Annotated in this window: 38 protein-coding genes and 6 tRNA genes; 29 read left to right on the forward strand and 15 right to left on the reverse strand. The window is 58.8% G+C overall.

Translation table 11 applies throughout. The features are described 5' to 3' along the window. Positions 1–568 precede the first annotated feature (568 nt). From DWZ01_RS09160 to folB, 14 genes are all read left to right on the forward strand, one after another. Positions 569–658, forward strand: a tRNA-Leu gene (locus DWZ01_RS09160). A gap of 59 nt (positions 659–717) precedes the next feature. Further along, a complete protein-coding gene (locus DWZ01_RS09165; RefSeq protein ID WP_117848751.1) occupies positions 718–3,063 on the forward strand; it encodes a GAF domain-containing SpoIIE family protein phosphatase in 2,346 nt (781 codons plus the stop codon). Between the two features lie 78 nt (positions 3,064–3,141). Beyond that, positions 3,142–3,888, forward strand: coding sequence for an anti-sigma factor antagonist (locus DWZ01_RS09170; protein WP_055286928.1), 747 nt, complete (start codon positions 3,142–3,144; stop codon positions 3,886–3,888). 105 nt (positions 3,889–3,993) lie between these two features. Beyond that, positions 3,994–4,069 (forward strand) — tRNA-Gly (locus DWZ01_RS09175). 34 nt (positions 4,070–4,103) lie between these two features. Further along, positions 4,104–4,177, forward strand: a tRNA-Cys gene (locus DWZ01_RS09180). Between the two features lie 42 nt (positions 4,178–4,219). After that, positions 4,220–4,295 (forward strand) — tRNA-Gly (locus tag DWZ01_RS09185). Positions 4,296–4,473: 178 nt separating this feature from the next. Beyond that, complete coding sequence (locus tag DWZ01_RS09190) at positions 4,474–6,207, forward strand: glycoside hydrolase family 13 protein (protein WP_147332648.1); 1,734 nt, start codon at positions 4,474–4,476, stop codon at positions 6,205–6,207. Between the two features lie 141 nt (positions 6,208–6,348). Further along, positions 6,349–6,424, forward strand: a tRNA-Gly gene (locus tag DWZ01_RS09195). A gap of 3 nt (positions 6,425–6,427) precedes the next feature. Then, a tRNA-Val gene (locus DWZ01_RS09200) sits at positions 6,428–6,502 on the forward strand. A gap of 622 nt (positions 6,503–7,124) precedes the next feature. Continuing rightward, complete coding sequence (nrdD, locus tag DWZ01_RS09205) at positions 7,125–9,347, forward strand: anaerobic ribonucleoside-triphosphate reductase (RefSeq protein ID WP_022094397.1); 2,223 nt, start codon at positions 7,125–7,127, stop codon at positions 9,345–9,347. 427 nt (positions 9,348–9,774) lie between these two features. Continuing rightward, positions 9,775–10,356, forward strand: coding sequence for an anaerobic ribonucleoside-triphosphate reductase activating protein (nrdG, locus tag DWZ01_RS09210; protein WP_117848754.1), 582 nt, complete (start codon positions 9,775–9,777; stop codon positions 10,354–10,356). A 66-nt stretch (positions 10,357–10,422) separates the two neighbouring features. Next, entirely contained in the window at positions 10,423–10,980 is a 558-nt protein-coding gene (folE, locus tag DWZ01_RS09215) for a GTP cyclohydrolase I FolE (RefSeq protein ID WP_117848756.1), read from the forward strand. 2 nt (positions 10,981–10,982) lie between these two features. After that, the gene (locus DWZ01_RS09220) at positions 10,983–11,564 is read left to right on the forward strand and encodes an HD domain-containing protein (protein WP_199412428.1); all 582 of its coding nucleotides are present in this window, start codon (positions 10,983–10,985) and stop codon (positions 11,562–11,564) included. Positions 11,565–11,607: 43 nt separating this feature from the next. Then, on the forward strand, positions 11,608–12,093 hold the full coding sequence (folB, locus tag DWZ01_RS09225) for a dihydroneopterin aldolase (RefSeq protein ID WP_117820733.1): 486 nt from the start codon (positions 11,608–11,610) through the stop codon (positions 12,091–12,093). Between the two features lie 6 nt (positions 12,094–12,099). Here folB and DWZ01_RS09230 read toward each other — a convergent pair whose 3' ends face one another. Together DWZ01_RS09230 and DWZ01_RS09235 are read right to left on the reverse strand one after the other, a co-directional pair. Next, entirely contained in the window at positions 12,100–12,876 is a 777-nt protein-coding gene (locus DWZ01_RS09230) for a M48 family metallopeptidase (RefSeq protein WP_158557023.1), read from the reverse strand. A 74-nt stretch (positions 12,877–12,950) separates the two neighbouring features. Then, positions 12,951–13,964 carry a dipeptidase gene (locus DWZ01_RS09235; RefSeq protein ID WP_117848760.1) on the reverse strand — a complete coding sequence of 338 codons (1,014 nt, stop codon included), beginning with the start codon at positions 13,962–13,964 and terminating at the stop codon, positions 12,951–12,953. A gap of 120 nt (positions 13,965–14,084) precedes the next feature. On the opposite strand from DWZ01_RS09235, the gene DWZ01_RS09240 reads away from it, so the two are divergent. From DWZ01_RS09240 to DWZ01_RS09250, 3 genes are all read left to right on the forward strand, one after another. Continuing rightward, the gene (locus DWZ01_RS09240) at positions 14,085–14,513 is read left to right on the forward strand and encodes a peptidylprolyl isomerase (protein ID WP_055286916.1); all 429 of its coding nucleotides are present in this window, start codon (positions 14,085–14,087) and stop codon (positions 14,511–14,513) included. Positions 14,514–14,516: 3 nt separating this feature from the next. Beyond that, positions 14,517–15,095 (forward strand): urease accessory protein UreE, encoded by a 579-nt coding sequence (locus DWZ01_RS09245; RefSeq protein WP_117848762.1) that lies wholly within the window; start codon positions 14,517–14,519, stop codon positions 15,093–15,095. A gap of 83 nt (positions 15,096–15,178) precedes the next feature. Further along, positions 15,179–15,976, forward strand: a complete 798-nt coding sequence (locus DWZ01_RS09250) for an HAD-IIB family hydrolase (RefSeq protein WP_158557024.1) — start codon at positions 15,179–15,181, stop codon at positions 15,974–15,976. Positions 15,977–16,053: 77 nt separating this feature from the next. On the opposite strand, the gene DWZ01_RS09255 is transcribed toward DWZ01_RS09250, so the two are convergent. From DWZ01_RS09255 to DWZ01_RS09275, 5 genes are all read right to left on the reverse strand, one after another. Further along, on the reverse strand, positions 16,054–16,434 hold the full coding sequence (locus tag DWZ01_RS09255) for a Fur family transcriptional regulator (RefSeq protein WP_172677978.1): 381 nt from the start codon (positions 16,432–16,434) through the stop codon (positions 16,054–16,056). A gap of 61 nt (positions 16,435–16,495) precedes the next feature. Further along, the gene (locus DWZ01_RS09260; RefSeq protein ID WP_117848766.1) at positions 16,496–16,906 is read right to left on the reverse strand and encodes an acylphosphatase; all 411 of its coding nucleotides are present in this window, start codon (positions 16,904–16,906) and stop codon (positions 16,496–16,498) included. A gap of 2 nt (positions 16,907–16,908) precedes the next feature. Further along, positions 16,909–18,015: a Gfo/Idh/MocA family protein gene (locus tag DWZ01_RS09265; protein WP_117848768.1), complete on the reverse strand. Its 1,107-nt coding sequence runs from the start codon at positions 18,013–18,015 to the stop codon at positions 16,909–16,911. A gap of 73 nt (positions 18,016–18,088) precedes the next feature. Further along, on the reverse strand, positions 18,089–18,625 hold the full coding sequence (gene rnhA / locus DWZ01_RS09270; RefSeq protein WP_117848769.1) for a ribonuclease HI: 537 nt from the start codon (positions 18,623–18,625) through the stop codon (positions 18,089–18,091). 48 nt (positions 18,626–18,673) lie between these two features. Next, complete coding sequence (locus tag DWZ01_RS09275) at positions 18,674–19,576, reverse strand: LysR family transcriptional regulator (protein WP_117766079.1); 903 nt, start codon at positions 19,574–19,576, stop codon at positions 18,674–18,676. Between the two features lie 273 nt (positions 19,577–19,849). Here DWZ01_RS09275 and DWZ01_RS09280 point away from each other — a divergent pair, with 273 nt between their 5' ends. From DWZ01_RS09280 to DWZ01_RS09290, 3 genes are all read left to right on the forward strand, one after another. Beyond that, a complete protein-coding gene (locus tag DWZ01_RS09280; protein ID WP_117848770.1) occupies positions 19,850–21,160 on the forward strand; it encodes an O-acetylhomoserine aminocarboxypropyltransferase/cysteine synthase family protein in 1,311 nt (436 codons plus the stop codon). Between the two features lie 312 nt (positions 21,161–21,472). After that, the gene (locus tag DWZ01_RS09285) at positions 21,473–22,246 is read left to right on the forward strand and encodes a hypothetical protein (RefSeq protein WP_117848772.1); all 774 of its coding nucleotides are present in this window, start codon (positions 21,473–21,475) and stop codon (positions 22,244–22,246) included. Between the two features lie 186 nt (positions 22,247–22,432). Next, on the forward strand, positions 22,433–22,639 hold the full coding sequence (locus DWZ01_RS09290) for a hypothetical protein (protein WP_117848774.1): 207 nt from the start codon (positions 22,433–22,435) through the stop codon (positions 22,637–22,639). A 109-nt stretch (positions 22,640–22,748) separates the two neighbouring features. On the opposite strand, the gene DWZ01_RS09295 is transcribed toward DWZ01_RS09290, so the two are convergent. Continuing rightward, positions 22,749–23,663 carry a ketopantoate reductase family protein gene (locus DWZ01_RS09295; RefSeq protein WP_226790585.1) on the reverse strand — a complete coding sequence of 305 codons (915 nt, stop codon included), beginning with the start codon at positions 23,661–23,663 and terminating at the stop codon, positions 22,749–22,751. A gap of 480 nt (positions 23,664–24,143) precedes the next feature. Here DWZ01_RS09295 and DWZ01_RS09305 point away from each other — a divergent pair, with 480 nt between their 5' ends. From DWZ01_RS09305 to DWZ01_RS09330, 6 genes are all read left to right on the forward strand, one after another. Beyond that, complete coding sequence (locus DWZ01_RS09305; protein WP_117848780.1) at positions 24,144–25,334, forward strand: aldo/keto reductase; 1,191 nt, start codon at positions 24,144–24,146, stop codon at positions 25,332–25,334. 90 nt (positions 25,335–25,424) lie between these two features. Further along, positions 25,425–26,444, forward strand: a complete 1,020-nt coding sequence (locus DWZ01_RS09310) for a Gfo/Idh/MocA family protein (protein ID WP_226790583.1) — start codon at positions 25,425–25,427, stop codon at positions 26,442–26,444. Positions 26,445–26,610: 166 nt separating this feature from the next. Then, the gene (locus DWZ01_RS09315; RefSeq protein WP_117848784.1) at positions 26,611–27,477 is read left to right on the forward strand and encodes a deoxyribonuclease IV; all 867 of its coding nucleotides are present in this window, start codon (positions 26,611–26,613) and stop codon (positions 27,475–27,477) included. 147 nt (positions 27,478–27,624) lie between these two features. Further along, positions 27,625–28,485 carry an ABC transporter substrate-binding protein gene (locus tag DWZ01_RS09320; RefSeq protein ID WP_117848786.1) on the forward strand — a complete coding sequence of 287 codons (861 nt, stop codon included), beginning with the start codon at positions 27,625–27,627 and terminating at the stop codon, positions 28,483–28,485. Positions 28,486–28,603: 118 nt separating this feature from the next. Further along, positions 28,604–29,965: an ABC transporter permease subunit gene (locus tag DWZ01_RS09325; RefSeq protein ID WP_233506204.1), complete on the forward strand. Its 1,362-nt coding sequence runs from the start codon at positions 28,604–28,606 to the stop codon at positions 29,963–29,965. 12 nt (positions 29,966–29,977) lie between these two features. Next, positions 29,978–30,730 (forward strand): amino acid ABC transporter ATP-binding protein, encoded by a 753-nt coding sequence (locus DWZ01_RS09330; RefSeq protein ID WP_006234381.1) that lies wholly within the window; start codon positions 29,978–29,980, stop codon positions 30,728–30,730. A 117-nt stretch (positions 30,731–30,847) separates the two neighbouring features. Here DWZ01_RS09330 and DWZ01_RS09335 read toward each other — a convergent pair whose 3' ends face one another. Beyond that, positions 30,848–31,267 carry a flavodoxin gene (locus DWZ01_RS09335; RefSeq protein ID WP_117840045.1) on the reverse strand — a complete coding sequence of 140 codons (420 nt, stop codon included), beginning with the start codon at positions 31,265–31,267 and terminating at the stop codon, positions 30,848–30,850. Between the two features lie 46 nt (positions 31,268–31,313). Further along, positions 31,314–32,018: a DUF3793 family protein gene (locus DWZ01_RS09340; protein ID WP_158557025.1), complete on the reverse strand. Its 705-nt coding sequence runs from the start codon at positions 32,016–32,018 to the stop codon at positions 31,314–31,316. A gap of 175 nt (positions 32,019–32,193) precedes the next feature. Between DWZ01_RS09340 and DWZ01_RS09345 the strand changes: the two genes are divergently transcribed. After that, a complete protein-coding gene (locus tag DWZ01_RS09345; protein ID WP_197032789.1) occupies positions 32,194–32,577 on the forward strand; it encodes a heavy-metal-associated domain-containing protein in 384 nt (127 codons plus the stop codon). 26 nt (positions 32,578–32,603) lie between these two features. Here the strand turns inward: DWZ01_RS09345 and DWZ01_RS09350 are convergent, their stop codons facing one another. Together DWZ01_RS09350 and DWZ01_RS09355 are read right to left on the reverse strand one after the other, a co-directional pair. After that, positions 32,604–33,029 carry a hypothetical protein gene (locus tag DWZ01_RS09350; RefSeq protein ID WP_231500777.1) on the reverse strand — a complete coding sequence of 142 codons (426 nt, stop codon included), beginning with the start codon at positions 33,027–33,029 and terminating at the stop codon, positions 32,604–32,606. Beyond that, a complete protein-coding gene (locus tag DWZ01_RS09355; RefSeq protein WP_117840048.1) occupies positions 33,022–34,527 on the reverse strand; it encodes a DNA repair protein in 1,506 nt (501 codons plus the stop codon). The genes DWZ01_RS09350 and DWZ01_RS09355 overlap by 8 nt, the downstream gene beginning before the upstream one ends. Before the next feature lie 237 nt (positions 34,528–34,764). On the opposite strand from DWZ01_RS09355, the gene DWZ01_RS09360 reads away from it, so the two are divergent. Together DWZ01_RS09360 and pgi are read left to right on the forward strand one after the other, a co-directional pair. Further along, positions 34,765–35,289: an iron-containing alcohol dehydrogenase gene (locus tag DWZ01_RS09360; RefSeq protein WP_158558624.1), complete on the forward strand. Its 525-nt coding sequence runs from the start codon at positions 34,765–34,767 to the stop codon at positions 35,287–35,289. 199 nt (positions 35,290–35,488) lie between these two features. Continuing rightward, positions 35,489–37,183, forward strand: a complete 1,695-nt coding sequence (pgi, locus tag DWZ01_RS09365; protein ID WP_117840049.1) for a glucose-6-phosphate isomerase — start codon at positions 35,489–35,491, stop codon at positions 37,181–37,183. Between the two features lie 141 nt (positions 37,184–37,324). Here pgi and DWZ01_RS09370 read toward each other — a convergent pair whose 3' ends face one another. The 3 genes from DWZ01_RS09370 to DWZ01_RS09380 form a co-directional block, all read right to left on the reverse strand. Continuing rightward, entirely contained in the window at positions 37,325–38,629 is a 1,305-nt protein-coding gene (locus DWZ01_RS09370; protein WP_117840050.1) for a VirD4-like conjugal transfer protein, CD1115 family, read from the reverse strand. Continuing rightward, positions 38,622–39,239 (reverse strand): ATP-dependent Clp protease proteolytic subunit, encoded by a 618-nt coding sequence (locus DWZ01_RS09375; protein ID WP_022094432.1) that lies wholly within the window; start codon positions 39,237–39,239, stop codon positions 38,622–38,624. Before DWZ01_RS09375 ends, DWZ01_RS09370 begins: the two co-directional genes overlap by 8 nt. 63 nt (positions 39,240–39,302) lie before the next feature. Then, a complete protein-coding gene (locus tag DWZ01_RS09380; RefSeq protein ID WP_117840051.1) occupies positions 39,303–40,193 on the reverse strand; it encodes a hypothetical protein in 891 nt (296 codons plus the stop codon). Between the last annotated feature and the right edge of the window lie 677 nt (positions 40,194–40,870).

Below are 40,870 nucleotides of genomic sequence, written 5' to 3' on the forward strand. Positions count from 1 at the left end.
ATGTGCGGCGTAGGCCGCTTATTAGCCCGTCCAAGAATTGGGGCGCAGTTCACACTTCGTGCGGCGGGGGTTTCTTGCGTCCTGCGGGATGTTCTGAAAAGCAACGCCAGGGCGGGCCCTGCGGTAACTCGGCAGGGGAGTGCGATTCCTCGATCGCTCACTTTATCTAATAAGAAATTGAGTGAGGCCGGAGCTTTAGCTCCGGCCTCCTTATATAAGGGCTCGGCAAGGCCGAGCCACTAAATTTATATCAGCCCTCAGAACATGTTTGAGAACTGTGCCTGAAGTACGTATTTGCAGGCCCCGAATCGGTGTTGCCTCCCGGCGCATTCCGCAGGGGGAGCGATATTTTGCAGCACGAAGTGCGCAGCAAAATATCGCTCATGCCCGAGGACGCGCCGGGAGGCAACACCGATTCGGGGCCGGACATACGGATCTACCTGCTCATTTACAAATTCGTAAACTTTTTTGAAAAAAGTGCTTGCACAGTTCTCGAATCATAGGTTATTATCTTCCTCGTTGAACGCGCGGGTCCAACAAAACGAACCGTGAATCAACAACATAGCATGTCGGAGTGGCGGAATTGGCAGACGCGCTAGCTTGAGGTGCTAGTGACCGCTTTTTGGTCATGCGGGTTCAAGTCCCGCCTCCGACACCATCGCATTTGAGAAGCCTCTTCGGAGGCTTTTTTGTTACCGATAGACGGTGAGGTCCACGATGGAAACGCTTGAACGCAACGAGTGGGCAGACGTTGCCCAGCTAGTCGAGATCACGAGCGATGCTGTCATCATCTGCGAGCTCGACGGAACCATTCTGCATGTGAATAATCGCTTACTTGGTTTGATGTGCGAGGAACGCGCCGACGTCATCGGTGGAGATGTTAAAGACGTCCTGTACTCGTCCGCTTTTGAACGTGCGACGGAACATCGTCTGCCATTTGAAACTGATGGCTCCGAGAACGAACTGATGCTCAAGCTGAGTGACGGCTCTTTTATCCCCGTCTTGGTTCGTGCGGGCTCCGTAACGCCTCCACGCATCTTTGGGCGCCGTGCACCACGTGTCCTGGTGGCGCTTCACAGTATCGAGGAACAGTATTCTCACGACCGTCAACTCAAGCGTGCGTTATCGGAGCTTAGAGTGGCGAACAAACGTCTGTCTGGCACGCTCTCGGTCATTATGAGCACTGTGGGCTCCGATGAGTTGCCCAGCCTGCTTGATACCGTTTTGAACCAGCTTGTAGGAACGCTCGATGCTTCGGGTGCCGCTATCTATTTTTCTGAGAGCGGCGGTTTTAAGCTACGCGGTGTTTCCAAGGAGCTGTACGACAGCTATCTGCCCGAGTTTTTGCCGTATGGCGCTGGCATTCCGACGTATGTTCTTCGCGAGTCGCGTGCCTGTCGCTTGTCGATTCAACAGGACCTTGAGGGCGATAGGGCCGCCTCCGGTATGTTCATGGACTTGGACAATCGTTCTAAGCACCTGTTGCGCGTGCAGGATATGCCTCCGTACCGCAGCGAGATCTGTCTTCCCGTTTTTTACGGTACGCAGATCCTTGGCGTGCTGGAAGTTGGTTGGAAACGCCCCCAGGCACCGCTCGCCTATGACGTTAATGTACTCGAGGTCATTTGCGATTACCTGTCTATCCAGCTGGTCGGCATGGCATCGAGCCTTCGTTCTCGTCGTACGGCCGAGCTTGGCCGCTCGCTCAATGTCTTACGTGATGAGTTGTTTACCTTTCTAGACGATTCCGCCGCGGCTACCCAGGCGGTATCGTCCGAGATCTGCAATATGCTCAACTGCCATTTTTGTCCTGTTGAGTATGACGCCAGTCTGGACTCCTACGTCATAGATTTTGAAGGCGGCAGTCGCGTTGCCTTGCCGGACGATCCCGAGAAGCTTTTCTTTTCCACGACGGCGCCGGCGGCACGTCTGGGGGCTGGCCCTGATGGCTTTGAGGCATCTGTTTTGGGCGGCACGAGTGCCGAGGACCTTAAACACGTCCGTATAACTCGCGTTGACGAATCGATGCCTATGGGAGGCTGGCTTAGGGCGCATGGTCTGCCTTGTCAAGGTCTCTACGTCGACTCCGGCATCGAGGCGGGGCGCCTGCGCTCTGAGGGTGATGGCAAACACAGTAACGACGCGATTGTTCCTGCTTCTGTTGCGAAGAGCCCGACTACGCGCGCGCTGCTGCTTCGTGATGGTAGCCAAGAGCCGATTGATGACCTTGAATATGACTACTTGGTGCACTTGGCGCATGACTTTGAACTGATCTACGAAGGCGAATCTCAAAAGCGCGAGGAGCGCCATATCGCTCAGACCCTCCAGATCGGCATGAGAAATTCCCTGGGGGATGTTCCGGGTATCGCAACCGATTCGGTGTACCTGTCTGCCACGAATTCGGCGTTGGTCGGCGGCGATTTCTATACGCTCATTCGTCTTCCCGACGACTGCGCCGTCATGATTCTGGGTGATGTGTCTGGCAAAGGCATTGAGGCCGCATCGATGTCCGCGCTCGTCAAGACGGCCCTGACGGCATATGCCTGGGAGGGCGCTGGACCGGCCCGCATGGCACGCTCCCTTAACAGCATGCTCATGGGCTTTTCGAGGGTCGAGACGTTCGTGACAGCCTTTATCGCCAAGATTGACCTTAAAGCCGGACGCGCAACGTATTGTTCGGCGGGCCATCCTCCGACCATGGTCATCAGGCCAGAGTCGATGCCGCTGGGTGGCGGCGAGTCCCGTGGGGGAGAGGTCGAGCTGCTTGGATGCCAATCGGGCGTAATCGGTGCCTTTGAGAGCATGGTGTACGAGACAGGCGTGTTTACGTTCGCCCCCGGCGACATGCTCTTCATGTATACGGATGGAACGATTGAGGCCCGCGACCGCACCGGAGCGTTCTTTGGCGAGCAGCGCTTGCGCGACCTTCTGCTTTCTGTTTCGGGGGAGGGCGTGTCGGGCATTTGCGGCAAGGTCTTGGGCGAGCTTGACCGATTTACCGAATCGGCGCTGGACGATGACATTGCATTGGTGTCCCTTGAGTTTTTACGGGGTCGTTCATAGACGACGCTGGGCGGGCTGAATCCGTACGGTTGGGGAAACGAATGCATCGAGTGGGCTTTTTTGGGGAACCATGGTCGTATGAATGAGTGGAATGACATAGCGGTTTTGACGCCACCAGGCGATATCGACATCGCCACGGTGCCTGCGCTGCGTCGGCGGTTGGATGCTTTGATTGGCCGCGGCGTGCGTCGTGTCGTCATCAACTGTCAGGCTGTTAGCTTTATCGATTCGACGGGCTTGGCATTCCTGCTTACGCGCGCTCGTGAGCTCATGAGGCGAGAAGGCCTGCTTTCGCTCGTCAATGCATCAGGTGAAGTTGTTCGCTTTTTGGAGATTGCTCGTCTTGTCGATATCCTTCATGTCGCGGGGCCGGCACGGGAGTCTATTCCCGCTATTCCGGTGGGGGAGCTGCCTCGCTGGAGTAAGAGCGTCGAGGTCCGTCAGGGTATCGAGAATCTTCCATACTACCGACATCGCATCGCCGAACTCCTTGAATCGCTTCCGTTGCGCCGTGACGAGCGCTACGATGTCGCATTGGCGTCGGGGGAGGCGCTGGGTAATGCCTATGACCATGCGGGCGGCATCGGGTGCGTCCTGACGGTTCAAGCCTATGGCGATCGCGTTGTGGTTGAGGTGCTTGATCGAGGTGCCGGCTATTCTATCGATGAAACGAGCGAGCCGGTTGCATCTGAGGAACGCGGCCGTGGTATCAAGCTTATGCGTATGCTCGTCGATAACGTGGAGGTTGCTCGTCGTACGGACGGCGCCGGCACGCGCGTGCAGATGGTGAAGCTGTTTAGCGGAGCGCTGGAATCGTGTGCCTAGCCAATCGCTTTAGCGCGTTTGGCTACTAAGAACATGCGGCAGACAAGTTTTTTGAAAAAAGTACTTGCGTCTTTTGGACAACTCGCGTAAATTAATAACCCGCAAGCGGACATGGCTCAGTTGGTAGAGCACAACCTTGCCAAGGTTGGGGTCGCGGGTTCGAGCCCCGTTGTCCGCTCCATTGCATTTCCGGACCGTTTAGGCGGTCCTTTTTCGGCGAAGTGGCCAAGTGGTAAGGCAGAGGCCTGCAAAGCCTTTACCCCCGGTTCGAATCCGGGCTTCGCCTCCAGGCAACATCCGGGCGCTCCGGCGCCCGTTTTGTTTTACATATGCGGACATGGCTCAGTTGGTAGAGCACAACCTTGCCAAGGTTGGGGTCGCGGGTTCGAGCCCCGTTGTCCGCTCCAAACGCAGCAGCCCGACTACTACGGTAGCCGGGCTTTTTCGTACCCATCGCATGGGCTCGAACCCGAGAGGGAGCGAGCGTTTTGGGTCGTGGCTGTGGCGTTGTTTGCCGCGAATGTCCGCTTTGGGCGTATCATCGTGGGCATCTCGCATAACCTCGTTGCAAGGGAGGTGCGCCCCATGGCTACAGAAAAGTCTTCTTCGCGCTCATGGATGTCCGACGCCGCGATCTATCAGATCTATCCACGCTCGTTTAAGGATTCGACTGGTTCGGGTCTGGGCGATATTGCGGGCATTACCCAGCAGATGGACTATCTTGAGCGGCTGGGTATCGAGGCCATCTGGCTGAGCCCGTTTTACCCATCGCCTCTTGTCGATGGTGGCTATGATGTGGCGGACTACTGTGATGTCGACCCACGTCTCGGCTCGCTTGACGACTTCGATGACATGATCGCTGCGGCTCACGCGCGCGGCATCAAGGTCATCGTCGACATCGTGCCTAACCATTCATCCAACCAGCACCCCTGGTTCAAAGCCGCTCTTGCCGCCGACCCCGGATCGTCCGAGCGCGCCCATTATATCTTTCGCGATGGTCGCGGCGAACATGGCGAGCTGCCTCCCACCAATTGGAATGCCAACTTTGGCGGCCCCGCATGGACGCGTGTTGCGGACGGTCAGTGGTATCTGCACATGTTTACGCCCGAGCAGCCGGACTTTGACTGGTCATGCCCCGAGGTTCACACGTTCTTTTGCGACGTCCTGACATTTTGGAGCGATCGAGGCGTCGATGGCTTTCGCATTGATGTGGCGCACGGTCTTGCCAAGGATCTCGACCGCGATGACCTCGACCGGTGGCATCTCGCCGAGGGCGATGACATGGTTGACGACGGCACTCATCCGCTGTGGGACCGCAACGAGGTCCACGAGATCTATCGCGAGTGGCGCCGCGTGTTCGACCGCTATAATCCGCCGCGCAGCGCCGTTGCCGAGGCGTGGGTGCTGCCCGAGCGCCAGTATCTCTACGCGCGTCCCAACGAGCTTGGCCAGACATTCAACTTTGAGTTCGCCAAGGCCATTTGGACCTATGATGACATGCACGCTGCAATCGAGGAGGGCTTGAAGGCGGCCATCGAATCCGATTCCGCCTCGACCTGGGTACTCTCCAACCATGACGTGCCGCGCGTGGCGACACGCTATGCCCTGCCGCAAATCAAGGCGACGCGCTACCATCAGATTGCGCTCGACTGGCTCTTACGCGACGGGTCGTCTTATGACGAGGACCGTGAACTCGGCGAGCGCCGCGCGCGGGCGGCCCTTTTGCTTGAGCTGGCGCTTCCGGGCTCGGCATACGTGTATCAGGGTGAGGAACTCGGCCTTTTTGAGGTGGCTGACATTCCGTGGGCTGCACTCGAAGATCCCACTGCGACCAATACGCACGGACCGAAGCGCGAGAAGGGGCGCGACGGCTGCCGTGTGCCCCTGCCGTGGGTGGCAGCGGACGATCCCGCACAGGGCGGATCGTTTGGGTTTTCACCGGCCGACGCCGATGCGGCGCCCCATCTGCCGCAGCCTGCATGGTTTTCCGATTACGCTGCCGATAGAGAAGAAGCGGACCCGACATCGATGCTTGCGCTCTATCGTGACGCCCTCTGGCTGCGGCGCAAGCTGCGCAGGTGCGCCAACGATCTTGCGTGGCTCGATCTTGACGGGCGCACCGGCCTTGCGGATGGTGCCGAGGGCGCTGAGGGCGGCGTCATCGCCTATCGCCGCGACAACGGATGGGCGTGTGTGACGAACTTCGGTGCAGCACCCGTGGAGCTGCCGGCGGGCAGGGTCCTGCTCACCTCATCACCGCTTGCAGACGGCAGGCTCGCGCAGGACAGCTCTGCCTGGATCATGCTCGGTGAGATGTAAAGACCTCTTGCGGCGAGTTTGAGTTTGCCTGCACCCTCCGTGGCGGCTGATGTCTTCGCGAGGTTCACGAGGGCGTCGCAAAACTTTTCAAAAAAAGTTCTTGCATAGGATGCGGGCATCACGTAAGATTAATCCTCGTAAGCGGACATGGCTCAGTTGGTAGAGCACAACCTTGCCAAGGTTGGGGTCGCGGGTTCGAGCCCCGTTGTCCGCTCCATTTGGGCGTTTAGCTCAGGGGGAGAGCGCTTCCCTGACACGGAAGAGGTCAGAAGTTCAAATCTTCTAACGCCCACCAAATGTTCGCAGCTCAGAGACTATGTCTCTGGGCTGTTTTGTTTTGGTCGCCAAATGTGGCACCAGATATTGAACTCAAGATCCGCGTGCGATGATCTTCGCATCCCGTAGGGGCACTGGCTGATTGCATACGTCCTGACCGAGCGTGACCGCAACATGTTGGTCAAGCGCAATCTTTTGGATTATTTTGGCGTGAGCGGCTTGGTTTTGGTAGGATTTGTCAGCGGCTTGACTAAGGGCGTTTTATAACTGCCATGCAGGTAGCCGTGTTGGTAACGTTTTACCGACTTGTCAAATATCCCTCATTTATAATGCGTCTGCAAAATGACCAATTGCTTTGACCTGCTGAAACACTATATGTTGTGTTTGAACTAAAAAAAGAATACAGGATATAGATGCGTCTTTGTCGTATGATAGATGGCGGACAGAGAACGAAGACCTTATTCGTCCCATTTGGACACGCCTTTGAGCCGCCTGATCGGCCGCGAGGATTGTCCGCATGAGGACTTATGGTTTATCGAGAACACAGATTGCGCGACGGCGCCGCAAGACAGGGGCAAGCCCTGCCGGGTATCGTTTGGCTCTGAAGCGCAATGAGGCTACGACGCGAAAGAGGCAAGAGGATGAAGATCATCAAGCGCAGCGGCACCGAGGTTGTCTTTGACATCGATAAGATCGTCAATGCCATCCGCGCCGCAAACTTGGAGGTCGAGGAGAGCTCTCGTCTTACCGACCGCCAGGTGGTTTACGCGGCACAAAACGTCGCCGAGGCATGCGAGAACGCGGGCCACACCGTGTCGGTCGAGGAGATTCAGGATCTGGTCGAGGACGAGATCATGCGTCTCGACTGCTACGAGGTCGCTCGCCATTACATCATCTATCGCTATGTTCAGAGCCTGAAGCGCCAGAAGAACACGACCGACGACAAGATTCTGTCGCTGATCGAGTGCAACAACGAAGAGGTCAAGCAGGAGAACTCCAACAAGAATCCGACCGTCAATTCCGTTCAGCGTGACTACATGGCCGGCGAGATCTCCAAGGACCTGACTCAGCGTGTGCTGCTGCCCCAAGAGATCGTGGATGCCCATAATGAGGGCCTGATCCATTTCCACGATTCGGATTACTTTGCCCAGCACATGCACAACTGCGACCTGGTGAACCTGGAGGACATGCTCCAGAACGGCACTGTTATCTCGGGTACGCTGATTGAGAAGCCGCACAGCTTCTCGACCGCCTGCAACATCGCGACGCAGATCATCGCTCAGGTTGCTTCCTCCCAGTACGGCGGCCAGTCGATTTCGCTGACCCATCTTGCCCCGTTCGTCGAGGTGAGCCGTCAAAAGATTCGCGGCGAGGTCGCCCGCGAGCTCGAGGAGCTCGGCGTTTCCGCATCTCCCGAAAAGGTCCGCGAGGTCGTTGAGGACCGTCTGCGTGACGAGATTCGTCGCGGCGTCCAGACGATCCAGTATCAGGTCGTGACGCTTATGACCACGAACGGCCAGGCGCCGTTCGTGACGGTCTTTATGTATCTTAACGAGGCCCGTACGCCTCAGGAGAAGCACGACCTTGCCATGATCGTGGAGGAGACGCTTCGCCAGCGCTACGAGGGCGTTAAGAACGAGGCCGGCGTGTGGATTACCCCGGCATTCCCCAAGCTCATCTATGTACTCGAGGACGATAACGTTCACGAGAATTCCCCGTACTTCTACCTGACCCAGCTGGCCGCTAAGTGCACCGCCAAGCGCATGGTGCCCGACTATATCTCTGAGAAGAAGATGCGCGAGCTCAAGCTGTCGAAGGGCGAGACCGCGGGCAACGGCGACTGCTATACCTGCATGGGTTGCCGCAGCTTCCTGACGCCCGATCGCTCCGGTAACGGATTTAACAACGTGGCCAACGCGCTGAACTATGACCCGAACAAGCCCAAGTACTACGGTCGCTTTAACCAGGGCGTTGTGACCATCAACCTGCCCGATGTCGCGCTGAGCTCGCATCAGGACATGGACAAGTTCTGGAAGATCTTCGACGAGCGCCTTGAGCTATGCCACCGCGCCCTGCTGTGCCGTCATGAGCGTCTGATGGGTACGCTTTCGGATGCCGCACCGATTCTTTGGCAGTACGGTGCCCTCGCCCGCCTGAAGAAGGGCGAGACGATCGACAAGCTGCTCGTGGGCGGTTACTCCACCATTAGTCTGGGTTATGCCGGCCTGTACGAGTGCGTCAAGTACATGACGGGCCACAGCCACACCGAGAAGGAGGGCACGCCCTTTGCCATGGCCGTCATGCAGCGCATGAACGACAAGTGCGCGGAGTGGAAGGCCGAAAGCGATATTGACTTCTCGCTGTACGGTACCCCGCTTGAGTCGACGACCTACAAGTTCGCCAAGTGCCTGCAGCGCCGTTTTGGTATTATCCCGGGCGTGACGGACAAGGGCTACATTACCAACAGCTATCACGTCCATGTGTCTGAGGAGATCGACGCATTCGACAAGCTCAAGTTCGAGGGTATGTTCCAGCAACTTTCGCCGGGCGGTGCCATCTCCTATGTCGAGGTTCCCAACATGCAGGACAACCTCAAGGCTGTCATCCGCGTGATGCAGTACATCTACGACAACATCATGTACGCCGAGCTCAACACCAAGAGCGATTATTGCCAGGTGTGCGGTTACGACGGCGAGATCAAGATTGTCGAGGATGACGGCAAGCTGGTGTGGGAGTGCCCCAATTGCGGCAACCGTGACCAGGAGAAGATGAATGTCGCCCGTCGCACGTGCGGTTACATCGGTACCCAGTTCTGGAACCAGGGTCGAACCGAGGAGATCCGCGACCGCGTGCTGCATCTCTAATACCGCTCCGGGGCTGAACCGAGAGGGCCGCTTGGGCATTTGCTCGCTATTTCGGACAGTCCTGCGCAAGACGAAGGCCACATTAAGTGGCCTTCTTTGCGTGCGGAACTCATATCGAGCAAATGCCCAAGCGGCCCTCTCGGTTCAGCCAAGTTGACGTAGCTGAGATGCAGCGCGCGGCCTGCTCGCTCCTCGAAGTTCTTAGCGGAAATAATTCGAGCTGCAGCTGCGATTTACTTGCGATAGCGGTTGAGCTGCAACAAAGTTTTTATTGGACCTCGAACCCTATACTCGATGTTCGCTTCGTTCATTGAGTTACCCTTTGCATGAGGCCGGGACATATCGTCCCGCCCGCAGTTTCGCAGGCCGCAGGCCGAGAATGTTTGAGGACGGGATGATATGTCCCGGCCTCCCGGGAGAGTTACCTATGAACTACGCGAACATTAAGTATTTCGACATTGCTGATGGGGAAGGCGTTCGTACTTCTCTGTTTGTGAGTGGGTGCCGTCGTGGGTGCAAGAACTGCTTTAACTCTGTCGCGTGGGACTTTGCTGCGGGCGAGCCGTTCGATCGTGCCGTCGAGGACAAGATTATCGAGAGTCTCGACCATCCCTTTATCGATGGCCTGACGATTCTGGGCGGCGAGCCTATGGAGCCCGAGAATCAGGCGGGACTTGTTGACTTTATCGAACGCGTGCGTGCGGCCTATCCCGAGGGGTCGGGCAAGACCATTTGGTGCTTTACCGGCGACGTGCTCGAGGAGCTTATGCCGGGTGGCCGTCATCATACCGAGGTGACGGACCGTATCCTGGCCTGCCTCGACACGTTGGTGGACGGCCCGTTCGTTCAGGATCTGTACGATATCTCGTTGCGCTTTAGGGGCTCGAGCAATCAACGCGTGATTGACATGAACGCCACGCGTGCCCGTGCCGAGCGTGAGAACGTTGCGCTTTGCGACGCCGTGGAGCTTTGGCGGGACGATCCGGTCTATTCGACCCATACTATGTAGCTTGTGGCCGATGCCGGAGGGCGTGGTACCATAGCGCGAACGCAAAATCGGAAAAGTGAGGCCCAGATGGTCGATCAGGAAAAAGTCGAGGCCGCCATTAAGCTGTTGCTTGAGGGCATAGGCGAGGACCCAACTCGTGAGGGCCTGCTGGAGACCCCGGCGCGCGTTGCCCGTATGTATGGTGAGATCGCTGGCGGTATGGACCAGAGTGCCGAGGAGCACCTGTCCAAAACCTTTGCCGTCGCTTCGAACGACTTGGTTATTGAGCGCGACATCACGTTTTACTCGCTGTGCGAGCATCATCTGCTGCCGTTTTACGGCAAGGCTGCCATTGGCTATATCCCCAACGGCCGTGTCGCAGGGCTTTCTAAGCTTGCCCGCACGGTAGAGGTCTACGCCCGTCGTCTGCAGCTGCAGGAGCAGTTGTGCGCACAAGTTGCCGATGCCCTCATGGAGTATCTCGCTCCCCAGGGAGCGATTGTGCTCATGGAAGCTGAGCATATGTGCATGACCATGCGCGGCGTGCAAAAGCCTGGCACCAAGACCGTGACGCTCGCTCGTCGCGGCGTCTTTGAGGCCGATCCGGCGCTCGAGGAGCGATTCTTTAGGATGCTGGGACGCTAACTATGAGAGTCGTCAACGACTTTGCATCGAAGACCGATGAGGGAACGCCTCGTCGCGGCTTTATGGCTTCGGGCCTGACTCCCTTTGGTGCCATGCCTCGCATTGATTACATCTGTGCCAACGGACTGTTCCGGCGGCATCTGGGCAACATTGCACAGTTGGAATCGGGGCGCATCTTCTGCCGCCACGGTATTGACCACCTGCTGGATGTCGCTCGCATTATGTGGATCAAGAATCTCGAGGAACAGCTCGAATTTGACCGCGAGGTCATCTACGCCACGGCACTTCTTCACGATATCGGCAAAGATGAACAGTATGAATCGGGTATATCCCATGATGTTGCAAGCGAACGCGTCGCTGATGCGATTCTCGGCGGTATGCCCGATGACGTAGCGTTTGAGCCGGCCGATGCCGCAGCCATTAAGACGGCCATTCTGGGCCATCGAAAGCTGCGCGTGAACAGCCAGCCGCTCGAGCGTCTGCTCTATGCAGCCGACAAAGCGTCGCGCGCCTGCTTTGCATGCCCCGCGCGCAATGCTTGCAACTGGAGCGATGATAAAAAGAACCTGTCGATTCGCGTGTAGTTAGTTTACGCGGTCGGGGTTCTAAACGAAGGAGACGATCGCGATGAGTAACAAGAAACTGCCCGAGAATGCAACCAAGACTGAAGGTGCCGAGCTCGCCCGCCGTGGAAGGGGCGAAATATCCACCGCAACGGCGGTGCCCCACGTGAGCTATGACGACCTGCGCCATGCCGACCGCATTACTATCGACGGTCTCGAGGTCTTTGCCAACCACGGTGTGTATCCCGAAGAGAACGCCCTTGGCCAGAAGTTCATCGTGTCCCTGGTGCTCTATGCCGACCTGCGTGCAGCGGGGGAGCACGATAACCTGGACGCTTCGATTGACTACGGCTCGGTGTGCCACGATGTCGATGGTTATCTGCGCGAGCATACGTTTAAACTCATCGAGGCGGCAGCCGAGGGTGTGGCCCAGATGCTGCTGCGTCGTTACCCCTTGCTGCTTGGTGTGCGCATAAAGCTCGATAAGCCGTGGGCGCCCGTCGGTCTTCCCCTGGCAAGCTGCGGCGTCGAGATCGAGCGCGTGCGCTAGTCGACGCTAGAGCTTATTGAGGGGTGGCTGCTTGAGCCGCTGCGACAGAGCTTTATTGTTGGGGCAGTACGTGTCGAGCAGGGCGTGAAACCGCTGATTGTGGCTTGGCTCGAGCAGATGGACGAGCTCGTGGGCGACAACCATGTCGAGACACTCGATGGGATAGGCGGCAAGTTCGCGTGCGATGCGAATGGCGCCGGTTTTGGGTGTGCATGAGCCCCAGCGCGTTTTCATGCTGCGCACGGAGACGCGGGCCACGGTGACGCCCATTGCGATTTCGTACGCATGCGCGATGTCGCGTAGCGCTGCGGTGACCTCGGATGCATAGAGTTGGTCGATGCGGGTCTGGAGTTCTTTGGGCGTTAGGCCGTCGAGGGCTGTGCGCTGCTTTGCCTGCGCGCGCCCACTTGGTTCGTCGGCACCTATAAAACTTGCGAAGGTGGCCTGCTTGGGCCGCGGTGCGGGTGACTTAAAGTTGTGATCGAGCGCATCTTGTACCGTGATGGGCTTGCCCCAAAGTGCAATGATGGACGAGGGACTGAGTGACTCTCGCGCCGTCGCCTGACTTTGCTCACGCTGGGCAAGTCGGCTGATAGTCCAGGCGCTGTTGCGCTTCACAAACGCTTCGATACGCTCGCGGCTGGCGCCGAGCGGCGCGCTGGCGTGGACCTCACCGCTCGATGTGACGCGTAGGTTGAAGTTCTTGACGCACTTTTTGGTAACGACGACGGGGATGGGCGTCCCATCCGGTCGGGGTACGGAAATCGTAAACTGCTGCGTCAAAAGCGGTCCTTCAGATTGGGGACGGGCCGGCATGTCGACCGTTCGGCATGCCGGCCCGCTCAAGGGATGTGAAATTAATAACGCTCAAAGAAGGCAAGCGCGTTGTCGCTGCAGAGCTTCTGCATCACGGTCTTGCCAAAGTGCTTGGAGAGCATGTTCTGGAACTCGGGCATCTTGCTGGCATCGGAGAGGAAGGCGGGCACCGTGGCACCGTCCCAGTCGCCGCCGAGTGCGATGACGTCCTCGCCGCCCAGGTCGAGCCAGTGCTCGATATGTGCCGCCAGCTGGTCGAAGGTGACGTCTGCGGCGGTCTTGTCGGTTGCGTCGTTGGATAGGAACTCGCTGCAGTAGTTGAGGCCGACGATACCGCCCATGTCGCGAATAGTGCGGAACTGGTCGTCGGTGAGATTGCGCTTGACGCCACAAACCGCACGGGAGTTGGAGTGGCTGGCGACGAAGGGACGCGTGGCACGGGCGGCGACCTCGTCAAAGCACTCATCGTTGAGGTGGGAGACGTCGAGTACCATGCCGGCGTGCTCCATCTGCGTAAGTGCCTCGATGCCGGCGGCGGTGAGGCCGGCGTGGGTATCGTGTCCACTCGCGAGCGGTCCCTGCGCATTCCAGCTGAGCGATGACATGAGTACGCCCAAGCTCTTGAGCACCTCGATCAGCGCGGGGTCCTCGGCAAAGAACGTGGCGTTTTCGATGGTGTGGATGCAAGCGACCTTGCCGTCCTTGAGCGCGGGGCGAATGTCTGTGGCGCTGCGCACGTTGACCATGCGGTCGTGGTTGAGCATTGCCTGGCCGCTCATATGCGCCATGATTTGCGCCTGGAAGCGCGCGGCGTGGGCGGTGGGAATCTCGTCGGGGACAAACGTGGCGAAGCACTGTGCCCATGGCGTGTTGCCGATCTTTGCGAGCGAGATGGCGCAGGCGTTGCCCTCGATGAGGTCGAAATCTTGCGGATGCGTTTCGTCGCCGGGGAAATAACCGTCGGTGCCGGCGGTAAAGCGCAGGTCGAGATCGAGCGTGGCCCAGCCGATGCGGTCGGCGGTGTCGCAATGTAGGTCAAATACGGGATATGCCATGGTTCCTCCGGATGCAGCGTTTCTTTGCAAACTGTCCTTGAATTGTATGACTAGGGTATAGTTAGCGCCATATGTTCACGGCGGCCCGCGTTGTGCGCCGCCCTTATCACGGAGGTTACCATGTCCAACCAGGGCAAGAAGGTCAAGACCCATTATCGCGGCACGCTCGACGACGGCACGCAGTTCGATAGCTCCTACGATCGCGGCGAGCCGCTGGAGTTCACCTGCGGCGCCGGTCAGATGATCAAGGGCTTCGACGCCGCTGTTGTCGACATGCAGGTGGGCGAGAAGAAGACCGTGCACATTCCTGCTGCCGATGCCTACGGCGAGCACAATCCCGAGATGGTTATTACCTTCCCGGCCGAGCAGGTTCCCAACATCGAGCAGATCGAGAAGGGCATGAAGCTCTTCCTGTCCACGCCGAGCGGTATGCCCGTTCCCGCCGTGGTCATCGACGTAACGCCCGAGGCCGTGACGCTCGATGCCAACCACGAGCTTGCCGGCAAGGACCTCAACTTTGATATCGAGCTCGTCGAGGTCGAGGGTTAGAGCATGCCTGAGCGCTTGGTTTCGACGACATGCTTGGGAAATCTCAACGATCCGTCCTATGAACTTCTGCTTCGCCGGAAGCTGGGCGGCGTCTTTGAAGTTGACGAGCTACTGCTCGATTGGGACCAGGCTGATGTATGCACGTTTGTGGGCGTGACGGAGCTGGGGCGCACGGTCGATGTTCGGCTGGATACTGCCGACGGCGGTCGTTTTGTCGACGGCGACGTGCTCGCCATTGACCGTTCGGGCGTGGTGCCCGTGGCGGTTGTCGTGCGCCTGCGCAGCGCCGAGGTTTATTTGGTCGAAGTTGACCGCATGGACCCGATTGCGCTCGCGCATGCGTGCTGGGAGATCGGCAATATGCATGCGCCGCTTTTTCGAGGCGATTCGGACGAGCATACCGTGCGCATGTATACGCCGGTGCAGCCTGTTTTGGGCCGCATGCTCCGGGGCGTCGAGGGCGTTCGGCTCTCGACGGTTACCCGTGAACTCGATTCGGACCGGCGCTTTGCGTCGAGTGCGGCGGATGCCGTTGTGAGTATGGCTCCAGACTTTACGATCGTAAAGAAGGCGCGCGGTTAACGTGCGTATAAGTAAGACGGACTTTGAGAGGCAACTATTCAAAGTCCGTCTTTCTGTTGATGAGATGCTGTGGGGGAAAGCATATGGGTCTTGAAGGAATCAAGCTGATTGCATGCGATTTGGACGGCACGTTGCTGCATCCGGGGGAGCGCGAGCCGCGTTCCGAGGCCTTTGAACTCATCGATGAACTGCATCGTCGCGGTATCGTGTTTATGCCGGCGAGCGGCCGTCAATATGCGAGCTTGCGCTACCTGTTTGCCCCGGTGGCCGATGAGCTCGCCTATGTATGCGAAAACGGAGCCCTGGTGATGAGCGGGGGGCGTGCCGCTGTCAAGCGTTCCATGGAGCGTAGCCTTGCTATGGATATCGCGAATGCCGTGGTTGCGTATCCCCATGCCGACGTGACCCTTTCATGTGAGGGACACCTCTACACCATGAGCGGCAACGATGCGTTCGTCGACCATTTGCGCTATGAGGTCCACTGCGATGTGGCGGTGGTCGACCGCCCCGAGGATATCGAAGAGGACGTCATTAAGATTGCCTTCCAGACGCCCGAGGTGAATCAGCCGGCGGCCCTGGAGTATTTCGAGCGCCTCTTTAGCGACCGTGTTGCCGTGATGACGTCGGGAACCGAATGGACGGACTTTATCGGTTTTGGTTCGGGCAAGGGCTCCGCGCTTGCCGATTACGGTCGCGCCCTGGGTATTTCGCCCGATGAGATGATGGCGTTTGGCGATAACGAAAACGACCGCGACATGCTCAACGTCGTGGGCCATCCCTATCTGATGGAGAGCTGCAACCCCTCTATGCGTGGCATTAACGACCGCGTCCGCTACGTGCGCACGGTCGAAGAGGAATTGCATCGCCTGCTCGCTGAGTAGATATTTGGGACATGCCTAGAAATCTATTTTTTGCTGCAAAGCGCGGAAAGGTGGATTTTAAGGCATGTCCCGAACATCTACCGGCAGTCGGGGCAGAGACCCTCGAAGATGGTGTAGTGCGACGTGACGTGCCAGCCGATTTGCTCGGACGCCTTGGCGTCGAGCTGGGCATCGAAGGGGAGCGGTACGTCGATGACGCGGCTGCACGAGGTGCAGATGATATGCGCATGCGGCTCGATCGTGCGATCGAAGCGGCTGCCGCCCGGCGTCTTGATGGAGAGGATTTCGCCTGCGTCGGCCAAGAGATTGAGATTGCGGTAGACCGTACCGCGGCTGATTTTGTCATCCTGCGCGCGCACGACGTTGTAGATTTCGTCGGCGGTGGGATGGTTATAGCTTTGGCGCACGGCGTCAAGAACTAGCTTTCGCTGCCTGGTATTCCTTCTTTGCACCGCCATGCGCCTCGCCTCTTTTCTATTAACGGTCGTAGGTAAATGATACCGTATTTAGCACACAATACTAATAATGAGGACTGAAACCGTCTTCATTGGCAAGTGGGGCTCGGGCCTGGGCGTCTACGAGGCGAAAACGCGTTCCCATGCGCTCGTAGGAGGCATGAAGCGCCTCGAGATGAGATAGGACGTTTGCCGGAGCTCCCTGTATCTCCATCTCGACTGAGCCGTCTTCCATGTTACGCACCCAGCCGGTGAGTGCGCGTGCCTGTGCGAGGTTGGTGTTGGTAAAGCGAAAACCAACGCCTTGGACTTGCCCCGCCCAGCGCAGGAAATAGCGCAGGGGAGTGTCTTGAGTGGCCTCGTCGCTTGCGAGTACGGTAAGCCTGCGGCGCAGCTCGAGCTCGACGTTTGATGGTTTTTGAGGCTCTCGACTGCCGCCGGTGACGCTGGAGAAGAACGTATCGAAGAGGCCCATCGCTATGCCTGCTTGCCTGCGTCGGCCGGGAAGGTTATGCCGGCCTGCTGGCGCACGGCATCCATGATGCGCAGTGAGACGAGCGTGACATCGCGGTAGTGGCCAAGCTCGTGACGTCCTGCCGGGGTCTCCCAAATCTCTTCCTTAACGTTATCGATGCCGTCGATGGCGGTGATAAAGTCTGTGAGTTCGTATTCCATAGTGTTGCTCGATTTGGGCAGGTCGAGCACGCGGCCGTTGTCGCCCTGTTCGCGCGGTGCCTCGGTCGCCGAGCCGCGTACGACATCGCCGCGATAGTCGATGCGGACGTTGCGGGGCGTGGACAGATGGTCGATCTGGATAGTGCCACGCTCGCCTTCGATCTGCGAGGGCAGCAGGTCATTCGTAATTTTGGAGTGCGCGAGCTCGACGGAGATGCGGCCTCCGCCGTAGCTGGCGAGGATGGAACCGCAGCCGTCGATGGGGCCGTGCGTGAGCTGTCGCGTGGTGGGGTCGAGCAGAGTAGTCATGCTCGTAAGGCCGGAGGGCATGCCGAAAATCTCGACCATGGGCTCGACGGCGTAGACGCCAATGTCCATGAGGGAACCCGATGCCATATTGCAGTCGAAGATATTGGTGGCGCGTCCCGCGAGAATCTCGTTGTAGCGCGAGGAATACTTGCCAAAGCGCAATGAGGCGCGGCGGATGGGGGCGATCTCGCCCAGGGCGTCCTCGATGGCGTGGAAGGCGGGATCGTGGAGGGGACGCATGGCCTCGAGAGCCACGACACCTGCTGCCTCGGCAGCGCGGAAGACTTCCAGCGCCTGCGCTTCGGTGGCGCAGAAGGGTTTCTCGACGATGACGTGCTTGCCACCGGCGATGCAGGCAAGGGCCTGCTCGTAGTGAAGTGCGTTAGGGCTGCCGATATAGACGGCGTCGACGTCGACGGCGGACGCAAGCTCGTCAAGTGCGGTGAAGTTACGTTCGCCGCCGTGTTCGGCGGTAAAGGCAGTACCGCGATTGGCGTCGCGCGAAAGCGTGCCCACAAACGCGGCTTGGTCGTTGGCGTTGACGACTTGGATAAAGTCGTCGGTGATCATGGATGTGCCGATGGTCGCGATGCGCAGCATACGTCCCCCTTGCGTTGTTTGGTCTACAGGATGAGTGTAGCGCGTGGGGATATAAAGCTGCGCGAAAACGCTATTACAGGTCGCTCTCGTTAAAGCCGGTGTCGATATCGAGGTTGCTGCCGTCGGCCGCCGTGGTGGCAAGCTCGTCGCAGCGCTCGTTGAGCTCATGGCCGGCGTGGCCCTTAACCCAGATGAACTCCACTTTGTGCTTGCTCTTTGCGGTGAGCAGGCGCTCCCACAAGTCGCGGTTCTTGACAGGCTGCTTGTTGGCGGTCTTCCAGCCGCGTTTTTTCCAGCCGTCGATCCAGTGTTTATTGAAAGCGTTGACGACGTACTGCGAATCGGAATGGACCTCGACCTCGCAGGGGCGGTTGAGCGCCTCGAGCGCCACGATGACCGCCATGAGCTCCATGCGGTTGTTGGTGGTCTTGGCGTAGCCGCGCGAAAGCTCGGAGGTGAAGGTCTTGCCGGCGGGGTTGGTGTATTTGAGCACGGCGCCGTAGCCGCCGCGTCCCGGATTTGATCGGGCCGAGCCGTCGGTATAGATGATGACCTTCACATGGTTCCTTTCGTTGGGTACGTTTCGTGTGAGTGACCATTGTAGCGCCATGTCCGCCGGGGGCTAGCAATCTACGATTTCTACCCCGTCTTCCGACAGTTAGTTGGCATGGATGATGCGGTTGAGCTCGTCGAGGTATTGCTGCAAGAGGGGAGAGGGCTTGCGCTCGTCGTGCATGATATAGCCTACGTGCATCGTTGGGGCGTCTGCTAACGGGATCGATGCCATACCCCATTGCATTTCATTGGAGAGGACACCGGTCGACAGGGTGTAACCGTTCGACGTGATAAGTAAGTTAGTAAGTGTTCCGCGGTCCGAGATTCGTATGTTGCGGTCGCAAGGGATATAGCTAAAAGGTTCCTCGGCGTAATAGAAGGAGTTTGAGGTTCCCTGCTCAAAGCTGTAGCGCGTATAGGGTGTGAGGTCGGCAAGGGACAGCTGCGGGCGGCGGGCAAGCGGGTGGCGCTCGCTAACGAAGACGTGGACCGTCGCGTCGAATAGGGGATGGAAGCTCGCACGCGCATCGGCAAAAGCCTTCTGCAGAACGCGGGCATTAAAGTCGTCCAGATACAGGATGCCGATGTCGCTGCGAAACGCGCGGACGTCATCGATGATCTGCGACGTGGTGGTCTCGCGCATGATGAACTCGAACTTGCTGTCGCGGCAGCGCTCGACCACGTTGACAAAGGCCTCGACCGAAAAGGCGTAGTGCTGGGCGGAAATGGCGAGGCGGGCTTGCGGGGTGCCGCCGTCCTCGTAGCGGGCCTCGAGCATATCGGCCTGCTCTACGACCTGGCGCGCATAGCCCAAAAGCTCGGTGCCGTCGTTGGTGAGCGTGACGCCGCGGCTGGAGCGCGTGAAGATCTCCAGGTGGAGTTCCTGCTCCAGGCTTTTGACGGCGTTTGAGATGTTGGACTGAGCGGTATAGAGGCGCTGAGCTGCGGCGTTGATTGAGCCGGACTCTGCCACGGCGATCAGAAAACGAAGCTGCTGGAGGGTCATCGGCGCCGTCCTTTCGAGCGTTATCTACAAAACCGATAACAGGTTAGCGCTTTTAAGTGATTGACCGAGCGAAACAATGCTCGTACTATTCAAAACACACAAAGGCGGTAGGTAATTAAACCGACCACGGAACCGGGATGCGAAAGGAGGCCCGCATATGAAATGCTTACCAAGACGAATGCCGGGCTCCTGTTTGCGCCCGTTGGCGTGATCAGGAGACAGCGACTTACTTCTCTCTAATTTGTTTACTTTTGTTCGATCAAGGAGATCATCATGAGCCAGTTCATCAACAACCCCGAGCACACCTTTGGTTTCGATACCCTGCAGCTTCACGTTGGCCAGGAGAGCGCCGATCCCGCATCCGACTCCCGCGCCGTGCCTATCTACCAGACCACGAGCTATGTGTTCCGCAACTCCCAGCACGCCGCCGACCGCTTTGGTCTTGCCGATGCTGGTAACATCTACGGCCGTCTGACCAACTCCACCCAGGGCGTCTTCGAGGACCGTATCGCCGCACTCGAGGGTGGCGTGGCAGGTCTCGCCGTCGCCTCCGGTGCTGCTGCCATCACCTATACCCTGCAGGCTCTTGCTCAGGCCGGTGACCATGTGGTTGCCCAGAAGACCATCTACGGTGGCTCCTACAACCTGCTGGAGCATACGCTCTCCCAGTTTGGCGTCGAGACCACGTTTGTCGACGCTCATAACCTGGACGAGGTCGAGGGCGCCATCAAGGACAACACCACGGTCATCTACCTCGAGACGCTCGGCAACCCCAATTCTGACATCCCCAATATCGACGCCATCTCCGAGATCGCCAAGAAGCACGGTTTACCGGTTGTCGTCGACAACACCTTCGGCACCCCGTATCTGTTCCGTCCGCTGGAGCATGGTGCCAACATCGTCGTCCACTCCGCAACCAAGTTCATCGGCGGCCACGGCACCTCGCTGGGCGGTGTGATCGTCGACGGCGGTAACTTCGATTGGAAGGCGAGCGGCAAGTATGAGCAGATCGCCGAGCCCAACCCCTCCTACCATGGCGTCTCGTTTGCCGAGGCTGCCGGTCCCGCCGCCTTCGCAACCTATGTCCGCGCCATCCTGCTGCGTGACGAGGGCGCCTGCATCAGCCCGTTCAACGCTTGGATCCTGCTCCAGGGCACCGAGACTCTGTCGCTGCGCGTTGACCGTCATGTCGAGAACACCAAGAAGGTCGTTGAGTTCCTGGCTGGTGATAGCCATGTCGCCAAGGTGAACCACCCGAGCCTGTCTGAGCACCCCGATCACGAGCTCTATCAGAAGTACTTCCCCAACGGCGGTGCCTCGATCTTTACCTTTGAGATTAAGGGTGGCCAGGAGGCAGCTTGGAAGTTCATCGACCATCTGCAGGTCTTCTCGCTGCTCGCCAACGTGGCCGACGTCAAGTCGCTCGTCGTGCACCCGGCTACCACTACGCACTCCCAGCTCTCTGCCGAGGAGCTCGCCGAGCAGAACATCACGCCCTCCACGATCCGTCTTTCCATCGGTACCGAGAACGCCGAGGATATCATTTGGGATCTGAAGCAGGCCTTCGCCGCGCTGGACGAGTAAGGCGACTTGTGCAAGGACCCCTTGCGACTCGATAGGTATAACTGCATAAAATGCCTGCTCAAGGCGCCTGTGCGAACAATGGTTGCACAGGCGCCTTTTTTGCATAGAGCGGGTGCAAAAACAGGGTTTTTGGCATGCTTTATGCAATCGAGATGTGGAAAACTCCTGTTAAGAGGATGTGAGTTTTACGCAATTGACGTGCGCCTTTTGAGTAAAACCGCAGGTCGCGATTTGCTCGGGGTACTATGCAGCGCGATCGAATCACACGCAGCTCAAACGCAGCAAAAACGCACTACGGAGGTTTCTAGCTACATGAGGATCGATTCACGAAAACCGAAAGCCGCCGCCCTTTCCGCCGCTCTGACCGTGGCACTTTTGGCGGGCGCCGGTGCAACCGATGCCCACGCGGCAACACTATCCGATACGGTTGGACCTACGCCGTCCGAGGCGACGCTGGTGCAGCCCGTTGACTATCGCGGCGATGGTTATGGTTCCATGCAGGAGTGGAACGCCTCGATGGAGGCCAAGCGCGATTCCCTTGAGATGCGCGCTCAGATCATTATGAATATGTATGGCGACTATGCTACCGATGACGAGCGTGCTGTGCTGCAGGGTTGCATCGACGGTGCGGGTAGCCTGTTGACGATGGGGGAGGTCGACGCCAAGTCGACCGAGCTCGATGAGCTGCGCGCTGCGCTTGAGGATGCCAAGCGCGAAGCGCTCGAGGCTGCCGCCGAGGCGGAGGCTGCCGAGGCCGCCCAGGCTTCGTACTACAACGCCGGTTACACTCCGTCTTACGCGTCTGCCGCGTCCTACGCGAACGGATCGGGCCTGACGCGCTCTGCGGGTGTCAATAACTACAACGGGCGCCGCGAGACCTATTACAGCAGCAACGTGCTTTATCACTATCGCACGGGCGAATGGACTCAGGATTCTGAGGGCTTCTGGCGCGATTCCGACGGCTATTACGTTGTTGCCGCGGGCGATATGGCCCAGGGCTCGACCTTTACGGGCTCCAAGGGTGATTGCAAGGTCTATGACTCCGGCTGCGCTGCCGGAACCACCGATTACTACACCGGTTGGTAATTTTTCTGCATCACGGATATTTGGCGGACGGGCGTCTTTACCGAGCTTTAGGGCAACGTAAGGACGTCCGTTCTATGTATGCGTTTGAGTTAACAGAGCCCTTACCGTGGCGGTACGCTGGGCGTATGGATGCGGGGCACACTGGTTCTTGAGAAATAAGGTCTTTCTCTTGGAGGAAGTGGTCTTGTGAATGCTCGAGATATTGCCGTTGCCGCCGTCGCGTTGATGCTTGGCTGCCTTGGTCCCACGGCCGCGCTCGTCGCGGACATGCAGGGGACATGCGGGGCTGCTCCTATCGTGGTCGGCGCGCTGATCGCGGCCACGCTGCTGGGAAGCGCAGGCGTGGTTCTTTGCCGCGACGATGAGGACGAGGTGCCGGGGTCGCAACGCTAACTGTTGTGAGATCGGCCGCCGGTCATAGACGAAGATGAAGGCCGCCGCAGGGGAAAGGTTCCCTTGCGGCGGTTTTGCTGTTAAGGCTGTTGAATGCGGCGCGTCGGCGCTACCAGCTTTTCTCGATATCGCGGATGCGCCGATAGAGCCACTCGTTTTGCGGTGCCTGGATATCGTGTTTGGCTGCGAGGCGGCAGATGGTGCCCGCGAACTCATCAACCTCGGTTTTGCGCCTTGCGATGCGGTCTTGAGCCATCGAGGGCATACCGGCGGGGTCGATTCCCTCGATGAGGTGCACCATTTGCGTCAGGTCTGCCTCGGTCAGTTCAACGCCCTCGGCGTTGGCGACCGCAAGCGTTTCGCGCATGGCGGAAACAAAGCAGCGACGCTGCTCGGAGCCCGGCTCCGTGGCGCTTCCGTAGGTCCCGCCGTAGGCCATGCAGGTCTGGTTGATGCCGTCGTTGAGCATGAGTTTGGCCCACATGCGGTGGGCGATGTCGTCCTCGACGGTATGGGCGATGCCGCAGCGCGTATAGAGCTCGTCGATTGCGGTGATGGTTGCGGGGTTCGTGCCGGCCGCCGCGCCAAAGCGGATTTCGCCCGCATTGGTAAAGGTGAGCGCGCCGTTGAGAAACACGGCGTCCATGCCCTGGCAGATACCAAGAACGGTATGCTCCCAGCCAAAGCGTTCGGCAATCTTTTGCTCGCTCGTAATGCCGTTGCACAGCGAGGCGATGAGCGTGTTGGGTCCCACGACGCGCTCCATAGTCTTGAGTGCTTGGTCGAGACCGGTGGTCTTGACTGTCAGGATGACCAGATCGGCGGGCGTCGCCTCGCTGGCACGGACGGACGTGAGATCGCAGGGCTTGCCGTTGACGGTGAGCGCGTCGTTCGCGTGACGCTCAAAACGGGTGTCATCCATAACGTATTCGACGGCGTCATTGCCGAGGGCCTTGGCAATCATGCTGCCGTAGAGCAGGCCGACGCCGCCCTTGCCGATAAAGGCGACCTTGTTGATCTGCATGTGAATCATCTCCCCATGTAAAAGGCGCCCGCGTAAGGGGCGCCTGATGGATTGTATGCTGCCAGGGTGATTGGTGGGTGCGCGGGGCGGCTGTTATGAAAAAGAAACTATTGCGCTGTGCGCTTATGCCGCGGGGCAGACCGCAAAGACGCGGGCGGGGTATCCGACGCCATCGCGGACCTTGGGGAAGGTGCAGAAGATGACGGCGCCTGTGGCGGGAAGCTCGTCCAGATGGTCCATGACTTCGATCTGATGGCGGTCGACCGAGAGGATGTATTGCTCGCCGGGGTAGGGGTAGGCGTCCTCGCACGTGGTGATGCCCGGCTCCTTTCATCGGGCTTTTTGCTGATGTTAAAGCGGTGCCGTGACGGCTCGATTTCTGCTGCGTTACGATACGTTCTCAATTGCGATTCCGATGTGTTTCGATGACGTGACGGGTTTGTTTCGCCTTGTCAGGGCTTCGATGGGAGGGGAGGGGCCGTGCAATACCGCGTTGACCCTAAAAGTGGTAACCGAATATCCGCTCTGGGTCTGGGCTGCATGAGGTTTCCCGGTGCGCCGGGACGTCCGGATGCGAAGACAGCCGATGCCATCATTTCCCGTGCGGTGGAGCAGGGGATTAACTACCTGGACACGGCCTATCTCTATCCCGGCAACGAGGCGTGCGTGGGTGCGTCGCTTGAGCGCCTGGGCTTGCGCGACCAGGTTTTGCTCGCAACCAAGCTGCCGCATGCTTCGTGCAAATGCGCGGAGGATTTCGACCGGTTCTTCGACGAGCAACTGCGCCGCCTACGGACTGACCATATCGACTATTACCTCATGCACAACATTACCTCGCCCGCCCAGTGGGAACGTGTGGTGGCGTTGGGCATCGAGGACTGGATCGCGCAGCAAAAGGCTGCAGGGCGTATTCGTCAGATAGGCTTTTCGTACCACGGCAGCGCGGCGGACTTCCTTACGATGCTCGATGCGTATGAGTGGGACTTTTGCCAGATCCAGTACAACTACGCTGGAGAACGATATCAGGCGGGAACGGCGGGGCTCATGGCCGCCGCCGAGCGAGGTCTCGCGGTGTTTGTGATGGAGCCGCTTTTGGGCGGACGCTTGGCAGGCAAATTGCCTCCGCGGGCGCGCGCTGTTCTCGATGGTGCATGCGATCGGCATTTGCATATGCCTGCCGCTTGGGGGCTCTCGTGGGTGTGGAATCATCCCCAGGTGACCATGTTGCTTTCGGGTATGACCGATACCGCGCAGGTGGACGAGAATTCGTCACTGGCAGACCTCGCGTTGCCGAATTCGATGACGGCCAACCAGCTCGACACGATTGCGCGCGTGTTGATGGAGTTTGAGAAATCGAACCGTGTGCCCTGCACGGGATGCGGCTATTGCATGCCGTGCCCTAAAGGCATCAATATCCCTGGATGTTTTGCCGCCTACAACGCAAGCTATGCGCACAGCTGGTTTACGGGGCTGTCTCAATACTTTACGGCGAGCGCGGTGCGCACAAGCGAGCCCAAGTTGGTGAGCAATTGCGTCAAATGCGGCAAATGCGCGCGGCACTGCCCGCAGCACATCGATATTCCCGAGCGTCTCGACGATGTGCGCCGACGTTTCCAGCCTGGTCCCGTGACGGCGGTGCTTAAGGCCTTCGGCAAAACGCGCTCCTCATGACCCTTTTATAACTTGCGGTGGAATAGTTCCTGTTTGCGGCAGAATAGGGGCCAAACAGGAACTATTTCACCGCAACTGAAGGGGGCTGTCGTGGGTCATCGAGATTCATGTGATGATTTGCGTGAGGTTCGTTGGGGCGTTTTGGGCGCCGGGCACATTTCGCATCGATTTGCATCGTCGCTCAAGGAGGTGGACGGGGCACGGCTTGTGGCTGCGGCCGGCCGCACTCCTGCACATGTCGAGGAATTTTGCCGAGCGTTTTCGATCGATGCTGCGCATGGCCATGCCTCGGTCGACAATAACGGCGACGCGGCTTATGGCGCGCTGATTGCCGACCCCGATGTCGACGCAATCTACTTGGCTCTTCCGCATGGCATGCATACGCGTTGGGCCTGTCGCGCGCTGCGCGCCGGAAAGGCCGTGCTGTGCGAAAAGCCGGCCGTTTTGAGTGAGGAAGAGGCTCTCTCGATTGCCTCCATCTCTCGCGAGCGCGGCGTGCTGTTTATGGAGGCGATGAAGAATCGGTTTTGCCCGATGCGCACTCGCGTGAAGGACTTGCTTGCGTCGGGTGAGCTTGGCCGTATTGTCTCGATTGAAAGCGTGCAAAAGCTCGATTACGGCGAGTCTCCTTCGGGCTATCTGCTTGATCCGTTGCAGGGCGGCTGTCTATATGACATGGGCTGCTATGCGGTTGGTTGGTTTGAGGATTTGCTCGCGGGCGCGTGCGAGGTTTCGTCCCGTGAAGTTCGCTGGCGTGACGTATCGGGCGGTCGCGTCGATTGGGCCGACGAGATCCATATGAGCGTCGGCGGTATACCCATTCATATGGTGTGCGACGGCAAAGCAACATATGAAAGCCGCTTAACGATTGCCTGTGAGCGGGGTTCGTTGGAAATCGAGCGTCTCCATCGCCCCGAGCTCGCCCATGTGAAGTACTCCGACGGGCGAACGCTCGAAATAAATGCCCCGTTTGAGGTCGATGATTTCTACGGCGAAATCCAGCATGCGACGCAGCTCATTCAGGCGGGGAAACTCGAAAGCCCCATCATGTCCCTAGCCGCCACGCAGCGCTGCGCGCACATCATCGATGCAATCCGTCTAGCCCTCTAGGACTTGGCGCTGACGCGTAGGGGATCATGACGCCGGCGCCCGTGGTGCCTGGCGGCCCACATCTCTGATGCCCCTTTTATAACTTGCGGTGGAATACGGTCTGTTTGCGCCAAAATAAGGCACCAATAGACCGTATTTCACCGCAACTGATGAGGGGGAGTTGGAGATGCTGACGATCGGGTGCCATCTTTCGACGACGAAGGGCTATCGGGCGATGGGGGAGACGGCGTTGTCCATTGGCGCCAATACCTTTGCGTTCTTTACGCGCAACCCGCGCGGTGGCAAGGCAAAAGACCTTGACATGGATGACGTGGCGGCCCTGCGCGAGCTTATGGAGCAAAACGACTTTGGCCCGCTCGTGGCTCATGCCCCGTATACCTATAACCCCTGCTCCGCTAAGGAGCGGGCGCGCGAGTTTGCCCTGGAGGCCATGGCCGAGGATCTGCAGCGCATGGAAGCGCTGCCCGGCAACTACTACAATTTTCATCCCGGTGCGCATGTGGGACAGGGGGCAGACGTCGGCATTCAGATGATTGTCGACACGCTGTGCCAGGTGATGTTTGAGGGACAGCAGACGACGGTATTGCTTGAGACCATGGCAGGCAAGGGCACCGAGGTGGGCCGTAGCTTTGAAGAACTGGCGTGCATTATCGAGGGCGTTGCCGCCAAGTGCCCAGAGCTGTCCGATAAGCTGGGCGTTTGTTTGGACACCTGCCATGTGAGCGATGCCGGCTACGACATCATCCATGATCTGGACGGCGTACTCGACGAGTTTGACCGCGTGGTGGGTATCGATCGCTTGCATGCCGTACACATCAACGATTCGAAGAACCCTTGTGGCGCCCATAAAGATCGTCACGAGTGCATCGGCAAGGGATACCTTGGCAGCGAGGAATTTGGTGGCGGTATGCAGGTTATGCAGAATATTGTATCGAATGGCCGTTTGTGTTCGCTGCCGTTTATTTTGGAGACTCCGAACGAACTTGCAGGTTATGCAGCTGAAATTAGATTATTAAGGTCATTGCAGCAGTAATGACTGTCACAAAGTAGAGTATTCCATTCACGTTATGGGTTTGTTTCAATCAGTTTTCTCATTGCAGATTCGTAATTCCAGGTGCATAATAGCCAACAGTTTTTGCAGGCCTCTGAATCAAACGAGGTCACCGGAAGGAGACTGATTATGAAGCTCAAGAAGCTTGGCGCATTTGCCGCCACGGGTGCCATGGCGCTCGCCCTCGCACTGACGGGCTGCGGCTCGTCCAACGCCACCTCTGGTTCTGATGCCGGTTCCAGCAGCTCTGACGACGCTAAGGTCGAGAAGGTCGACGGCTCCAAGGAGTACGCGCTCGTCAAGGATGGTACGCTGACCGTCGGCACCTCTGCCGAGTACGCTCCGTTTGAGTACAAGGATGACAACGGCGATTATCAGGGCTTTGACCTTGAGCTCATCAAGGCCATCGGCGACAAGCTGGGCCTGGATGTCGAGTATGTCAACAATGACTTTGACACGCTGGTTCCGGGTGTCGCTTCGGGCGCCAAGTATGACGTTTCCATTGCGGCTATCACCGACACGCCCGAGCGTGAGAAGGAAGTCACTTTCTCTGATTCCTACTACATGGACGATCAGGCTATTGTGACCAAGGTCGATAGCACCGACATCACGGCCGACAACTACAGCGAGAAGCTCAACAACGCTGACGCTACCATCATCGTCCAGTCTGGCTCGACCGCCGAGGCCTTTGCCCAGGAGAACTTCCCCAAGGCCAAGATTGTCCCCTACAAGGACGCTACCGAGTGCTTTAGCGCTCTGCAGTCCGATAAGGGCGACGCTGTAGTCACCAACCGCTCCGTTGCCAGCCAGCTGACCGCCGAGCAGTTCAACACCTGCCAGACCATCAAGCAGATTAGCACCGGCGAGGAGTACGCCATTGCCATCAACCAGGGCAACACCAAGCTCAAGGATGACATCAACCAGGCCATCAAGGACCTGACCGACGACGGTACCGTCGACGCCCTCATGGCTAAGTACAACATCAAGTAAAATAACTACTTGATTGCGCGCGGGCCCTTTCCGTTTTGGCGGAGAGGGCCTTTGCGCTTCTCTTGACGGAGAGCTTTTCCGTCTCGTTTTGCCGGCAACTTCTACGATAGGAGCCACCTTGTCTCGACTGAACAAAGGGGCCGCGGAGCAGCGTTTTCCACTGCCCTCGATGCTCCAAAAGCTGGCCTGTGCCCTGGCTGTGGCGCTCGCCCTGGTATGCGCGGGGGCCTGCGTGCCCACGACCGCCCAGGCGCTTGAGACCGCAAAGATTACCGCCCGACCCAATACCGGTTCGGGTAGCGATGTGGTCGGCGGCACCGAGACGCGCATCACTTGGGAAGTTCAGGCCGATGCCGACGAGGAGCTGAGCGGTCTTTCTTTGACGTTTGTCGACGGCACGACATTTGGTACCGATGACACGCGATTGACGATGCTCTCGGGCGAGGACCTCATGGATCGTACGCCCATGAAACCCACGTGCACGGCTGATGGTCAGACGCTCAAGATCGACTTTGGCGAGACGGCGCCTGCCGGCGGCTTTTTCCGTGTCGAGGTTTATGGTGTGACGTTTCCCGTCGAGGGCGGCGATGAGGTCTTTAGCGGCACCTATACGCTCGCTGACGGGTCGACCAAGAAGATCTCCAAGATTCCGTCGGTGGAGATCAAGGGCGTGACGGCCTTCGATAACTTCCTGGCCGATCTTAAGGAGCAGCCGTGGGTCGAGGCCTGGAACTCCAATATGTTCCTGCGCCTGTTCTTGAACCCGGTCATTTTGGTCCAGAGCCTGCCGATCGTCTTCAAGGGCTTCCTCATGTCGCTCTCGATCGTGCTTGTGGCGTTTCCGCTGGCAATTCCCTTCGGTTTCGCCCTATCGCTCATGCGCATTTCCAAGTCGCGCATCCTGCGCTGCCTTGCCGGTATCTACGTGAATATCATTCGCGGTACGCCGGCGTTCCTGCAGATCTATATCGCGTTCTTCGGTCTGCCGTTGGCCGGCGTCAAGGTTGATGACTATGTGCTCGGCGTCATCGTCATGGCCATGAATTCGTCTGCCTATCTGTGTGAGATCTTCCGTGCCGGTATTCAATCGATCCCCAAGGGTCAAAACGAGGCTGCTCGCTCTCTGGGCATGAATGCCTTCCAGACACTGCTCTACGTTATGATTCCGCAGACGTTCCGCAATGTTTTGCCTACGCTGACCAGCGAGTTTATCTTGCTTTACAAGGATACGTCGCTGCTTGCGGCCGTGGGTGTGGTCGAGATCGTCATGAACGCCCGTACCATCGTGGCCACGACGGGCTCCATCACGCCGTATGTGGTTGCCGCCCTGTTCTATCTGGTCATCACCCTGCCGCTCGCTCGCTTGGTGAGCGGTCTTGAGGCGAGGCTTTTGGGCACGGCCGAGACCAAGAAGAAGCGTCCCGCCAAGAGCGCCGGACAGGTTGTCGCGACGCCTGCCGATCACATCGCCGGTCTGTAAGGAGGTCCTATCATGAGCGAAACCAATAACTCGAACGAGGTCGTCGTCAGTATCAAGAACCTCCAGAAGGCCTTTGGCGACAACGTGGTCCTGCGCGATATCGATCTGGATGTTCACAAGGGTGAGGTCGTTGTGGTCTTGGGCCCCTCGGGCTCGGGCAAGTCGACGATGCTTCGCTGCATCAATCGTCTGGAGCATCCCACGAGCGGCTCGATTGTCGTTGAGGGCGTGGACGTGTGCGCCAAGGGCGTCGACCTTAACAAGGTACGTACGCATCTGGGTATGGTGTTCCAGCAGTTCAATTTGTTCCCGCACCTGTCAGTCAAAAAGAACGTCATGCTCGCGCAGCAGAAGGTACTCAAGCGCAGCAAGGAAGAGGCCGAGAAGATTGCCGTCGAGGAGCTGACCAAGGTCGGTCTTGCCGAGCGTATCGACTTTATGCCGAGCCAACTCTCGGGCGGCCAGCAGCAGCGCGTTGCCATCGCCCGCGCCCTGTCGATGAATCCGCATGTGATGCTCTTTGATGAGGCCACGTCGGCGCTTGATCCCGAGCTTGTCCGCGACGTCCTTGGCGTCATGCGCGACCTGGCGCACGACGGTATGACCATGATCGTCGTGACGCACGAGATGGGCTTTGCCCGCGATGTCGCCGACCGCGTCGTCTTTATGGACGGAGGCGTCATTGTAGAAGAGGGTACGCCGAGCGAGGTCTTCGACCACCCCAAGAGCGAACGCACCAAGGCGTTTTTGGGCAATATCTCGTAGCCGGTTGATGTAACTGCCGTTATTAAAGAGCGGGGGCTGGACTTGAATCCAGCCCCCGCTCTTTTGTAGGGATGGGGATGCGCTTTGATGCAGGCTCTTTTGGAGGTCCTGGGTTCGTTATGCGAGCTCGGCTCCGAGGGCCTTGCAAGCGGTCTCGCCCTCGTCGTCGGGCGCGTCGTAGCAGATGGTGGAGTCCACGACGTTGACGCCGGCCTCGTCGGCGTCGGCCTTCCAGTTGTCCATCCACTCGCCCTCGGCCCACGAATAGGAGCCAAAGAGGACGACCTTCTTGTCGCCGAGAGTCTCCTTGACCTCGTCCCACATCGGCTGGAACTCATCGTACTCGAGTTCCTCGGAGCCCATGGCGGGGCAGCCGAAGGCGAAGGCATCATATTCGGTGGCCTTGTCGGCAGAGAAGTCGGCGCAGGGGATGACCTCAGTCTCGGCGCCCGCGGACGTGGCGCCTTCGGCGACGAGGTTTGCCATGGCCTCGGTGTTGCCTGTACCGCTCCAGTAGACGACGGCGATCTTGCTCATATGTCTTCCTTTCGGTTGTGCGGCGTGCGGCCGCGTTTTGTATGCTCTATCGGGTTGCCTGGACAAGTTGTCCCAGGGTGCAGCCCTGTTGATAGATGTAGGTAAGGTATTGCGTGCATGCGCGATAGGAATCGAAGGTCGTGAGCGCCTGCTCAACGTTTGTGTATACCTTCCATGCGCCAAAGACCTTATAGTTTTCGCCGTGCTGGACGATAAACTGATGGACATCTTCGTAGGGATAGCCCAAAAAATAGCCAATTTCGTGGGGGAACTCGCATATGCACCCCGTATCGCAGTGTCTATTTCGCGCGAGTGCGCAGACGCTGCCGTCATAGGCGCTTTCTGCGGCATTGCTGCTTGCCAGCGTGATGCGCGCGGCGAGATGCACCAGGGATGCGGGCAGGTTGTGGATATCGTAACCTTCGGCGGCTAGCGCCGTCGTGGCACGGGGGTCGGAGAGGTATCGCATGAGGTCCGCAGGGCGGTACACATAGATGAGCGCTCCGCAGGGGCGCCAGACCAAAACGCTCATATGGATCCCGAGTGGCTGGAGCTCGCGGTTGCATTGGGTTATGACGGAGAGCAGGCGAGAGCGTCGCTCTTCGATATGGTCGGCGCCGGGTTTTCCGTTTTGGTTGGCGTAAACGCCGGGATAGGTAAAGAGCGAAGCCGGCTTGATACCTGCGAGCGTAGGGGAGCAGTTGCGCACGACAGCCGTTTGGTATGTTGGGATGTCAATGGTTCGAGTCACGATGCCCCTTTCGGGTCCTCAGTTGTTAGCCTAGGAAAACTTATACACGAAAGTAAGCCATGGTCAACAAAAAAGTTTGAAGAGGGAAACTAATTGACCGAACGGACACGATTTTGGGTTAAGATGGGGACACCCCATGGGGGTATCTAGATAGTGCTACTTGAAAGGGGAACGCATGAGCGACTTGCTCAACCCTGCGAATCTCATCGTGTTGGCCGTCATTGCCGTCGGCATGTTTTTTGGACTGCGTCGCATTGTCGCTTCGACACACGGAAAGAGCTGCTGCAGCGATGGCGCGAGCGGTAAGAAGGCCAAAAAGGTTGTTGTGGTGGATACCGATGCATCACACTATCCCTATAGCGATGAGCTGCTCATCGGCGGCATGAGCTGTGACGGCTGCGCTCAGAACGTAGCCAATGCCCTCAATGCGCTGGATGGCGTGTGGGCAACGGTGACGTATGCGGACCACACAGCGCGCGTGCGCTCCAAGCGGCGGATCGATCGCGGTGTCCTTGAGGCTGCCGTGAGAGATGCGGGTTACTACGTCATGACGCTGTAGGCCTTGCCTTGGATGCGCGTCCTTGTCTAGGCTCGTCCGCGTAGCTCGATGTCCTGGATGTCGTCGAAGTCGATGGCGATATCTTTGAGCTTGAGGAGTTTGAAAGCAGGGAGCGCCTCGTCGAGGATGCCGGTGCGGCTGCGATAGCCGTATGTATCGTAATAGGTGACACGAACCAAGTCGCCGCGCTTGAGGCCCTCGAGCTTTTTCGAAAGTTCGAGGGCTTTTTCTTCTGTGAGTTCGCATTTTGGCTCGGCGGTGATCTCTTGTTTACGCACGAGCTCGTAGTATCCCGTGAGGGCGGCAAAGGGCATAAACTGCGCGGCACGGCCGGCACGGACGGTGCCGTTGGCGGTGAGCTTTGGGTCGGCGGAGCGACGTCTTCCCTCGGGGTCCGCTAGGCGTTCAAAAGGTGTCGGTGGCCGCATCGGCTGTTGTTGGGACTTAGGCACGATGTCCTCCTACCTGATCGTTGCGTTCGCGCGCGGTGGCGCCGGCGGTAAAGCTTAATCCCTTGACGAGCGCGTTCTTGCCGTACTTGCCTTTCACGGCCAGGACGGCGTGCGCCAGGTCGCGCTCGCGCTCATCGGCCTCGATATCGCTGAACAGATCGATGGTGGCAAATTCCTCGGGCATGAGGTTGCCAAATCCCAGGTTGATGCGCTTGACTGGTCGTTTGGGATCGACAGTATGCGCCCAGAGCTCATCGAAATAGCCCATGATCTTCTTAAACGAATTGGTACGCTCGCTCAGCTTTCGCGAGGCGTTAGAGTGCGCAAAGAGTGCGGCATAGCCACCGCGCGGTTTGCCGCCATGCTCTCCCACAAAGATGCCATCGATTGCCTGCGCTTCGCGCACCAGGCGACGCCGTTCGTCATCGCGCTGGACGGGCTTGGGCGCACGGGGCGCGAGCTCGGGGCCGGCGGTTGCGGTGGGTTCGATACTCGATGTGCTCGAGCGCAGGTGCCCGCATCCGTCCACATACTGCGCTGTACCGCTGGCGTCGAGGCGGCGTATGTCGGCGCGTTCGCTCGCGTAGCCCACAAAGAGCGAGATGCTGTCGCAGACCACGTGCTTATCGACCAAGTCTAAAACGGCGTTGTCGACCATCTCGCGCAAGACGGTATAGGCCTGTTCGTAGGCATAACCCTTCGAGAGCACCTGTCCTGTGGTGGTCGAAGTTGCTTGCGGGCGATAGGCTTGGATATCGGCGATGGTTGTCGGCTCGCGCCCGAAGGCATGGTCGATGAGATATTCGGCATTGACGCCGAGCTCGTCGTAAAGCAGGTTTTCGTCGAGCGCCGCGACGCCCATCAGATCGTAGACGCCGTATTTCTCGAGGCGGGCTGCCACGCCGGGACCGATGCCCCAGATATCGGTGATGGGACGATGGGGCCAGATCTCCTTGCGAAAGGTCTCGTCGTCGAGTATGCCGATGCGGCTGGGTACGTGCTTGGCGGTAATGTCGAGCGCTACCTTGGCCTGGAATAGGTTGGGGCCGATGCCGACCGTCGCCGTGATGCCGGTGCGCGCGAGGACCTCGTCGCGCAGCGTGCAGGCGAACCCTTCCGCATCTGTGTGATAGAGGTCCAGATAGGGCGTCACGTCGATAAAGCATTCATCGATTGAATAGACGTGAATGTCTTGCGGACTTACGTATTCCAGATAGATGCCGTAGATTTGCGCCGACACCTCCATATAGTGCTGCATGCGCGGTACGGCCGTGATGTAGTCGATGCCATCGGGAACCTCGAATAGGCGGCAGCGATTGTGAATCCCTAAGTCCTTCATGGCCTGCGTGATGGCGAGGCAGATGGTCGTGCGCCCGCGCGATTCGTCGGCAACGACCAGGTTGGTGGTGAGCGGATCGAGCCCACGGTCGACGCACTCGACGCTGGCATAAAACGTCTTGAGGTCGATGCAGATATAGGTGTGCTGCTCGTGCGCCATCCGTGTCCTTTCATCAAACACATGTTCTTATCGAATACCTGTTCGATAATACCCGCTCGTCCGGACGTCGTCAAAACCTGTCAAAAAGGGACTGGTTTGTTTTGGTAGGTATGGTCGTGCGGTTGGATCGGGTTTTAACGCAGCTCTAAAGAGTGCGAAACAGCTCGGAAAACCTCGCTTCGTAGCATGAGCCTAACGATTGATACCGCCTATACGCACGGAAGGGTTGTGGAAAAGATGGTCAATTATGGGTTTGGTATGCCGACGCGCCTTGTTGCGGATGGAGACGTGGCTCGCTGGTGCGGACGATTGGTCGCTCACTACGGTGGCACCAAGGCGCTGGTCGTGTTGGGCGGTGACAAACATACGCACGATGAGCTCGTCTCGGCGGCGCTCGGCTCGCTTGATCGAGCTCTGCTCGAACGCGTGCTTTTTCGCTGCGGCTTGGTCGGGGGCGATGGGGGAGACGATTTGGTCGATGAGGCCGTAGCCCTGGCGACCGACGAAGGCGTGGACTTTGTCCTGGCGATTGGCGATGCCGATACTGCCGGCTTTGCGCGCGAGCTCGCGCGTCGCATGGCGGCGCTCGATGCCGGCGAAGACGGCTTTGTGCCTTATGGATGCATTGTCTCGGAGGGCAAGGTGCCTGCTGTCGTGGGCACCGGCGAGGTTCCCGTTTTTGCCATTATCGCGCCCGAACTGCTGGAGGGCATCGGGTCTCCTCTGCGTGAGTTACTCGGTAGCGTCTGCGCCGCGGCCTAATATTTGCCATAAAAGGACGGGTTATTTTTGGTTGGTAAAGCGTTTGACCTGCCAAAATAAGCCTGTCCCTTTTTGATCGGTTGCCGTTTGGGGGCCGATTGGCAACGCTCGCTGATTGTAGTCTTGACCTGCGCTAGAATAGTGGCATCTGAATGTCCGGGCGCATGGAGGCGTGCGCCCGTATGCTGAGGAGGACTCTATGGCAACTGTTGCCGCACCTATCGATGCTACGTCGACTGCCGCTTGGAAGGCACTCGAGGCTCATCAGGAGAAGCTCGAGGCCGATGGTATCGACCTCAAGGCCTGGTTCGCTGCCGATGCCGAGCGCGTGAACAAGCTGAGCTTTGACGCCGGTGACCTGCACTTCGATCTGTCGAAGAACCTGGTGACCGATGAGACCGTCAAGCTGCTGTGCGATCTTGCCCGCGAGGTGAAGCTCGAGGAGCGCCGCGACGCCATGTTCTCCGGCGAGCACATTAACACCACCGAGGACCGCGCCGTCCTGCACACCGCGCTTCGCCGCCCCGCAACCGAGAGGGGCCAGCTCATCGTCGACGGCCAGGATGTCGTCGCCGACGTGCACGAGGTCCTCGACCGCATGTATGCCTTCGCCGAGCGCGTGCGCTCCGGTGAGTGGAAGGGCGTTACCGGCAAGAAGATCGAGCACCTGGTGTCCATCGGCATCGGCGGCTCCGATCTGGGCCCGGTCATGGCCTACGAGGCTCTGCGTCCCTATGCCGACGCCGGTATCGACTGCCGCTATATCTCCAACATCGACCCCAACGACCAGGCCGAGAAGCTTAAGGGCCTGGATCCCGAGACCACGCTCGTGATTATCGTCTCCAAGACCTTCACCACGCTCGAGACCCTCACCAACGCCCGCGAGGTCAAGACCTGGATGCTCGAGCAGCTCAAGGCCCAGGGCGCCATCGACGGCTCCGATGAGCAGAACGCCGAGGCCGTGGCAAAGCACTTCGTCGCCGTTTCCACCGCACTCGAGAAGGTTGAGGCCTTCGGTATCGACCCCGCCAACGCCTTCGGCTTCTGGAACTGGGTCGGCGGCCGCTACTCCGTCGACTCCGCCGTGGGCCTGTCGCTGATCGTCGTGCTCGGTCCCGAGCGCTTCCAGCAGTTCCTCGAGGGCTTCCACGCTATCGACGAGTACTTCTGCAACACGCCGCTCGAGAACAATGCCGTTGCGCTGATGGGCCTGCTCAACGTCTGGTACGTCAACTTCTTCGGTTCCAAGAGCCACGCCGTGCTGCCGTACTGCCAGTACCTGCATCGTTTCCCGGCCTACCTGCAGCAGCTCACCATGGAGTCCAACGGCAAGCATGTCCGCTGGGACGGCAGCGCCGTGACCTCCGACACCGGTGAGATCTTCTGGGGCGAGCCCGGCACCAACGGTCAGCACGCCTTCTACCAGCTGCTGCACCAGGGCACCGTGGTGGTTCCGGCCGATTTCATTGCCTTCGCCAATACCGCCAACCCTGCGACCGACAGCGGCCAGGACGTGCACGAGCTGTTCCTGGGCAACTTCCTGGCCCAGACCAAGGCGCTCGCCTTTGGTAAGACGGCCGATGAGGTGCGCGCCGAGGGCACGCCCGAGCAGATCGTCCCGGCCCGCTGCTTTGAGGGCAACCGTCCGACGACCTCGATCTTTGGCGACACGTTGACCCCGTTCGCACTCGGCGAGCTCATCGCCCTGTACGAGCACATCACGTTTGTCGAGGGCACGGTCTGGGGCATCGACTCCTACGATCAGTGGGGCGTCGAGCTGGGCAAGCAGCTTGCCAAGCAGATCACCCCGGCCTTCCACGACGACACCGCCAAGGCCGAGCAGGACGCTTCGACCCAGGCGCTCATCGAGTTCTATCGCGCACATCGCAAGTAGTCGCTGCTGTTAACGCATCGCGTCTTATAGTCAGGGGCCCGTATCCTATCGGATGCGGGCCCCTTTGCTTTGCCGTGGTCCCGGGGCGCACGGCCTTTGTGGAACATCGCCGGGGCGCCGCGCGCTGCGAGAACCCTGCGCCTAGATCTCGGCCTCCGCATGGCCTCGCTGCGCCTCGGGCAGCTCCCCGTAGAGCGGATGGTCTTCGAGCCTAAAGCGCTCGACCTGTTCGGGAGTGCGACCGCGTACAAAGAGCCACGAGCGATCAATCGGCGTCGCCATGAGCGTGCTGGGCAGCGCGTCGGCGCGGTCGGAAAACACCCGGGCACTCTCGGGATCCTGGAACGCCAGCACCAGATGCGTGTCGCAGTTGCCCATGATGGAGCGTGCGCGTGCCTCGCCATAGAGCGCATCGAGCTGGTTGGTCGACTGCAGCAGCAGCGTTGCCCAGATGTTGCGGCTTCGGATAATCGAGAGCACGTTGTCGATCTGGGGGATCTGCAGATTTGCGAAGTCATCGAGCATAAAGCGCACGGGCACGGGCAGGCTGCCGTCGGGCTGCCTATCGGCCTCACGAATGAGGCCCATAAACGCCTGCGAAATAAAGAGGCCGGTCAGCGGATCGAGATTGCGGTCAATATCGCTCACGGTTACAAACAGGGCGCAGGGGGTGTGTCCCATGGAAGCGAAGTCCACCTGATGGCACTCACGATAGAGCTGTGCCGCACCGTCGAATCCCAGACACATGACCTTTTCGGCAAGGATGCCGACGATGCTCGCGTGCATGCGCTCGGCATTTTGCGTAATGGCGTAGCGCCGCCATAGCGAGAGGGCATAGCTTTGGGGGTCGGTCGTGATCAGGTCGTCAAACAATCGACCCGTGGCACCGTCCTGCAGGTGCTCGATCAGCTTGATGACCGAGCTGATCGTCTGCTCGTCGGCGGGTAGCTGTTCGGTGACGTAGGCGATAAGACACGACAGCAGGTTTGCCGCCGCATGATCCCAAAAAGGCTGGTTGTTGTCCTCGATGGGGCAGATGGCCTTTGCCACCGAGAGGATGTCCTGCTGGTTGGGCCTGCCGTCCGCCTTGCGGCGAATGTGCCTCAGGGGGTTGTAGCCGCAGCGCTCGATGCCGGGCGCAGGGGCCGGGACGGTGTTGAGGTCGGCGAAGTTGAGACATTGCACGCGGTAACCGTGGGCTGCCAGCACGGGTCCCACTTCGCGACAGAGCGTGCCTTTGGTGTCGAGCACGATGTAGCTTGCGTTCATTTGCAGCAGGTTGGGCTTGAGGACGTTTCGGGTCTTGCCGGCTCCCGAGGGGCCGATCACAAGTGCGTTGTTGTTGAGTCCCGTTTGGCGGGTGTCGCAGGAAAGCGTTCGATCCTTGGCGAGGATGGTGGACGATGCGGACTCAGATGCGGCGAGGCGGCTGGCGAGGTTAGACATGGGCGACCTCCTTGGTGGTCGAGAGGATTTCGTGGGCAAAGCCGAGCTCGACGGCGCGCTCGGCCGAAAGGTAGGTGTCTTTTGCAGTGAGGGACTGGATGCGCTTGGGCGTGAGACCGCTGCGGTCCGAGAGGATTTGCGTGAGGGTCTTGCGGGTCTGCATGAGACGCCGGCTGGTTTCCTGCAGCGCAAGTGCCGAGCCGCCTGCCCCCTGGGGGATCAGCGGGTCGTGAATCATGAGCTCTGCATGGGGCGCCATACGGCGATCGTCGCCGCCCATAAAGATCACGGCGCCCATGGATGCGGCGAATTCAAGGCAGACGGTGCGGATGGGGCACGATGCGAGGCGCATGGCGTCATAGATCGCAAGACCCGATCGCACGCTTCCGCCGGCGCTGGCGACAAATATGGTGATGGGGCGGCTGGGGTCGGTGGCATCGAGCAGGCGGATCTGCTGGCATAGGTCGTGGGCCATCGGGGTTTCGATGTTTCCCATGACGGAGAGCTCGCGACGGGCGAGCATCTCATCGTAAATGCTGGTGAGCGTGATACCTCGGGCGGATTCACGCATGGTGAGGGGGCTGATGATGGGGGAATGATTGGTGTCCATGAGGACTCCTTTCTGTTGGTTGTGTTGTGGAATAGGATTGTTGCCCGCGGAGGGGCTGGCGGGCTACAGGGTTCGTCTGAGCCTCAGATCGAGCTCGGTTGTGGGGCAGACTGCCTGTTCGTGCGGCTCGCAAGCGCCAAGGGCTCCAAAGCGATGGAGCGTTGCGGCGGGCGTGGTGTAGGCGAGCCGCAGCTGATGCTCGACAGGGGCACATCCGTCATTTTTGTAATGAGCCGCGTAGTACTGGGCGATGCTGGCGTTCATCTCGCTGCCATTGCGATGGCGCTCAAACTGGCGTCTGCAGGTCTCGATGATCTTTGCTACCGACTTGGGTGCCGTCGCGGGAACAAGGGCGAGATAGCCCTCAAATAGCTCGTTGATGCTCAGGAGGCACAGCAGGTCGATCAGCGTCCTTATGGTTGCTCCCTCGGCAGAAAAGTGCGCGGTCACGCGGTTATATCGGTTGCGGTCGACGATGGCCGCATGGGGTCTTGGAGTTTTCTGCCCCGTGGTCCCGGACTTTTGCCGCGCCTGTGTATTGAGCTCGACGTTGCAGCGCTTGAGGCCGTCCAACGGAAGGAACAGTGCGGTGTGCAGGGTGTTCCGCTTGCTTTCGAGTTCATGACGCTCGTCGGGTTTCCATTCGAGCTTGAGTTTCGTGTCGAGTGCCGTAAGCATATGGGCTAGGCAGCCTACGGTAAGAACGTACGAATCGTTGTCGCGTTTTGGGGCATAGGGGTCTGTCAGCTTGCGAATGTCGGGGTCGCCCATGATCTTTGTGCAGCGCTTCAGCAGTTGAGGGTGGTCGGCCAAGATCGTCGCGAGCGGTAGCGACGCGTAGTTCTTGATGGTCGCGGCGGCAAAGGCGGCGTCATATTCGTTTGCATATGCTCGCTCAATGCGGGCATCCAGAATGCTTTTCTTATCGCCGTCTTCAGCGTGGTGGTTTGTCATAGCTTCTCCAATCGGTTGATGTTCGTGCTGTTTGTTGATGTGTTGGTTGTCGTGAGTGATGTGCTTGCCGTGGGTGATGTGCTGACGTTGGGGTGCTATGCGGTTTTCAATGAGCCCGTGAGACAGTTGCTGCAGGGGCGGGATGGAACGGCCCATGCAAGGCGGAAGACATCGTGCTCAAAATCGAGACAGCAATGCCCTAGGTGCCTCACATGTGGCAGTTACCTCATTAAGTTGTCATTACGTTTGGGGTTGTACTTTGCCGATCTTCCTTCTCTTACACGCTAAAACTCAAACTTCATATGCTCGATCTACTTAAAACCGCAACGGCGGTCTTATATCAACTTATATGTCGGAACGCGTCTTTGCAAGTACTTTTTTGCCTTTGTTTCAAATGGGGTGGTTTTGCAACCGTCATACGTGCGCTGTGCGAACGTGCCCCGGCTCGGATAAGATAGTGCGATCGAGTTCTACCGCGCTCACTGCAAGTAGTCTTTGTTGCTGAGATAGGTCACGGCCGAAAGGGGCCCGTATCCCAACAGATACGGGCCCCTTGCTATTTAAATGGGCATGAGGGTGTATTGAGGGGGGATGTCTTGCTGTCGGCATCCGCGTGCGGTGCCATTCGCTCATATGACCCAATCCGCTGTCAAGAGCCACAATGGCCCCGCCGACCG

Origin of the sequence: Collinsella sp. AF28-5AC (assembly GCF_003457875.1) — a bacterium.
GTDB lineage: Bacteria > Actinomycetota > Coriobacteriia > Coriobacteriales > Coriobacteriaceae > Collinsella.

Coding starts and splice junctions, on each gene's coding strand:
- DWZ01_RS09165 (WP_117848751.1), top strand. CDS start 718: ATGGAAACGCTTGAACGCAACGAGTGGGCAGACGTTGCCCAGCTAGTC.
- DWZ01_RS09170 (WP_055286928.1), top strand. CDS start 3,142: ATGAATGAGTGGAATGACATAGCGGTTTTGACGCCACCAGGCGATATC.
- DWZ01_RS09190 (WP_147332648.1), top strand. CDS start 4,474: ATGGCTACAGAAAAGTCTTCTTCGCGCTCATGGATGTCCGACGCCGCG.
- nrdD (WP_022094397.1), top strand. CDS start 7,125: ATGAAGATCATCAAGCGCAGCGGCACCGAGGTTGTCTTTGACATCGAT.
- nrdG (WP_117848754.1), top strand. CDS start 9,775: ATGAACTACGCGAACATTAAGTATTTCGACATTGCTGATGGGGAAGGC.
- folE (WP_117848756.1), top strand. CDS start 10,423: ATGGTCGATCAGGAAAAAGTCGAGGCCGCCATTAAGCTGTTGCTTGAG.
- DWZ01_RS09220 (WP_199412428.1), top strand. CDS start 10,983: ATGAGAGTCGTCAACGACTTTGCATCGAAGACCGATGAGGGAACGCCT.
- folB (WP_117820733.1), top strand. CDS start 11,608: ATGAGTAACAAGAAACTGCCCGAGAATGCAACCAAGACTGAAGGTGCC.
- DWZ01_RS09235 (WP_117848760.1), bottom strand. CDS start 13,964: ATGGCATATCCCGTATTTGACCTACATTGCGACACCGCCGACCGCATC.
- DWZ01_RS09240 (WP_055286916.1), top strand. CDS start 14,085: ATGTCCAACCAGGGCAAGAAGGTCAAGACCCATTATCGCGGCACGCTC.
- DWZ01_RS09245 (WP_117848762.1), top strand. CDS start 14,517: ATGCCTGAGCGCTTGGTTTCGACGACATGCTTGGGAAATCTCAACGAT.
- DWZ01_RS09250 (WP_158557024.1), top strand. CDS start 15,179: ATGGGTCTTGAAGGAATCAAGCTGATTGCATGCGATTTGGACGGCACG.
- DWZ01_RS09255 (WP_172677978.1), bottom strand. CDS start 16,434: ATGGCGGTGCAAAGAAGGAATACCAGGCAGCGAAAGCTAGTTCTTGAC.
- DWZ01_RS09260 (WP_117848766.1), bottom strand. CDS start 16,906: ATGGGCCTCTTCGATACGTTCTTCTCCAGCGTCACCGGCGGCAGTCGA.
- DWZ01_RS09265 (WP_117848768.1), bottom strand. CDS start 18,015: ATGCTGCGCATCGCGACCATCGGCACATCCATGATCACCGACGACTTT.
- rnhA (WP_117848769.1), bottom strand. CDS start 18,625: ATGGCGCTACAATGGTCACTCACACGAAACGTACCCAACGAAAGGAAC.
- DWZ01_RS09275 (WP_117766079.1), bottom strand. CDS start 19,576: ATGACCCTCCAGCAGCTTCGTTTTCTGATCGCCGTGGCAGAGTCCGGC.
- DWZ01_RS09280 (WP_117848770.1), top strand. CDS start 19,850: ATGAGCCAGTTCATCAACAACCCCGAGCACACCTTTGGTTTCGATACC.
- DWZ01_RS09285 (WP_117848772.1), top strand. CDS start 21,473: ATGAGGATCGATTCACGAAAACCGAAAGCCGCCGCCCTTTCCGCCGCT.
- DWZ01_RS09295 (WP_226790585.1), bottom strand. CDS start 23,663: ATGCAGATCAACAAGGTCGCCTTTATCGGCAAGGGCGGCGTCGGCCTG.
- DWZ01_RS09315 (WP_117848784.1), top strand. CDS start 26,611: ATGCTGACGATCGGGTGCCATCTTTCGACGACGAAGGGCTATCGGGCG.
- DWZ01_RS09320 (WP_117848786.1), top strand. CDS start 27,625: ATGAAGCTCAAGAAGCTTGGCGCATTTGCCGCCACGGGTGCCATGGCG.
- DWZ01_RS09330 (WP_006234381.1), top strand. CDS start 29,978: ATGAGCGAAACCAATAACTCGAACGAGGTCGTCGTCAGTATCAAGAAC.
- DWZ01_RS09335 (WP_117840045.1), bottom strand. CDS start 31,267: ATGAGCAAGATCGCCGTCGTCTACTGGAGCGGTACAGGCAACACCGAG.
- DWZ01_RS09345 (WP_197032789.1), top strand. CDS start 32,194: ATGAGCGACTTGCTCAACCCTGCGAATCTCATCGTGTTGGCCGTCATT.
- DWZ01_RS09355 (WP_117840048.1), bottom strand. CDS start 34,527: ATGGCGCACGAGCAGCACACCTATATCTGCATCGACCTCAAGACGTTT.
- DWZ01_RS09360 (WP_158558624.1), top strand. CDS start 34,765: ATGGTCAATTATGGGTTTGGTATGCCGACGCGCCTTGTTGCGGATGGA.
- pgi (WP_117840049.1), top strand. CDS start 35,489: ATGGCAACTGTTGCCGCACCTATCGATGCTACGTCGACTGCCGCTTGG.
- DWZ01_RS09370 (WP_117840050.1), bottom strand. CDS start 38,629: ATGTCTAACCTCGCCAGCCGCCTCGCCGCATCTGAGTCCGCATCGTCC.
- DWZ01_RS09375 (WP_022094432.1), bottom strand. CDS start 39,239: ATGGACACCAATCATTCCCCCATCATCAGCCCCCTCACCATGCGTGAA.
- DWZ01_RS09380 (WP_117840051.1), bottom strand. CDS start 40,193: ATGACAAACCACCACGCTGAAGACGGCGATAAGAAAAGCATTCTGGAT.